Here is a 57,671-nt window from a genome sequence, read left to right as displayed (position 1 = left end):
AATAGAAATACATTTACCAAAACACATCAAATAAATTCATTACGTGTATTAAAACTCTCCTGAGCATAATTGACTATGTAATTAAAGCGCTTAGGTTCTATACTTAAAAAGTTATCATTTAGATACTTATACTGCTGCTCAGCTCTTTTCATACGCAAATTTTTATTTTGAATTAATGATATTAGTGTTTCATAAAACTTTCCCTCATCATCCTCTATCAATGTAGGAACTTCTTTTGCACAAACGTCAGAACCTTTGTAGCATAGAACAGGGCATTTTTCTAACCTCGCCATAACCCCTCCAGTTCCACCTCCATCAAACCCAGGAAAAGCAACAAACAGATCGCAATGTGAAAGATAAGATCTTAAATGAAGTTCAAACTCAATTATATGTAGTCGGTTTGACTCGAATAAATTTTGAAATCTAGAGTCAATAGACAATATGAAATCTGCATTCGAAGGCCCCAATAAAACCAGTCTTAATGTTAAAAAAGTATCAAACAACTTAAAAAACTGATCTAATTGCTTATCAGTATATTGTGAAAATATTTTTCCTATTCGATCATTTGTTAAAGCACAGGCTATAGTTATTTCATCATCTATTACTTTAATTTGACTAACAGAATATTCAATATCTTTTGTAAAAGTTGCAATAGGTAGATTTAATTGTTTAAAACGTTCTTTAGGTAAATCCCCATTAACCTTGAAAACTTTATTGGAAATTGCCACATCAATTTTATTATCCACTTTATTATTTTGATTAAAAAACAAAAAACAAGTTGGAAAGTAATCATACAAAAATAATCTTATTTTTTTTGACTCAAATGCGCCACCCAAATAAAATATAACATCAGGGTCAAAATCAGATATATTACTCAAAATGTATGGGTTCTCTTTCGTTGTAATATAAGAATCAATTTGAGGCCCCAAAACGTCCTTCAAGTGATTTTGATATGCTTTAGGTAAAGGTTCATACTCATTTTTATTTGCATTGTAATCACCGTGAAAAAAAACTTTAATGCTATACTTTTTAATATCAAAAATTTTTTTACACATACTACTAATTAATAATAAATGAGCAAACTTCTTATTTGTTGCCATAGGTAATCTACGAATAACAAAGGCAACTTTTTTTTTACGAGTACTATTCAAAAGAAATAAAGTCTCATCTTTTCTTATATTTTGCATATTTTTTAGGCTTTTAATTTCATCTGTAATTGCCTCTTTTTCTTTCAATGATAGGACTTTATCAAAGCTTGACTCTATCCCTGTTAATTCTTCAACCAAATTCAGATTAGTTTTATTTTTCATAATTGAGCAATACCATGTAAATTTTAGACATTATCGATTCTAATAGTTATTACAACTTCCACATTTTATGCTTTATGCTTAACTCTAAAAGATGCTTGGTTTGTGGCCCTAACTTTGCTATTGCATACTTTTTCCACTCTTCGGGCATACCGAAGTTTTTTGTTTTGTTAACTTTTTTATTTAATTTCTCTTGGTTAGCAGGGATCTCTTTTATTCCTAAGAACCGTTGTACTTCAGTTAACATTTTTTCAGGTGATTCTCGAAAATCCTCAAAATAGAGAAGCATTAGCTCATCACTACTTAGTGATTTTTTTAATAATTTATAGTTATTTGCATATTCAGCATTTATCCAGAAAAAATGTTTATCTAATAACTCTTTAAAGTTTTCAAATCCAGCATCAAGCGCTTCATCTTCTCTATTTACCCACTTCATATGGAATTTATAATGAGACCATAGACGTTCTAATGGATCGCGTAACGTGTAAATAACTTTAACATTTTTAGCCACTTTACGAACATTATCCCAACCATCTACATCCATTTGACAATAGAGGTTTGAAAAATCTGCACAAAACTTCTTTCCTGGATTAAAACGAAATAGATTTTCATACCACTCGTTAGATATTTCACTATTATGCGCATAATCTGCATACCAAGATATATCATCTAAATGCTGAGAAATAAATTTTGGATTCCCAGCCGCAGTTTTTTGCATTACTTCTTTTAACTTAATAATACGGTTACGATGATTAAGCTGTTTCTCAATCCCCACTTTGTTAGCAAAGTAATGAATTTCTTTTTCAGGAGTAAAGTGAATTTCAGGGTGGTCTTTTAATTGTTCATAAAGCCAAGTAGTCCCAGCTTTCATCGCACCAACACTTAAAAATAAATTATCAATCACTTATACATCTCCACTAATTCTTCAACCTGCTTATCCACCATACGAATATCAGCTTGTTCTATTGTTTTTTTGAATTTTATTGCGTTTTTATCAATCTCGTTGATTGCTTTAGCAACACCAATTAAATCTGGTTTAATTTTTAGCCCTGTTTTATTTTCAATAACATCTTCACCAATACCGCCAAGGTTACTTGCCACTACCCAACAACCACAAGCGGCCGCTTCACGTGTTACTAATCCATAACTTTCAGGCCACATTGATGGTGCAAACAAAATATCCATTTTTTGATATAAAGCAGTAATACTTGCCTGATTTACTCGTCCAATAAAAGTAACAGGGACTTTGCCCCAAAATGTTTTTTCAATATGCCCTTCATCTTTAGCATGGTCAACAATCAACATTTCAATATTTTTAGGCTGCTCTTGCTCTATCGCTTCTTTCAATAAGAAATAACCTTTGTGATTAGCCATACCACCGATATGTGCACAAACTACTTTATCTGTATAAGTAGTCTCTTTTAACGCCCATTCAACCGATGAACTAATGCCGTTTTTATTGACTTGTATTTCAAGATAACCATTCTTACGGTAAATACTTGCAAAGCCTTCAGAAACGGTTAACAGTCTCTGTGCACCTTTTAAAAGATCTTTAAAGTAGATTAAACGCTCTATTGAATCACCTAAATTAATATTATTAGGTAAAGTTCGAGGTGCAAACATATCAGGGTGCCCATCAGGGTAAACATTATCATCGCCATCAATTAAAAACTGATGGTCTGAGATCCACCAAGCATCATGCGCGGTTACAATATAAGGCACTTCGTTATCTTTAGCGGCTTCGACAATAGAGGCGGTTAAACGTTGCACGCAATGAAAATGAATTAAATCAGGCTGTTCTAACTCAATAAACTGTTCAAATAAGTCGTACATATCGGGATCTTGAGCATGCCAATCCATATTTTCACGATACAAGATAGTTGAGCGATAAACTGTCACTCCTTGATGCTGATAAGAGGTCAATTGATAAGGTGTTGTACAACGATCATCAGAGGTAAACACGATTAATTCATATTCATCACCGTATTGCTCTTGTAATATATCAAAATTGTCAGAAATGACTCGCGTAGCACCACCAATAGATTGAGGTGGAAAAAAAACATTGACCAGTGCCAATTTTTTCTTCGGTTTAGTTTCCTGAGTTAATAAATTATCTAATTCATTGACTAAGTTGCGGCCTAAATAGTCTACCGAATATTCAGATTTCACCTTATTTAACGCTGTATCGGCTATCTTTTGACGTAAACTCGGATCAGCAATTAATAGCTCTAGAGAGTTAAACCATTCCTGCTCACTTCCTGCAATGAATGCATCTTCACCATTAACTAATACATCTCGGTAGTTAGCTGTTGTACTCACTACTGATGGAATGCTAAAACACGCGGCTTCAAACCATTTTAATTCACTCTTACAGCCATTGATTTCATCATCGTTTAATACTGCTAAGCTAATATCAGCTTGGGCTAAAAAAGCCCAATAAGCTTTTACATTTTTGATGGGTGGTACTTGTTGTAATTGCTTTTTATATTTACTAGTAAAAGCGTTCGGTAGCTGCAAGTAACCTGCGATCACTAAGCGAGCATGTTCATATTTATCTAAAATACGTATTAATGCAGGTAATGCCTGTTCAATAAAATCACTATTATGAGCTTGTGTTCCACTACCATAAAAAATATCAACCGTTGTTTTATGAGACTTATCTTCTTTAGCGAGACGATTAAGCTTATCTAAACCATTACGATGCAATATGCATTTTTTATCCATCACTAAATTTTCTAGCTTTTCGCATAATAACTTAGTTGAAGATATACCATAACGACACTGCTTTGCAGCAGCATAAAAACTGGCCATTGACTTACGCAATTCAATATGGGTATCTAACCCAACATAGCCGCCGAAAGACTCAATAGGAGCTGGATAACTTTCTTCAAATAACAAGTCATCAATCTCATAGAATGAAGCTTTACCATTTGCATTGACTTGAGCCATTGCTTTTAATACTTCAGGCACAGCAGGAACACGATAGAAGATAACAATATCATGCAAAGCGATTTCATTCTGATATTGTTCAAGCTTCATCCAGTCAACTGTCGTGACTACTTTACCTTGTGATTCTAATTGCTCTACTTTTTGATCAAGGCGATATCTAATGCATTGTGGTACATGATAATCACCAATAATTAATACTTTCTCTGTGTTTAACGTTTTCAGTATTTGACTATCGACACCTCCATAAAAACTAAAGTAGGTTTGGTAAATAATGTTGCTATATTCTAAGACCTTTTCTTTTAATTCTTTGCGCTTATCTAAAGCAGCTAGCATATGTACGCCACCTAGATAATCCCAATAAAATTTTTGAATGAAGTTTTTGAGTAACTCAAAGCTATAGGTAAATTCTGGACTACTTTTTTGTAACTGAGTTAAGAATGTAACTCCACGTTTAAATTCAGATTGCTTTTCAAAACAAAGCAATAAACGTTCTATTACTTGCAAAGAGAGCTTTTCGGAAGAATCAACTAAGTATTGATAGGCTTTTTCTGCATCTCGATAATTCTGTTTAGTGAATAAATAGTCACCTACCAAAGTTATTAGCTTACTATCATTAAAGCTAGAAATGAAACTTACAGATTCTTTTGTACGTTGCTGTTGTTCATAACAAAGCAAAAGGTTATTAACTAGATAAGTAGATGATTTCCTTATTTTGGATCCAGTTAATAAAAGAGCAGATTTATAAATCTCTTGCGCGGTTCTATAATCTTTTTGGTCTAAATAAGTATTGCCTAAGTGCTCTAATACTTCACTACTTTCATTAAAATACAATGCCATTTGCCAAGCGGTTCGGGCATTATCTAAACCTGCTTGTATTTTATTTTTTCTATACGACAGATAGCAATTAACTGCCAACTTATCATAAAAACCTGCATTTTTAAGGTCACTCTCATAAAAGCGAATAGGTTGTCTAATATTCCCAACTGCAACATTAAGTACATCCATTGCGGTCAGCATATACTCTTTATTTAACGTAATAGTCTTATTGATATCCAACTTTTTAATATCTAGGTAAACACCACCAGAGTTTTGTTGAGCCCACTCCTCTAGCGTTTTAACTCTTTTTTCTGCTCTACCATTAATTAACCAATGAATTTTAGCCTGTTGTAATGAAGAAATACCCGCTTCTGCTAAATCAGGATAATAAGCGAGATAAAAGTCTAAATCTAATTCAAAGTTAAACTCTGCCATAGACTTTACGCCTTTAGCGAAGAGCATCGCTTCTAAATTAGGAAAACGCCCCTCTTTTTTACCAGTAAAGTGCCAATGATTTTTTAAGCGCTTATTAGATAGTTCACTTAAATCTGGATAGCTGGAGCGATAAAAATCAACATCTAAGCTGCTTTCATGAGCAGTAATAAGACGGCTCATGATTTTTGTTTTCACACTCATTTCTTAGCAGCCTCTAATAACTCACTCCACCAAGCTTCACTTGTTAAGTACCACTCAACAGTTTTCTTGATTCCTGTTTCAAATGATTCAACGGGTTTGTAACCTAACTCATTATTGGTTTTGGTTGCATCAATTGCATAGCGCCAATCATGCCCAGCACGATCTTCTACAAAGGTTATAAGTGAAGCAGCTTCGCCTACTAGCACGGCTTTCGCCTTCGGGAAGCGAGATGCGAGATCCGAATCATTAGCAAAAAACTCATCCATAAGCTTACAGACTAATTTTACGATATCGATGTTAGCCCATTCGTTATGGCCACCGATATTGTAGTTCTCACCTAAGCGACCTTTGTTTAACACTAGCTCGATACCACGCGCGTGATCTTCTACGTATAACCAATCACGAATTTGCTGACCATCACCGTAAACTGGTAGTGGTTTATCATGCAGGATATTGGTAATGATTAATGGGATAAGTTTTTCTGGGAAGTGGTACGGACCATAGTTGTTTGAACAGTTTGATGTGGTTACTTCTAAGCCATAAGTATGGTGATAAGCACGTACTAAATGATCAGATGCTGCTTTTGATGCTGAGTAAGGCGAATTTGGTGCGTAAGCAGTATCTTCAGTGAATGCTGGATCATGTGGTCCTAATTCACCATAAACTTCATCTGTTGATACGTGATGGAAACGATGCTTAAGGGGTGCTTTACCTTTCGCTTTAGGCTCATCAATCCATACTTTTTTTGCTGCTTTTAATAAGCTGTATGTACCAATGATGTTAGTTTCAATAAACGCATCTGGGCCAGTGATTGAGCGGTCAACGTGTGATTCAGCTGCAAAATGCACTAAAATATCAACGTTATGCTCTTTTAATAAACTTTCTACTAACGCAGTGTCACATATATCGCCATGAGCAAATACAAAATTTGGATTATCTTCAACAGAGGCTAAGCTCTCACGATTTCCCGCATAAGTTAACGCATCTAATACCACTACTTTATCTTGTGGGTTATTAGCTAACCAATATAGAACGTAGTTTGCGCCGATAAAACCAGCACCGCCTGTTACTAATAAATTTCGTTTTTTCATATATTATTACTACCTTTAAGCTTAAAATTGTGTTCTTTGTGTGAAGGCTAAGGGGAAGCCTTAAGGGACAAGAGGAAAGGCTCAAGGGACAAGAGGAAAGGCTCAAGGGGCAAGAGGAAAGACTCAAGGGGCAAAATAAACTGTTCTTGCCTTGAAGCGAATCACCCTTGTAGCTTTAACCTTGTTCCTTGTAGCTTTAACCTTGTACCTTCACATCCCTTTTTTTACTGCCATTAAACCCGCTATCATTCTTGATATTTCTTCTGCTTCTTTTACCCAAAGCATGCCTGTTTCTTTTTCTATATAGTTAATTTTAATACCAATATAAATTTGAGTTCTTAGCTCACCGCATGAGCCTTTGGCATACGACAAAAAGTTAACAAACTCTTTATTACTTTTTCTTTCATAGCCCTCTGCAATGTTAGATGGCACTGAAAGTGAGGAGCGTGTAATTTGGTCTTTAAAGCCAAAGTCTTTTGAAGTTTGGAAATATTTATATATTTCAGCAGATAACCTTGCAGAACGTTTCCACACATCTAAGTCTTCAAATCGCATGAGCCCCTCTTTATCTTTATTTAACCTGCAGCTTTAACCTTGCCCCTCTAACCTTGCACCTCTAATCTTGTATCTTTAACCTTGTCCCTCGAGCCTTGCATCTTGTACCTTGCCCCTAGAGCCTTGCACCTCTAATCTTGTACCTTTAACCTTGTACCTCGAGCCTTGTACCTCTAACCTCGTACCTTTTATCTCTCACTTTCGGCGAGTTCATCCATCATTGCCGATAATTGTTTACGCCAATGAGTTGTTTCGATACCACTTGCTTGCTCTGCAGTACTTTTATCTATCACGCTAAAACTTGGGCGTTGTGCGGGTGTTGGGTAAGCACTCGCAGGAATTGGCCGTACTGGAATCGCTTTATCCAGCATGCCTTTTTCAATAGCAAGCTCTTGAATTGCAACTGCAAAGTCATACCATGAACATACGCCGGCATCAGTCCAATGTAATTTTAATGCTTCACCTATTGGTGGGTTTTGGTCACTGGCGATTAACGCCCAAATCACTTCCGCCAGACCTTTTGCCCAGGTTGGCGTCCCCACTTGGTCGTAAACAATGCCTAGCTGTTCTTTTTCAGCCATTAAACGCAACATTGTTTTTACAAAGTTATTACCATTTACTGAATACACCCACGCGGTACGAATAATCGTAGCTTGCTCGTGAAGAATTTCATTGATTTTGATATCGCCAGCTAGCTTTGAAGCGCCATAGACGTTAATTGGGTTAGTAGTATCATCGGTCTGATAAGGTGTGGTTTTAGTGCCATCGAAGACAAAATCAGTAGAAACGTGAATTAATTTTGCCGATACTTTTTTACAAGCGTTTGCAATGTATTCACTGCCTAAATCATTAACCGCATAAGCAATATCTGAGTCACTCTCTGCTTTATCAACAGCAGTGTAAGCAGCTGCATTAATAACAATGTCAGGCTTAAATTCGGTAATTTTTTGGTTTACTTGCTCCGCATCGGTAATATCTAACTCATTTACCGAACAGCTTAGTAATTGCACCGCTTTTGGTACTAGCTTTTCTAGTTCCCACGCGAGCTGACCGCCCTTCCCTGTAATTAATACTTTCATAGCAACCTTACTCATTTTTAATTGTTTGTTTTTTAATACTTTTGTTTGTACTAGCCAAAAGTGATACTAAAAGGGCTACTCTACCTAAAAAATGAGATCGAGTCACTTTCCCTTTACAAAAATAAGACATTTTTTTAGTTATTGTTAAGTCATTCAGACTGCATAAGATTGAGATGGTTTCATCGCTGGATAATTTGTTTTTTTGTTCAAAGTATTTAAAGGAAATCGCTTGCTGAATAACGCTTTGTTGGCTTTGTTTGAACGCTTTAAAATGCATATTAAACTTACAAAAAAGTGATATTAAGCTGCGTTGACTTGCCCCAATAGTGTTACTGCTATGTTGGCGATATTGTATTAGAGCCTGATCTATAAAATGAATTTCACCACAGCGGTGTGCAACTAATGCCAACCACCAATCATGCATATAAACTTGCTCTGGAATCGGTAATGCTTTATTTAATAACGCGCGATTCATTAAAGTAGTACAGCCTGAAACAACGTTTTGCTGACATAATTGGTTAAAATGATGATGCCAAGTCTTAGGGATATTCTTTAACTCAAAATAGCTGCTACAAAGTACATTTAATTTCTCATCTACAATCACTTTATCTGAAAAGACCAGTGCAGGTAACCCTGTCGAATCAGCTTGTAGATTTTGAATGCTTTGTAATGACAATGTTAACTTTTCAGGTAACCAAACATCGTCTTGATCGCTTAACATGATGTATTCAGATGTGGTTTTACTTAGTCCATAGGAAAAATTATGAATAGGACCATGGCAACCACTATCGTTGAGATGCAGTTCTATTTTATGGTCTTGTTTGGCGCAGCGTTGAATAAGGTGAATGGTATTATCACTTGATCCGTCATCAACGATAATTAAACGCGAGACTAAGCCGCTATAGTCGATACAATTTTGAATTGATTGTATTTGTTCTTCTAAAAAACTTTCTCCATTATAAGTCGCTAATACAATATCAATCATTTCTTATATCTATTTTGATATTCAAGACGTGAAGTTAATGCAGTTTCTTGTTTTTTAGAGAAAGAATATTTAAAAACGCTTTGTACATGCCAAAAGAAGTACTTGCTCATAAATTGTTTGCTAGCGCAGCGTCTAAAGTGTACCGCTTTAACATGCTCTAAATATTGCAATGGGTAACCCGCTTTGTTGGCTCGGAAACTAAAATCGATATCTTCACAATACATATAATAACGTTCGTCTAAACCGTTGAGTTGATTGTAAACATCTGCTTTTACCGCTAGGAAAGCACAGCTTGCCCAATACAGTTTATCTTCCTTCAGGCCTCTAGTACGATTAACCATAGTTGAACGGTCATTGAGTAAATAGGTTTTAATGAAGTTTAGAAATTTGGGGTATAAACGGATATTATCATCATGTACCATCTCTTCTCGGTCTAAATAGAGGTTCGCAACACCTAGATTAATATCCACCTGTTTTAAAGTATCGATTAATTTCTGTATATTTCGCTTAGTAATAAAGACATCTGGGTTGAGTAGCAGAAAATAATCATCTTCGTTCATTCCAAGCTCAAACTTACAATACATATAATTAGCATTGTTGTTAGCTGAGAAGCCTTGTTCATGACCGTTGGCAAGATAATGAGCGTTGTACTTATCACAGTATCTTTTTAGCTTGCCAACGGGATCATTGTCTCGACATACGACGGTTACTTGATCATATTTTGAAAGGGCTTTAATAGTGCCTAAATTGATGATCACATCATGATGGCGATGAGACACTATTGATATAAAGATGCGCATTAATTAAAACTTTGGCGCTTCAATAAAGCTTAATCCGGCTTCATCTTTGGCAGATAATAATGGTTTTTTATCTACTGCAATTGGCCAATCGATATTCAGAGAAGGATCGTCCCATTTTAATGAAACTTCTGCATTTGGGTTGTAAATGTCTGTGCACTTATATACGAATTCGGCTTCGTCAGTGGTGACATAAAAGCCATGTGCGAAACCTTCAGGTACCCACATTTGAAGTTTATTTTCAGCTGAAAGTAATACGCCAGCCCATTGGCCGAATGTTGCAGAATCTTTACGCATATCAACAGCAACATCAAACACTTCACCTTTGGTTACACGCACTAATTTACCTTGGGTGTTTTCGGTTTGGTAATGCAAGCCGCGAAGAATACCATGGCTCGATTTGCTGTGGTTTTCTTGTACGAATTCACGTTCACCACAGTGTTCGTTAAATAACGAAGTACGGAATGTTTCCATAAAGAAACCACGTTCGTCGCCGAATACTTGTGGTTCAACAATTTTCACATCAGGAATATTCGTTTCAATAAATTTCATATATATACTCAGTTACAAGTTAAAAGGCTAAAGGCTAAAGGCTAAAGTTAACATTCAAAATCGACACACTAAAAACAAAACACTGCAAGCTGAAGCATGCGCCCCTAAAGATGTATCACAACTTACGATGCTGTTCGAAACTGCGAAACACAAGCATCATAAGGCTAAGGTCAAAATCAACACACTAAAACACTGCAAGCTGAAGCATGCGCCCCTAAAGATGTTTCGCAGCTTACGATGTTGTTCGAAACTGCGAAACACAAGCATCATAAGGCTAAGGTCAAAATCAAAACTCATCAAATAACAGTGCAATAGCTATCAAGCAGAGCTTGATATTCGGGGCGCTGGCTTCAGCCTGCAGATCTTTTGTGTTGGCTTTTGAGTTTTTTATATCGTTTTTATTACAAAACTCTAAATCAAAATCGACACACTAAAAACAAAACACTGCAGACTAAAGTCAGCGCCCCTAAAGATGTTTCGCAGTTTACTAAGCTGTTAGTTAATTACGTTGCATTAAAAGAAGCAGGCTAAAGCCAACTACCCACAAACATCGTACTTTTCGATTAATTTCTAAACTTACGTGCTTGGTAGTATTCTTACTTCTAGTAGGCTTAGTAGGTATTCACCGTAACCTGACTTCTTTAGTGGCTCAGCTAGTTTTTTGATGCCGTCTGCGTCTATGTATCCCATGCGGAATGCGATTTCACCTGGACAACATACTTTCAAGCCTTGGCGCTTTTCAATAGCGCGAATGTATAATGCAGCATCCAACAGGTCATCTAATGTGCCTGTGTCTAACCATGCTGTTCCGCGGCCCATTACTTCTACTTTTAATGTTTTGTTATCAAGGTATTGTGAAATAACATCTGTTATTTCTAATTCACCACGTGGTGATGGTTTTACATTTTTAGCAAACTCAACCACGTCCGCATCAAAGAAATACAACCCAGGTACTGCATATGATGACTTCGGTTTTTCTGGTTTTTCTTCAATTGAAATTGCTTGACCTGCCTCATCAAATTCGACTACACCGTAAGAAGTTGGGTTTGCAACGTAATAACCAAAAACTGTTGCCCCCGCTTCTTGTTTATTAGCTCTTTGTAGTGATTTAGCTAGGTCATGACCGTAGAATAGGTTATCACCTAAGATTAATGCTGCTGGAGAACCATCTAAAAATTCTTCTGCCAATAAAAAGGCTTGCGCTAAACCATCCGGACTTGGTTGTACAACGTATTCAATGCTGACACCCCATTGTGAGCCGTCTTTTAACAGCTCTTTAAAACGTGGTAACTCTAACGGTGTAGAGATGATTAATATTTCGGTAATCCCGGCCATGAATAGATTAGAAAGTGGGTAGTAGATCATTGGCTTATCATAAACTGGCATCAATTGTTTACTTACTACTTTTGTCAGTGGATAAAGCCTTGTACCTGAACCACCTGCTAAAATAATCCCTTTACGATTTAATGGGTTATTATTCATACTCATTTCCTTTCCATTTATTTTTAAAACTAAAATAGTTACTCTATTTTAATTCTCTAATTGTACTTATAATTATTTTACTGATACCAAATGCCAGACTTAACAATAATAAAAGCAATGAGATATTGTAAATGGCATCAGGATATTTACTGTCTTCACTTAAGGTTGCTTTTTCAACGGTAATCAAATACTTTAATTGTCGATAAGCCTCTATGCGCGACTTTTCTAATGAAATTTGCGATGAGGTATAAGCTTGCAACGCTAAATCCATTTTAATTTTATAGTCAGTAAATCGTGATAGAAGTTCACTCACTGGCACTTCATCTAGCCCAGTTTGTGACAGCTTATCTCTTTCAACTTCTAATTGTGCATTCAACGCCGCTAACTCATTTTTTAAGCTTTGGACCTGTGGAGAGCGATCGCTCATTATCGCATTCAGTGTTTTTATTTCTGTTTGCTTAGTCGCAATTTGGCTTTCGATAGTATTAGTAATAGTTTGCTTTGCTGTTCCTTCTGCCGTTGGATCTAACAAGTTGTATTTTTGTTGGAAGACCAGCAGATCTTTCTGAGCATTAGTAAAACGTTCTTCAATACGCTTATGTTCACCTTGCATAAAACTAAGTTGCGCATTAGCGAGTTGATGGCCTATTGAATTAATAAACCACTCGGCTCTTTCAACAATAGTATTCGTTAATAGTTGCGCATACTTACTATCAAACCCTTGTGCTGCAATGGTAATAACACCTGATGCATCATCCAATACGACCTCTACATGCTCTTGATAGTACTTATTTAAGGCTTCCTTAGAATCATCATTATGGATGCGGCTAAAGAAGTCGATATTAGATTGAGAGTAATGCTCTTTTAAGGCTATTTTATCATTTAGATACTCAATCATGTCATTAGAGTAAATATAGGTTTTGACAAGTTCAGCGTCATTACCGCCACTTGATCCCGTTAAGCCGGTTAACAATGCCATACCTGAGTCCATTGTTGAGGCACTGTCAGGCTGTTGAACGATCACTTTGGCTTGGCTTTCATAACGCTCAGTAGCCCAAAGTAGTTGATATGCGGTAAAAATGAGTGTCGGTAGCATCACAAAAACAAGAAAAGGCGAACGCTTTACTTTATCCCACTTTGATTGGAGTTTAGCAGTGGCTTTCGTTTTTTGAACAGGTGCACTCTGTTTTGACTGTTCTTGCTTTTTAACCTGCGCCTTTAGATTTCTCACTCGAATTAAAATACGATCTGATAATTCAGAATCAGCTGCTTTTAATGACTCAGCTTTTTTTTGCAAAAATTCAATGTTATTAAACTCTGCTGGTTTGATTGAATCTTTAAACTCATTAAATCGTTTTTCTAACATAAATAACTATAAAGGCTATAGGCTACAACACCTAAAGGCTTGAAAATTAATAAAAGCTTTAAGCATGATACTTAAAGCCTGAAATTATATTTATACACTGCTATTAGCGGCTTATCGCTTGTTTCCAACCTATGCAATAACAGGCTAAAGCAAAAAAAATAGAGCATAATGTAAACATATCTAAATAGAAATAACTAACTCCTGCATTTCCGTAACTTGGATACGCAGCATAGCGTGTTAGCTCAACAGCATGTAAAAATGGGTTCCAATTTAGGTAATGCCAATACTCCTCAGGAATATCTTGTAAACTAAAAAAGACACCCGATATAAAAAACATAGGCCTCATTGCTAATACCTGTAATTTTTTTACTTCAGGTACATAGCAAGACGCTAAAGCTAGAACCAAGCCAATACTTATTGATATGAGCCAAACTTCGAAAAAAATCAAAATGACACGAATCAGATTATCTATTTTGACATCTAGATGGATAAAATAACAAACACTAAATATCCCAATATATACAGCAATCTTCATTAGTAATTGAAAACCAGCTAAGGCAATAACACCACTTATAGGCTGTACCTGTCTGAAAGCAAATAAAGGTTTATTTTTTGATATAGAATTAGAGATGGAAGGCACTATTGCAATAAAAAAAGTAATTAATAGCATTCCGTAAACCATGAAAATAAATGTAGGGATTGAATGAGTCTGTCCACCATCTAGACGCCCGCGGGCAAAAGAAAGTACCAAAATAAACAATACAGGCGATACAACAGACCAAGCAATGCCTAGTTTATCATTAAACTGGCTTTTGATTTCCCTTAAAAAAATCGCAAATATCACATCTCCCCACACTTTAAGTGTTGAGCGTTTTTGTACAAAAGCCATTAGTTTAACAAGCCTTGCATTGTGATTATTGATGTATAAAAGCAGTGCATTAGTTAATCGCTACGTTCGCTGCAACAGCAATTTGATAAACTATTTGAGTGATATCTTTAACTGATTGAATGATTTTTGTATCTACTTTCGGTAATACTAATACTTGATCACCACGGTTTATTTTAATATTTTTAGCATCTTTATCATCTTTAGCAAATACGACCATGCCGTTAGCACGCACAATTGAGACACGTTCATCATCCGCTCTGTCAGTAAAGCCACCAGCCCATGCTACGTAATCGTCTAATGTTGCATTAGGGTTATAGACTATCGCTTGCGGCACTAATACTTCACCGCCCACATTAATTAAGTCGGTGTAATGTGGAATAACAATTTGGTCGCCCTTTTCTAATAGGATGTTTGCTGTCACGCCATTATCAGAAACGATCACTTTACCTAGAGGCTTAACTTGGCGTGCTTTTTCAACGAACTGCATCACCAACTCAGCTTCTTTAGCACGAATCGATGCTTCGCCATCTGATGAAGCCGGTGCGGTAAATACGCTGCGTTCTAGTTTATCTAAAGAGTCATCTAAAATTTGCTTTTGGCGCTCTGCTACACTTTTTCTCAGGATATAGATAGATTGATTATCCGTAAGAGATGGCACAATTGGAATCGCATTTAAAACATCATGTAAGTGCGTACTTTTCTTTACGGCAAAGTAAGATGGACCTAGGTAACTTCCAGAAACTTGTACATCAATCACTTGCGCATGATTGTCATCATTAAAGACTAAGCTGTCGCCATCTTGTAATGTGTAATTTAAAAAGTCTTGATAAGTCAGGTAAACAGAAAATGGACCGCTATCGCGATTACCAAATATTCCCACATGGCTTATTTTAACGAGAGGTTTAGCATATTCAGCTAATTCACTGCCTTTGGTTTGTTTTTTCTTTAATTCAAAACGGAACGGGTTTTTAACGCCACCAGAGACATTTACTGCAGATTTTTGTGGTTTAACTAGGATCACGTCTTTATCTTTAAAGGTGATGCTAGGCAGTTGCCCTGTTTGCACGAAATCGTATAGATCGACCTCTTTTAAAATTTTGTTATCTCGTATAATTTGAATGCTACGATAGCTACCACGCTCTGTATCGATACCACCAGCACGTTTTAAGTAATATAAAACACTGTCTGATGCCATGCCTGCATATTGGCCTGGACGAATAATCGCCCCTGAAAGATAAATACTGACAGGTGTTGCTGTTAATAAGTTAACGTAAACTTCTACATTATTGGTATAGATTGCTTTGATTTTTGATTGTACGAGCTGGTTAACGTCACTTGCAGGTACATCTAATACGTTGATAGGACCGATATTAGGGATAAAAATGTTACCTTGGTTATCCACGGTAACCACGCTGCTGTAAGAAACTGCGCCCCAAATCCAAATGTTAATTTGGTCGCCAGCAGCGATAAGGTAGTTTTCATTTAAGCCGTCAACACGTTCTGTTTCATAGCCACCAGCAAATAAATTAGCACCGTAAGGAGGTGGATTGTCTTCACCTGATGAAGGTAATAATTCTCGTACATCTACTTCACCGGGTAATAAGATGCCTGAACGAGATTGATTTTGATAAGAACCTATACTGTTAGTTCCAGTATCTTCATTAGCTTCTATTTGCGGGATACCTGTACTGGTACTATCTTGTAAATCAATGGTGCTTGGCTCAAAAGCAGCAAAAGCACTTGGCATGAGAAATACACTTGTGAGTAACCAAACCGTGGTTGTTTTAAAAATATTCATATTAGGCTCAACGTTGTTAATAAGTGTTCATGCTATAGGTTAATATTGTTATCCGCTTCAGTGATAGCGTGTTCTAAAAACCAAGATTTGATTAACTTATCATTTTCTTTGTAAGGGATTTCGCAGGCAATTCTTGTTTTTGATGCTTTGTTTGATTCATTAAATATCATTTGACGACATGAGTTACCTAAAGCAGAGACATAGACAGTTGCGATGGCAATATTATATTGATTATAGGTTAATGAGGTAGTAACAGGGTTATTTAGTGCAGCAACAAAAGTAGGTGGTAATTCTTGTTTATTAGGTTTCGCTTCGTTAGCAGTTACTAACGGGATAGTTGCGTAAACTTCTCTTGGTTTGCTGGTACAAGCAGCTAATGTTAACACCATAGGAACCAGTAGAAATCTACTGCGTTTTAAAGATAAAAAATTAATCATAGCACCTACTTTAGGTAAATCTAACCCAAGAAATTTTCGATAAAAAAACTAAGTTACAATAACAAAAACAGAAATTCAGAGCAATCTATAAGCTATTGATTTGTACATCAACTTTTTCATTATCAAATTCATATCAAGATACTTTATAACAAAACTAACATTTATGCTCGTCAATTATAGGTATTAATGTTTGTTAATACCTACTTCGCCTGTAGCGCCAATTACGCTAAACTCTGTGACAGCCTGATGCCAATGCTATAAAATGGTTTCTGTTGTATTTACACGTTTGTAGAGAAAATTTGAACAAACGCACTAATACTTGTAATTTCCACTCACTTTCAAAAAGCTAACTCTCTATGATAAAACGCACTTTTACTTCCCCTTGGCATGACTATGAATTAATCGATGCTGGTAATAACCAAAAACTCGAGCGCTGGGGAGACGTTTATACTATCCGCCCTGAAATGAATGCCTATTTTGAGCCCGTTTTATCTAAAAAAGAGTGGCTAGCTAAAGCTCACTTCGAATTTATTGAAAGCAGTAGTAATGCCGGTGAATGGAAATCACTACAAGGTAATTTGGAGCATGACTGGCAAATTAAGTTCAATAACATCACTATTAATTTGCACCTAACTAAGTTTAAACATGTTGGGCTATTTCCAGAGCAACGCGCTAACTGGGACTTTATCGCTGATAACTTAAAAGCTGGCGATCGCTTTTTGAATTTATTTGCGTATACCGGTGTGGCGACTTTAGTAGCGCGAGATCAAGGTGCAGAAGTATTACATTGTGATTCAGTGAAGCAAATCATTAAATGGGGCAAAGACAATATGGAGTCTTCAGGCCTAAGCGATGTGCATTGGGTATTGGAAGACGCATTAAAGTTTGCACAACGTGAAATTAAACGTGGTAAGAAGTATCAAGGGTTGATCATGGATCCCCCCGCTTTTGGAATTGGCGCTAAAAAAGAGCGTTGGAAGATTGAAAACAAATTCCCAGAGTTAATTGAAGCAGCATTAGCACTACGAGAAAAAGGTGGTTTCATCATCGCAAATACCTATTCACCTCGTTTAGATGCAGAACGCATCCGTCAAATAACCAGCGAGCTGTGTAATGGTGAAAAGGTACAGGTCACTACACTCAGTGTTAAAAGCCAAACAGGCAAGATTTTAGATTACGGCTTGAGAACGGTTATTACTGGGTAGTTTGATTGGTGATACCTAAAATCACCAAAAACAACGAAGCACTTTTTGACTTTGGGGCGCTGGGCGAATTAGCCGACGGACTAGGTCAATGAGCGGAAAAACTCTGCGATTCGTTTTTTAGTCTGCAGTGGGTTTATGTGTTGGTGTTGGTTTCGGTTAGCTCTTGATAGCGACATCATTATCAAATATCTACTAAAAGTAACGAAGCATCTTTTGACCTTGGGGCGCTGACTTTAGTCTGCAGTGGTTTATGTGTTGATTTTGGTTTACTACTTTTTAAGAAAACGATAAAAACTTTAAAAAACAACACAAAAAAGATCTGCAAGCTGAAGCATGCGCCCCTCATATCAAGCTTTGCTTGATAGCTATCGCTACACAATTTTTTATTATTGATACCGAAAATCACCAAAAGTGACGAAACATCTTTTGACTTTGGGGCGCTGACTTTAGTCTGCAGTGGGTTTATGTGTTGATTTTGGTTTACTACTTTTTAAGAAAACGATAAAAACTTTAAAAAACAACACAAAAAAGATCTGCAAGCTGAAGCATGCGCCCCGAATATTAGACTTCGTCTAATCGCTGTCGCTGCTCAAATTTGTTTATAACCATAATATTACGAAGCATCTTTTGACCTTGGGGCGCTGACTTTAGTCTGCAATGGTTTATGTGTTGATTTTGGTTTACTACTTTTTAAGAAAACGATAAAAACTTTAAAAAACAACACAAAAAAGATCTGCAAGCTGAAAAAAGGGTGCGCAGAGCTTACCCGCTCATTAGACCAACCTGTCGGTTGATTCGCCATGCGGCCCGAATATTAGACTTCGTCTAATCGCTATCAAAAACTATCTCTTAGCATGATGAAGAGTTGTGTTGCGCTGATGCCCATGAATATGAAGGCTAGCCATTGCCAGAATTTTACTGGATCTCTTTCTAGTAGCGATTTCTTTGGGGCTTTTGCTATTTGTCTTTGTTGTACTTTGGTGAGGTCGCCGATGAACTCACTCATGCTGCTGTAGCGTTGGCTTGGTTTAGCGTTGAGGGCTTTTTGTAATACTTTGTCTAAGCGTGATGATAAGTCTGGTCGTAAAGGCAAAATAGGCGCGTATTCCCAGGTGTATTGCCTTGCTCTATCTAATGATTGGGCTTGATTATCAGGGTACGGTAACTGTCCGGCTAACATTTCATAGGCGATGACAGCAATTGAGAACAGATCTGACAACGCGCTGCTTTCACCGTCGTTTAGATATTCTGGTGCGATATAGTCGACTGCACCTAAAGGCTCTTCTTGTTGCTCTTTTACTATCTCTTCAAAGCCATTTACACGAACGGTTCCGAAATCTAATATCTTTATATTTCCGTCTGGCGTAAGCATGATATTTTCAGGTTTAAGATCTCTGTGTACCATACCTGCACGTTGCAAAACACGAACAGCATTAACCACTTTATTAATAATATCGTTAACTTGTTGGAGCTCAGGATGAGGGTTATCTAACATCCATTGTCGCAGCGAGATACCTTCTACATATTCACAGATGTGATATAAGAACACTGAGTTTTTAATGTTGCTGGCTATCGACATAATACTTGGATTATTTATCGACTGCCCTACCCACTGCTCTTTGTAAAAGCCTAATAGGTAATTTAAATCTTCTTCAAAATTTAGCGATGGCATTTTTAATACCACTTTATTTTGATTGCTTTTATCGATTGCTAAATAAACGTGGCTTCTTGCGCCTTCGTGTAAAACCTTTTCGATAGTAAAGCAATCGATTTCATTACCGACCTGCAAAGCTGGAGGAATAACTAATGTACTTAAATGGCTAAATAACTCAGAAAGATCCGCTTTAGGAAGTGTATTAATTTTAACGATTAAACAGCTAATGTTGTCACTACTGCCCTGTGCTAAGGCTTGATCACAAATATCTTTCGCTACTTGTTCATATTGCTGTGTCGTTGCTTTTTCAGTTAGCGACTTTAGATGATTGGTGATCTCGGTTTTATCTAGGTAATCATGCACGCCATCGCTGGTTAGCATGAACAAATCATCTATTTGTAGCGAGACAGCCTGATAATCGATATCTAGATGACAATCCATGCCTAATGCGCGTGTTAATACAGAGTTTTTAGTATGTGTAGTACGGCTGTGGTCATTAGAGAGTTGGGTTAATGCTTGTTCACGATAACGATAAATTCGACTATCACCGATATGAATAAGGTGTGCTGTCGTCGATTTGAAAATGATACTACTAAAAGTGGTAATTAGGCCGTTATGTCTTAGGTCATTTTGATTGTGTTGATATAACCAAGTATTAAGAGAGTTTAAAACTTTACTTGCAGATTGCTTAACGTCCCAACTGTTATTTGTGCTGTAGTAATCAGCAATAAATTGAGTAACGCTAGTGTGGCTGGCTTGTTGCCCATTATCACTACAGCTTACGCCATCAGCAACACAGGCAACGATACCTTTAATACGTTTTTCTGAATCTGAATAAGGGTCCTTTAGCGCAAAAGCATCTTGGTTAACTTCTCGATTACCCGCTGTGGAGTAACCACCCATTGATACCGTTAGCTTAGCTTTAGGACGCTTATCCATTCAGTGTATTACCTTCTATTAGTGGCTGCTTACATCAATCATAGTAACACTACCATCTTCATTTACTTCGGCGATTTTACCTTTCGGTTCAGCCATGAACAGTAGCGTGATTAAGCCAACAAAGGCTGTACAAGCAATCACATAGAAAAACGTTTGGTAACTCACAAACGATAACACAGTTAAGTAAACTACTGCACCGACATTACCGTAAGCACCAGTCATACCAGCAATTTGCCCTGTCATACGACGTTTGATTAATGGCACTGTCGCAAATACTGCACCTTCGCCCGCTTGTACGAAGAAAGAACATAACATTGCTGCTGCAACGGCAATCCATAGTGTCCAGCTAGATTCGATTTGTGCCATTAGTAAGTAACCTAAGGCTAAACCTGCTGTTAAGATAATTAAAGTAGATTTACGACCAAATTTATCAGACAACCAACCGCCACCTGGACGTGATGCTAGATTCATAAAGGCATAAGCTGACGCAACCATACCAGCAATAACCGGTGTTAATTCAAATGTTTCTAGGAAGAATAACGGTAGCATTGACACTACTGCTAGCTCTGAACCAAAAGTTGCGAAGTAAAGAATATTTAATACTGCTACTTGCTTAAATTTGTACTGATGAATTTCAGGTACAGGTGTGGTGAAGATTGATTTATTCACTTTCCATACTTGTGACCATTCGTATAAGTATAAAGCAAATAGGAAGGCGTAAATTGCATAACAAACACCATCAGAGATCATACCAACATTATCAGGTGATAGTTTCCATGCTAATAAAGCAAGTGCTGCATACATAGGCACTTTCATTATTAGTAGTAGGAAGAAGTCTCCTTTTGATGTGACTTCCATCGCTGTTAGATTTTTTGGCTTGAAGTAAGTTGCACCTTTTGGTGTATCTGTAATGTTTGTGTAAAAGATAAAACCAAATACTAAACTTAGTAGACCTGTTACTACCATTGCGTAACGCCAGCCATCATCTCCGCCGAACATCAGTGCCACTGTTGGTAGAGTGAATGCCGCAGCAGCACTACCAAAGTTACCCCAACCGCCGTAAATGCCTTCGGCTGTACCTAGCTCATTATGTGGGAACCATTCAGATACCAGACGAATACCGATAACAAAACCAGCACCAATGAAACCTAATGCAAAACGTGAAATAGCCGCTTGCAGAAAATTATCTGAAAAAGCGAAAGTAAAACAAGGGATTGAACATAAAACTAATAGCGCAGAGTAAACTACTCGTGGGCCATATTTATCTGTTAGCGAGCCGATAATGACACGAGCAGGAATAGTGATCGCAACATTTAGAATTAATAGGGTTTTAACTTCTTCAGTCGTTAAGCCTAGGGTTTCTTTTACTGATTGTAATAATGGTGCAAAGTTAAACCACACTGCAAAGGTAATGAAAAATGCCATCCAGCTTAGGTGTAATGTTTTCATTTTTCCTTGAAAGGAAAATATATTAAATGAACTGTTACTCATAGATATCCTGTCTATTAATTTTAGAAGTTAATGCCAATTGCACTGTTTAAACATAAAGTTATTTTCAGTGTAATTGGTTTAACCAACCCACTACCTTAAGGAGAGCTAAACTCTCCATTAAAATAATGGGTTAGGTATAGGCTAATTTAATGATCTGATTAAGATGCTTCTTTTAGCTGAACGTGATCATTTTCAATGCGTACGTCGAAGGTTTTTAATTTATGATCTTCTGAGTCTAAACACTCACCCGTTGATAAATTAAAACGCTGCTTGTACAGAGGAGATGCAACATAGGTAATATCTTGTGTAGAACCAATAATACCGCGTGACAATACATTTGCTTTTCCGAATGGGTCGTAATTAGCAATGGCATAAACATTGTTAGTTTGTTTGCATAAGAAAATAGCAACTTGTTGTTCGTTGTATAATGCGCAAATACCTGCATTCGGTGTTAAGTCATTTACAGGACAGATATCTGTCCATGTTGTGTTAGCCGTTGTGTTCATTTTATGTCCCTATTAAACTAATTCTGTTATTTCAATTTCTTTTGCTAATGGGAAGCGTTGTCCCCTTACCACTTTGAAAGCAAGACCTGAGTCTTCTTCTTTACTATTAATAAAGTGATTGAAGCGTTTCAGTTTTTCAGGATTCTCAATTGTTGTTTTCCACTCACATTGGTAATTGGCAATGTTATTTTCCATTTCTGATTCTAACTCTGCATTAATATTCAGCGAGTCATCAACCACTACTTTACGTAAGTACTCAATACCGCCTTCTAAGTTTTCTAACCACACTGATGTACGTTGTAAACGATCTGCAGTACGAATATAAAACATGTAAATACGGTCAATATAAGTACGTACTTGTTCGTCAGTTAAATCAGAGGCAAATAAGTCACCGTGGCGAGGACGCATACCACCGTTACCACCGAAGTATAAATTCCATCCACCATCTGTTGCGATTAAACCAAAGTCTTTACCTTGTGCTTCGGCACATTCACGAGTACATCCAGACACACCAAACTTCACTTTATGTGGCGAACGTAAACCTTTGTAACGATTCTCTAGCTCTATAGCGAAACCAATACTGTTTTTAACACCGTAACGACACCAAGTATCACCAACACAAGATTTAACGGTACGTAATGATTTACCGTAAGCGTGTCCAGTTTCAAAACCAGCATCAACTAGTTTTTTCCAGATAGCCGGTAGCTGGTGTAACTGTGCACCAAAAAGATCCACACGCGCTCCACCGGTTACTTTGGTATAAAGATTAAATTCATTAGCTACTTGGCCAATAACAATTAAACCATCAGGCGTGACTTCACCACCAGGCATACGAGGAACCACTGAGTAAGTACCATCTTTTTGCATGTTACCTAGGTAGTTATCATTGGTGTCTTGTAAGCCTACATGTTCATCTTCTAATACGTATTCGTTCCAGTAAGCAGCTAGGATATTAGCCACGGCAGGTTTACAAATTTCACAACCTAAACCTGAACCACATTCATCAAGTAATGCTGAGAATGTTTTAATTTTCTTCACTCGAACGATATCTGCTAACTCTTGACGAGAGTAAGCGAAATGCTCACAAATATCTGTATTTACTTCAAAACCAAGGCTTGCTAGTTCACTGTCTAATACTTGTTTTGCTAACGCTGAACAACCACCACAACCAGTTGCTGCTTTAGTCGATTCTTTAAGGTCACCCATGCTACAACAGCCAGCTGCAACAGCGGCTTTAATGTCACCTTTTGATACATCAAAACATGAACAAATAGCGGCAGTATCAGGTAATGCATCGACCCCCATTCCAGCAGCTTCCTCACCGTCAGCGGCAGGCAGAATTAATACACTTGGATTAGCAGGTAATTCCATGTCGTTTAATTTTAATTGCAGTAATGTACCGTAAGCGTCTACATCACCTACTAGTACTGCACCGACCATTTTTTTGCCATCTGCAGAGACAATTAAACGTTTGTAAACTTGCTCGATTTCATCATGGTAAGTGTAAGATTGTGCACCTGGTGTTTGACCGTGTACTTCACCAATACTCGCTACATCAACACCAAGTAGCTTTAATTTGGTACTCATATCTGCACCAGTAAACTCTATCTCTTTGTCGCCTTGCATATGGGCAGCTGCGACTTTCGCCATTTGATAACCCGGTGCAACTAGACCAAAAATAAAGTTTTCCCATAATGCACATTCACCAATTGCATACACGTCATCAATGTTAGTTTCACAGTGATTATTAATGACAATACCGCCACGCTCACCAATAGCGATGCCACAGGTACGTGCTAATTCATCTTGAGGGCGAATACCCGCAGAGAAGATGATCATATCGGTTTCTAGGAATGAGCCATCGGCAAAATTCATGCGGTAGCGACATTTCTCACCAGCCACTATTTCAGTAGTTGCTTTTTGAGTGTGTACTTGTACACCTAATTCTTCAATTTTACGTTTTAGTAACGCGCCGCCGCCGTCATCTAACTGCACAGCCATTAGGCGCGGAGCGAATTCTACTATGTGTGTTTCTACACCTAGGTTAACAAGTGCATTACCGGCCTCTAGGCCTAATAACCCACCACCGATCACGACACCTACTTTACTGGATTCACCTGATTCAGTGATTTTTTCTAAATCGTCAATGGTACGGTAAACATGACAATGCTCTTGGTCGTTACCAGGAATTGGGGGAACGAAAGGAAATGATCCAGTTGCAAGTACTAGTTTGTCGTAGCTCTCTACGCGGCCACTTGCAGTAATAACATTTTTGTTTGGAAAGTCTAAGTCAACGACCTTGTCATTTAAAACGAATTTAATGCCGTTTTCTTCGTAATAGGCAGCATCTGTTAATGCAAGATCTTCAGCGGTTTTACCTGAAAAAAAGTAACTTAATTGTACTCGGTCGTAAGCTAGGCGGGATTCTTCTGAAAAAGTGATCACTTCAAAGTTATGGTTATCACTACCGATAATTGTATCGATAAACTTATGTCCTACCATGCCGTTACCGACGACAATAACACGTTGCTTGCTCATAGCTATTTCTATCCTTTTTAACATTTCATTGTTACTTCGCTTATTTGTCCTTATAAGCGGCTTAACCATAACACTGCAAAGAAAGCGCCAATAAAATAAAAAATATAAAAAAAATAAATAACCTATATTATTCATGCAATTAGAGCTGACCAACTGAACAAAACTAATAAAAACAATTATTTACAACACACCCGCTTGTTAAATAAATGTAACAAAAGGTGCAAGCCGCACCAATTAAGTGCAGATTTAGAGTTAGTTTATTGATAATTAATTTCTTTCATTTATACACGTAAAAATAAATGCTTATTAATAATTGATTTTAAAGGATAATTTTTTTTATTTTATCTAGTTTGATGAATTGCTCTATTTTGGTCTGCTCTTTGCTGTAAATATGTAGGACAGATATAAAAAATGACATTGATGATATTGAACGAAATAGTATCGGATATATGTGGATGTTAGGGCAAAGAGAGACAAAATGACTCAAAGTAAAGATTTATGGACTAAATCAACCTGTGCATATTGTGGTGTAGGGTGTGGAATCGAAGCACAAATACAAGCATCTGGAGAATTAACAATACGCGGAGATAAATCTCATCCCGCAAATTATGGTGACCTATGCTCTAAAGGATTAGCATTAGGTGAAACCGTCACTCATGAAGGTCGTTTACTTCACCCTTCCATTGATGGCGAGCAAAGCGACTGGGCAACATCACTACAACATGTTGCAGATACTTTTTCACAAACCATCGCAGAGCATGGGCCTGATTCAGTGGCTTTTTATGTATCTGGACAACTTTTAACTGAAGATTATTACGTCGCCAATAAGCTGATGAAGGGCTTTATTGGCAGTGGTAACATCGATACTAATTCTCGATTATGCATGTCTTCTACTGTGGCTGGCCATAAACGAGGTTTTGGCAGTGACACTGTGCCTGGATGTTATGAAGATCTTGATACCGCTGAGTTAGTGGTTATTACAGGCTCTAATTTAGCTTGGTGTCATCCGGTTCTATTCCAACGTTTAAAAAAACAAAAAACACAGCGCGATAATCTTTTCATTGTTGTCATTGACCCAAGAGAAACAGATACCTGCTCCATTGCCGATTTGCATTTAGCAATTCAGCCTGAAACAGATGTTGCACTATTTAATGGTCTCCTCTCTTACCTAGTTGCACACAATAAAATAGATAAAGATTATATTGATAATTACAGTGAAGGTTTTGAAGCAGCTCTAAATAGTGCTCAGCAAGATGCGCAATGTATTCAAGTATTAGCCGAAACTTTACAAGTTAACGAACAAAAAATAGCTTTATTTTTTAAGCATTTCGCAGAGACTGAAAAAGCGATCACTATCTTTTCTCAAGGTGTAAATCAATCGACACAAGGTAGTAACAAGGTAAACAGTATTATTAACTGCCATATTGCGACAGGTCGTATTGGTAAACCAGGTATGGGGCCTTTTTCTGTTACAGGACAACCCAATGCCATGGGTGGCCGTGAAGTGGGTGGTTTAGCGAATACACTTGCAGCTCATATGGAGTTTGGTGATGAGCATGCCAACCAATTGATTAGTGACTTCTGGCGAACTGATACGCTAGCAACACAACCAGGTTTAAAAGCCGTTGACCTATTTGATGCAATGCATCAGGGAAAAATTAAAGCAATTTGGATCATGGCTACTAACCCAGTAGTGAGCATTCCTAATAGTAATAAAGTGAGAGAAGCATTAGAAAAATGTCCTTTTGTGGTAGTTTCTGACTGTATTGCAGAAACAGCCACTACTGAATACGCTAATGTACTTTTGCCAGCACAAGGCTGGAGTGAAAAATCAGGAACGGTAACTAATTCAGAACGCCGCATCTCTAGACAAAGACGTTTACTGTCTAGCCCTGGCGTTGCCAAGCCAGATTGGTGGATCATGAGTGAAGTGGCAAAACGTATGGGATTTGCTGAGGCCTTTAACTTCTTGCATGAAGGAGAAGTCTTCTCTGAATTTGCTAAAATGACCACTTTAGATAATGAAAACGGCCTTAACCGAGATTTGAATTTAATTGGTTTAACCCAACTTGATGCTAAGGGTTACAGTCAGTTAACGCCGCAACAATGGCCTGTTACTGAGCTACAAACAGAGGTTGTACAACAACGCTTATTTGCTGATAAACAATTTTTTACAACGTCTAAAAAAGCACAATTTGTTGCTGTTTCATCAACGCCTATAGTTAACAGTTCTACTCCATCATTAATTAAGTACCCGTTAATTGTCAACAGTGGTCGAATCCGAGACCAATGGCATACCATGACAAGAACTGGATTATCGAGTCGATTAGCAGCGCATATTACAGAGCCTTTTGTTGCAATCCACCCAGATGATGCTGCACCTTTATCTATTGAAGATAATAATTTAGTGGCGATTAACAGTCCGCAAGGGGCAATGTTAGTTAGAGCTTTGCTCACTAAGCAGCAAAAAGTCGGACAGATATTTACGCCAATTCATTGGAATAGACAAACAGCTAAAACTGCTAATGTGTGTAATTTAGTGAATGATGATAATGATCCAGTCTCTGGTCAGCCGGCTTTGAAATCAACGCAGGCAAATATCAAAAAATGGCAATATCAGAGTGAAGCGATGTTACTGAGTCGATCACAACTCGATTTAGACCAGTTTGATTATTGGGTGAAGCAAAAAGTCGAGCAAGGTTATCTATACCGTATTGCGGATGAATGCCCTCCTTCTAAACTCGCTGAATCACTTCAGGCGCTATTAGATAACAAATCAGGTAAAACTTTACAGTTTGCTAGTACAGATAGTACACAGCAGATGCTATACCGCTATGCATTCATTCAGAACAGCCAGTTAAATAATGCTTACATAGCTTCGGATAAACTAACTAATCACTCTTTAGATTGGTTACAGAGTGTATTAGACATGCCTTTAGATGGCAGTATCGAACAAACACTTATTTCTGGACAGGTGAAAGGTAAACTCGCTCAAGGTAAGATTATTTGTGCCTGTAAACAAGTGGGGATCAATACCATCACTGATGCGATTGTGGAACAAGGTTGTTCGACGCTAGACAGCATTAAAGAATGTACCAGCGCTGGTACAGGTTGTGGTAGCTGCTTACCGGAAGTACAAAGCATTTTGGATGAGAAACAAGAAACCATTACACAACGCATTCAAATCGAAGAATTTGTGGCTTAAGGTTTTGGTTCGCTTAATCTCGCTAACGCTATTCATCACCATTAAGCAATGATATGCAGTAAAACGTGACGTAGCTTTATCTATCGAAGCTACGTCATATTTTGACTTTGTTAGCACGAAGAATCTATTAAAGTTGCCAAACATCTTTTATGGGCCGCTGACTTTAGTCTGCAATGGGGTAATGTGTTGGATTTGGTTTATTGTTTGTAAAAGCGGTATAGAAGCTTAAAAATCAACACAAAAAGATCTGCAGGCTGAAGCCAGCGCCCCTAATATCAAGCTACGCTTAATAGCTATCGCCACGTAATTGTATTTATCTACAAAATAATACACCATCAAAAATCGGAGCTAATACTAGTATGCGATGGCTCGCATACTGGCAGGCTAAAGCCAGCGCCCCGAATATCAAGCTAGGCTTGATAGCTACCGCAACGTAATTGTATTTATCTGCGAGATAATACGACATCCCCCTTAGAGTTATTCATCTGTGTATATGTACCAAAACTACGAAAATATTTTTTTATGTTTGCCATACCCCATCTAATCCACGAAATATCTTTTGATGTTATTAATGATGTAGGTTTATAAAAATTACGACACATTTTTTCGGGGCGCTGGCTTTAGCCTGCAGTTTTTTTGTGTTGATTTTGTCTTTTGACTTTAAGCTTTTTTGTTATTCATTAGTTCGCTCATCGGAGCTAATACTCGTATGCGATGGCTCGCATACTGGCAGGCTAAAGCCTGTGCCCCTTAAATTAGACTTCGTCTAATCGCTATCGCTACTTGCTTGTGATTATTTATCGGTTTTACGAAGCATCTTCTGACTTCGTTACTTATGTTATCTGTGAATATTACTAACATGTTTTGAATTTGGGCGCTGAGCGAATTAGCCGACAGGCTAGGGTAATGAGCGGAAGAGCTCTGCGATTCCTTTTTTTAATCTGCAGTGCTTTGACTTGTGTGTTGAACTTTCTGCTCAAATTTTAGGTATAAAAAAAGGTGCCGAAGCACCTTTTTTCTAAAGCAAAATTAATTGCTTATATTCACTACTTACTCACCAAAATCTACGGCGTTTAGTAAGTCAGCTAAGTTTTGCTCAGCTGCTTCAACGTCGATGATTGGCTCTTCTACTACTGGCTCAAGCTCTTTCGCTTTCGCTGCAGCACGAGTACGGTGATGTGCAAAACCAGTACCAGCTGGAATCAAGCGACCTACGATTACATTCTCTTTCAAGCCATGTAATTGGTCACATTTACCTGCAACAGCAGCTTCCGTAAGAACACGTGTTGTTTCTTGGAAAGATGCAGCTGAAATAAATGATTCAGTAGCTAGTGATGCTTTAGTAATACCTAGTAACTGGTATTCAAACTTAGCAACGATTTTACCTTCAGCTTCAAGTTTACGGTTTTCAATGATAACGCGTGCAACTTCAGCTTGTTCACCCACTAAGAATGCAGTGTCGCCGGCATCAGTGATGATACATTTACGTAGCATTTGGTTAACGATAACTTCGATGTGCTTATCATTAATTTTTACACCTTGTAAACGGTATACTTCTTGTACTTCGTTTGTGATGTAGTTAGCCACTGGACTAATACCACGTAGACGAAGAATGTCATGAGGAGACTCAGGACCGTCAGAAATAACTTCACCTTTTTCAATCTTCTCACCTTCGAAGATGTTTAGGTGACGCCATTTAGGGATCATCTCTTCATATACATCACCGTCAGGTTTAGTAATTACTAAACGACGTTTACCTTTGGTTTCTTTACCAAATGATAATGTACCAGACACTTCCGCAAGGATGGCAGCATCTTTAGGCGTACGTGCTTCGAATAAATCGGCTACGCGAGGTAGACCACCCGTGATATCACGAGTCTTCGAGCTTTCTTGTGGGATACGTGCAACCGCGTCACCAACTCGTACTTTAGCACCATCTTCTAGACTAACGATTGCTTTTGCAGGTAATGCATATTGCGCAGCAACATCAGTACCAGGAATGAATAAATCATTACCTTTAGCATCAACAAGTTTAGTCATTGGACGCATTTCTTTACCAGCACTTGGACGTTGTGCAGGGTCAATAACAACAATACTAGATAGACCCGTTAGTTCATCTGTTTGTTTGTCAATTGTTACGCCTTCAATGAAGTCTAGGAACTCGATAGTACCTTCCACCTCAGTGATGATTGGATGCGTATGCGGGTCCCAGTTAGCGATGATTTCGCCAGCTGTGATAGCTTCGCCATCTGCTTTTTCAAGTACAGCACCGTAAGGAAGACGATGGTTTTCTTTGGTACGACCTAGTTCATCGATTACTGTTAATTCAGTAGAACGAGATGTGATAACGACTTTGTTATCAGAGTTAGTTACAAACTTAGCGTTATGTAATTTAACTTTACCTGTGTTCTTAACTTGAATACTGTTTTCAGATGCAGCTCGAGATGCAGCACCACCGATGTGGAACGTACGCATCGTTAACTGTGTACCCGGTTCACCGATTGATTGTGCAGCCATAACACCAACAGCTTCACCTTGACCAACCATGTGTCCACGAGCCAAGTCACGGCCGTAACATTGTGCACAAGCACCGAAGTCAGTGTTACAAGTAATTACTGAGCGAACCCATACTTGGTCAACAGATGCTTCTTCGATTAAGTCACAGTATTTTTCGTCTAGTAATACGTTACGTGCGATTAATACTTCGTTATCTGTACCTGGTTTGATGATGTCACGAGCAACAACACGACCTAGTACACGTTCACGAAGTGGTTCAACAACGTCACCACCTTGGATTAACGGCGTTACTAATAGACCTTCTTCACTACCACAATCTTCTTCTGTGATAACTAAATCTTGTGCAATATCAACAAGACGACGAGTTAGGTAACCCGAGTTTGCTGTTTTAAGTGCTGTATCGGCTAGACCTTTACGTGCACCATGCGTCGAGATAAAGTACTGAAGTACGTTTAGACCTTCACGGAAGTTAGCTACGATAGGTGTTTCGATGATTGAACCATCCGGTTTAGCCATCAGACCACGCATACCCGCTAGCTGACGAATCTGAGCGGCACTACCACGTGCACCCGAGTCGGCCATCATGTAAACGCTGTTAAACGAATCTTGCTGAACTTCTTCACCTTTCGCTGTTAAGACTGTGTCTTTAGAAAGGTTTTCCATCATCGCCTTAGCAACTTGCTCATTCGCACTTGCCCAGATATCGATAACTTTATTGTAACGCTCACCCGCAGTAACAAGACCGGCTTGGAATTGCTCTTGGATTTCTAGTACTTCCGCTTCAGCTTCGTCAACTAATGTTTTCTTAGCGTCTGGGATAACCATATCGTTGATACCAACAGAGGCACCAGATAGTGTTGCGTACTCAAAACCTGTGTACATTAATTGGTCAGCAAAGATAACTGTATCTTTAATACCTAGTAGACGGTAACAAGCATTCAATACGTTAGAGATAGCTTTTTTGCCCATGTTCAAATCAACATGCTCGAACGGTAAACCTTCAGGCATGATTAACGATAAGATGGCACGACCAATCGTCGTTTCAACTAAACCAGTAGTTGATGTACGAGATTTGTCTTCAGCAATGTGTACTTGAGTCATACGAACTTTAACAATTGCTTGTAAGTCTACAACGCCAGCACGGTATGCTTTTTCAGCTTCTTTAGCATTTTGGAAGTACATGCCTTCACCACGTGCATTAATGCGCGTACGAGTCATGTAGTACAAACCAAGTACAACGTCTTGAGAAGGTACGATAATCGGCTCACCATTTGCAGGTGATAGGATGTTATTCGTAGACATCATCAAGGTACGAGCTTCAAGCTGTGCTTCAATTGTTAACGGTACGTGTACCGCCATTTGGTCACCATCGAAGTCGGCGTTGTATGCCGCACAAACTAATGGATGCAATTGAATCGCTTTACCTTCGATTAATACAGGTTCAAATGCTTGGATACCTAGTCTGTGAAGTGTTGGTGCACGGTTAAGTAGCACTGGATGTTCACGGATAACACCTTCTAGGATGTCCCAAACTTCACCACCTTCACGGTCAACTAATTTCTTAGCTGCTTTGATAGTAGTAGCAAGACCTAATGCTTCTAACTTACCGTATACGAATGGTTTGAATAGTTCTAATGCCATCTTCTTCGGAAGACCACATTGGTGTAAACGTAGAGATGGACCAACTGTGATTACAGAACGGCCAGAGTAATCTACACGTTTACCTAGTAAGTTTTGACGGAAACGACCTTGCTTACCTTTGATCATATCTGCAAGCGATTTTAGAGGACGTTTGTTAGAGCCAGTGATAGCTCGGCCACGACGACCATTATCTAATAACGCATCAACAGACTCTTGTAACATACGTTTTTCGTTACGTACGATGATATCTGGTGCAGCTAGTTCTAGAAGACGTTTTAGACGGTTATTACGGTTAATAACACGACGGTATAAGTCATTTAGATCAGAAGTAGCGAAACGACCGCCATCTAGTGGTACTAGAGGACGTAAATCAGGTGGAAGTACTGGAAGTACTGTTAAGATCATCCACTCTGGTTTGTTTGAAGACTGGTGGAAAGATTCAACCAATTTCAGACGTTTAGTCAGTTTCTTACGACGTGTTTCAGAATTAGTCGATTCTAACTCTTCACGCATACCTTTGATTTCGTGCTCAAGGTCAAGGTCTTTAAGTAGTGCAAATACGGCTTCAGCGCCCATCATTGCATCAAACTCATCGCCCCATTGCTCTAGGTTATCTAGGTACTCTTCTTCAAGCAGGATTTGGCCACGCTCAAGATCAGTCATACCTGGTTCAACAACCACGAATGATTCAAAGTAAAGGATACGTTCGATATCACGTAACGTCATATCTAGCATTAAGCCGATACGAGACGGAAGTGATTTAAGGAACCAAATGTGTGCAACAGGTGATGCTAATTCGATGTGCCCCATACGGTCACGACGAACTTTAGCTTGAGTAACCTCAACACCACATTTTTCACAAATAACACCACGATGTTTAAGGCGTTTGTATTTACCACATAAACATTCGTAATCTTTGATAGGACCAAAGATACGTGCACAGAATAAACCTTCACGTTCAGGTTTAAATGTACGGTAGTTAATTGTTTCAGGCTTTTTAACTTCACCAAAAGACCATGAACGGATCATTTCAGGTGATGCTAAACCGATTTTAATACCATCGAATTCTTTGGTTTTATTTTGTTGCTTTAAAAACTTGAGTAAGTCTTTCACGCTACTCTCCCATTAGGAGTTAAAACTAGGTGCCTCAACAAACAAGACACCACATATGTACTTCAGCCGACTGCTAATGCTTAGCCGTTTTCTTCATCTAACTCGATGTTGATGCTTAATGAACGGATCTCTTTCAACAATACGTTGAATGACTCAGGCATGCCTGGTTCCATTCTATGGTCACCGTCAACGATGTTTTTATACATCTTAGTACGACCATTCACATCATCCGATTTAACCGTTAGCATTTCTTGAAGTGTGTAAGCAGCACCGTAAGCTTCTAGTGCCCATACTTCCATCTCACCGAAACGCTGGCCACCGAACTGAGCTTTACCACCAAGTGGTTGCTGAGTAACCAAGCTGTAAGAACCTGTTGAACGTGCATGCATTTTATCATCAACCAAGTGGTTAAGTTTTAACATGTACATGTAACCAACGGTTACTGGACGTTCAAATGGGATACCCGTACGACCATCAGTTAGTTGTAATTGACCAGATTCTGGTAAATCAGCTAAACGTAATAGTTCACGGATTTCACTTTCGTGAGCGCCATCAAATGCAGGTGTTGCTACTGGTAAACCTTTGTATAGGTTTTTAGCAAGACGTAATACTGCGTCATCATCGAAGTCATTTAAGTCTACGTGACAAGGTGCATCACCAAATGAGTATAGTTTTTGCACGTATTCACGTACTTTACCGATCTCAACTTCACGTTGATCTTTGATCATACGTTGTAGTTTTTCACCAACACCTTTAGCCGCTAGGCCTAAGTGAGTTTCTAAGATCTGACCGATGTTCATTCGTGATGGTACACCCAATGGGTTAAGTACGATATCAACTGGAACACCAAACTCATCATGAGGCATATCTTCAACAGGAACGATGTTTGAGATAACACCTTTGTTACCGTGACGACCAGCCATTTTATCACCTGGTTGTAGGCGACGACGTACCGCAAGGTAAACCTTAACAATTTTTTGTACACCCGGTGCTAAGTCATCACCTTGTGTAATCTTACGACGTTTAAGATCAAACTCTTTATCGTAGTCTGCTTTAACTTCGTCGTATTGTGCATTGATTTGGTCTAAGTGCGTTTGCTTTTCGTTGTCAGAAAGCACGATATCGAACCACTGTGCCTTAGGCATTTGTAGTAGACGCGCTTCTTCTTGTCCAGCAGACACTAATAGATTTAATGCTTTTTCGTGGATTGCGTTTTCTAAGATCTTGAACTTCTCAGTTAAATCTTTCTTCGCAGCACGTAATTGCATTTCTTCGATTTCTAATGCACGTTTATCTTTCTCAACGCCGTCACGAGTAAAGACTTGAACGTCAATTACTGTTGCGTAAGTAGAGTTAGATACACGTAGTGAGCTATCTTTAACATCAGATGCTTTCTCACCGAAGATTGCACGTAATAGTTTTTCTTCTGGCGTAAGTTGTGTTTCACCTTTAGGTGTTACTTTACCTACTAAGATATCACCTGGTTTAACTTCAGCACCAACATAAACAATACCAGACTCATCTAGTTTGCTTAATGCAGATTCACCAACGTTAGGGATATCCGCAGTGATCTCTTCAGTACCCAATTTAGTTTCACGTGCAATACATGAGAACTCTTGGATATGGATCGTAGTGAAACGATCTTCTTGAGATACACGCTCAGAAATAAGGATTGAATCCTCAAAGTTGTAACCGTTCCAAGGCATGAAGGCAATCTTCATGTTTTGGCCAAGTGCTAAATCACCCATATCAGTCGATGGACCATCGGCTAATACGTCACCGCGAACAATTGGCTCGCCAGGTTTACACGTTGGTTTTTGGTTAATACAAGTGTTCTGATTCGAACGAGTGTATTTAGTTAAGTTGTAGATATCGATACCCGCTTCACCAGCTAGTAACTCATCATCAGCAACTTTAACAACGATACGAGATGCATCAACGTAATCGATTACACCACCGCGCTTAGCGATGATAGTAACACCAGAGTCGATAGCAAGACGACGTTCGATACCTGTACCTACTAATGGCTTATCAGCACGTAGTGTTGGTACAGCTTGACGTTGCATGTTCGCACCCATTAAGGCACGGTTAGCATCATCGTGTTCTAAGAACGGGATAAGTGACGCAGCAACAGAGATGATCTGTTGTGGTGACACATCCATATAATCGATGTCATTTGGTCCCATAAAGGTAGTTTCACCTTTATGACGACACGGAATCATCTCTTCATCTAGTAAGCCATTTTCATTAACGTTAGCAGATGCCTGTGCGATAACGAAAGTACCCTCTTCGATAGCTGATAAGTATTCAACTTGATCAGAAGGTTTACCATCAACTACTTTACGGTAAGGTGTTTCTAAGAAACCGTAGCTGTTAGTACGTGAGAACGTTGCTAACGAGTTGATAAGACCGATGTTTGGTCCCTCTGGCGTTTCGATTGGACATAAACGACCGTAGTGAGTTGCGTGAACGTCACGTACTTCGAAGCCAGCACGTTCACGTGTTAGACCACCAGGACCTAATGCAGAGATACGACGCTTATGTGTTACTTCTGATAACGGGTTATTTTGGTCCATGAACTGAGATAGTTGTGAAGAACCAAAGAACTCTTTAACAGCAGCAGAAATAGGTTTTGCATTGATCAGATCTTGCGGCATAGTTGCATCAAGGTCGCCTAAAGATAGACGCTCTTTAACAGCACGTTCTACACGTACTAAACCAACACGGAATTGGTTTTCTGCCATTTCACCTACACAACGAATACGACGGTTACCAAGGTGATCGATATCATCAACTTCGCCATTACCGTTACGGATATCAATCAGTGTTTTCATTACACTTAAGATATCTTCGTTAGATAGGATACCAGGACCTTCATCGCCATCGATGCCAACACGACGGTTGAACTTCATACGACCTACTTTAGATAAGTCATAACGTTCTTCAGCAAAGAATAAGTTTTGGAATAAACCTTCAGCAGCATCTTTTGTTGGTGGCTCACCAGGACGCATCATACGGTAGATTTCTACTAACGCTTCTAAACGGTTAGTTGAAGAATCAACACGTAATGTGTCAGAGATGAAAGCACCACAATCTAATTCATTAGTGTAGATAGCTTCGAAAGTTTTGATACCTGATTGAGCAAGTTCAGCTAATAGTTCTAGCGTGAATACATCATTTGCATTAACGATGATTTCGCCAGTTTCGCTGCTGATGTAATCTTTAGCAGATACTTTGCCTTCTAAGTGTTCAAATGGTACTTCGATATGTTTAACGCCATCTTTTTCAAGCTGACGAATATGACGAGCAGTAATACGCTTGCCACCTTCAACATAAGTAGTACCTTTGCTCACGATGTCAAAATTGAACTGTTCACCACGTAAACGGTCTGCAATTAGTGCCATAGTGATCACACCATCTTTAATTACAAACTCAGTTGTATCAAAGAAGATGTCTAGGATTTGTTCTGTTGTGTACTCAAGTGCACGTAACATGATCGTTGCAGGTAATTTACGACGACGGTCAATACGAACAAATAAGTTATCTTTCGGGTCAAATTCAAAATCCAACCAAGAACCACGGTAAGGGATAACACGTGCGTTATATAACACTTTACCCGAACTGTGTGTTTTACCTTTATCATGATCAAAGAAAACGCCAGGAGAACGGTGTAATTGTGAAACAATAACACGCTCTGTACCATTGATTACAAAGGTACCATTTTCTGTCATGAGTGGCATTTCGCCCATGTAAACTTCTTGTTCACGGATATCTTTAACCGTACCTGCTGGTGCATCGCGGTCATAAATAACAAGACGTAATTTTACACGTAAAGAAGCAGAGTATGTTACTCCGCGGATTTGGCATTCTTTGACATCAAATACGGGATCGCCTAAACGGTAACTAACATATTGTAGCTCCGACGTACCTGAGTAACTAGCGATAGGAAAGATGCTGTTAAAAGCAGCTTCTAGGCCTACTTCTCCAGTTAGATCGACTTCAATGAATCGTTTGAATGAATCTAGTTGAATTTCCAACAAGTATGGTTTTTCCATAACTTGTGGACGTTTCCCAAAATCCTTACGAATACGTTTTTTCTCAGTATAAGAGTAACCCATGTGGTTCCTTTGCTCGCTGATAAAATTGGTCATAGTTGTCTGGCTTGGTTTGAATCTTTAATTAGACAACGGCGGCACATTATTTTGGTGTTAATGATGCGTTCTATAACATCACCTTAAGCGTCCGATGACCGTAAAAAATAATGATAAATCACGGTATCCTATAGCGCAAAAAGGCCGGTGATTAAATAATCACCAGCCAATGCCATTTTCATGGCTAATAAGTTAGGTAGTCTAACTTATTTAAGTTCAGCAGTAGCACCGATTTCTTCTAGCTCTTTCTTGAATGCTTCAGCTTCGTCTTTCGAGATGCCTTCTTTCAATACAGCTGGGCAAGATTCAACAGCTTCTTTAGCTTCTTTCAGGCCTAGACCTGTGATGCCACGTACAGCTTTGATTGCTTTAACTTTGTTCTCACCGAATGCAGTAAGTACTAGGTTGAATTCAGTTTGCTCAGCAGCAGCTTCGCCTGCAGCAGCAGGACCTGCAGCAACAGCAGCAGCAGATACACCGAATTTTTCTTCCATTGCTTCGATTAGTTCAACAACTTCCATTACAGATAGTTCTGCAACAGCATCAATGATTTGGTCTTTAGTAAGAGACATGAGTCAATTCCTATATATAGATTATAAAATGGTATTACAGCAATTACGCTGCAGATTCTTCTTTCTGGTCGCGTAATGCAGCCAGAGTACGTACAAGTTTGCCAGCTGCAGCTTCTTTCATAGTAGCCATCAGTTTCGCAATTGCTTCGTCGTATGTTGGTAATGTCGCTAGACGGTCGATTTGAGCGGCTTCAATGAATTCACCCTCAAATGCTAATCCTTTAACTTCAAACTTTTCGTTTGCTTTAGCGAAGTCTTTTAAAAGACGTGCTGCAGCACCCGGATGTTCGTTTGAAAATGCAAGGATAGTAGGACCGGTAAACGTTTCTGCCAGACATGCAAAGTCAGTACCTTCAACTGCACGACGTGCTAGTGTGTTACGAATAACTCGTAAAAATACACCGTTTGCACGTGCTGCTGCACGAAGTTCAGTCATTGCACCTACTGTTACACCGCGTGAATCGGCAGTTACAGCAGACAGAGCGCCTTTAGCAGCTTCGTTGACTTCAGCAACAATAGCTTGTTTGTCTTCGAGTCTTAATGCCATTTGGTTTTACTCCTGGATTCCACTAGGTTTTACCCTAGATAAACACCCCCACCTGATGGTGAGGCACTATTTTGGTTTCGGATCCAGTAGAATAATCTTTCTGGGGTCCGGTACCATCTACGCAGGAAATTAAGTCAATTCAAAGAACTAACACCTGCGGTCTAAGAAGGGACCTAAGGCCCTCCAAAGTAAGGTCGCATATTATACAAGCAATACGCGGCCTTGTATAGTCACTAAATGATTAATCACTCAGTGACTATAAAAAATTACGCTACTACTGTTACTAGAGTTGCTTGGTCAACTTTAACGCCAGCACCCATAGTTGTAGATAGAGAAACTTTCTTGATAAATTGACCTTTAGCGCCTGATGGTTTTGCTTTTTTAAGAGCAATAATCAATGCTTCTAGGTTTTCTTTAATTTGTTCACCAGTAAATGTCGCTTTACCGATTGTAGAATGGATAATACCATTCTTGTCGTTACGGTAACGAACCTGACCAGCTTTAGCATTTTTAACTGCTTCAGCAACGTTAGGTGTAACTGTACCAACTTTCGGGTTAGGCATTAGGCCACGTGGACCTAAGATTTGACCTAATTGACCAACAACACGCATAGCGTCTGGTGATGCAATTACTACGTCAAAATCCATTTCGCCAGCTTTAACTTGAGCAGCAAGATCGTCCATACCAACGATATCCGCACCAGCAGCTTTAGCAGCTTCTGCGTTAGCGCCTTGTGTGAATACAGCAACACGAACTTCACGTCCAGTACCGTGTGGTAATACAGTTGCGCCACGTACGTTTTGATCACTACGACGAGGATCAACACCTAGGTTAACTGCAACATCAATGCTTTCGCTGAATTTAGCTGTAGCAAACTTTTGTAAAAGTGCTACTGCTTCATTGATTTCGTATTCTTTAGTTCCGTCAACTTCTGCACGGATAGCTGTCATGCGTTTAGATAATTTAGCCATTGTATTAACCCTCTACTTCCAGACCCATAGAACGAGCAGAACCCGCAATACAACGTACCATCGCTTCAAGATCGGCACCCGTTAAATCAACTTCTTTCGCTTTAGCGATTTCTTCAAGTTGAGCAACTGTTACTTTACCTACTTTATCTTTGTTAGGTACAGCAGAACCAGATTTGATGCCAGCAGCTTTCTTAAGTAAGTAAGATGCAGGTGGAGTCTTAGTTTCGAACGTAAAAGAACGGTCAGCATATACTGTAATTACTACAGGAACTGGAGCGCCTTTTTCTTGAGCTTCTGTTTTTGCATTGAATGCTTTACAGAATTCCATGATGTTAACACCGTGTTGACCTAGAGCTGGACCAACTGGTGGTGACGGGTTTGCCATACCAGCTGAAACTTGCAGCTTGATATATGCGGTTACTTTCTTAGCCATGATATATTACCTTTATTTGGGTATAACGCTGAAATAATCAGCTTCCCGTAAAAACGTAAGTGACTGCCTTATAGCAGCCAACTCGAACCCCAACCTTTTGATATTTTAAAATGCATTAAAACAGCAAATAAATTGGGCGGCGAATTATAACGTCATCAACACCTTTTCCACAAGATCTTTTGGCGTTTTTTTGAGCGTTTTATTTAATTAAACTTCAGAAAACAAAAAAGCCAATAAGAATGACCTTATTGGCTTTTCAAAATCGCATTTAAAAATGCTTAATTAGTTCTTTTCAACTTGAGAAAATTCAAGTTCAACTGGTGTTGCACGACCAAAGATAGAAACAGATACTTTTAAACGGCTCTTATCGTAGTCAACTTCTTCAACAGTACCAGAGAAGTCAGCAAATGGACCATCAGTAACACGAACCACTTCACCCGCTTCGAATAAAGTACGTGGACGAGGCGTATCATGAGACTCTTGTAAACGGTTTAAGATGTTATCAACTTCCTTCTTAGAGATAGGTGCAGGACGTTCTGCAGTACCGCCAATGAAGCCCATAACACGGTCGATGCTTTTCACTAAGTGCCAGCTATCGTCGTTCATTGCCATTTCTACTAACACGTAACCAGGGAAGAATTTACGCTCACTCTTACGTTTTTGACCAGCACGCATTTCAACTACTTCTTCAGTAGGGACTAAGATTTGTCCGAAGTGCTCTTCCATCTCATTTAGACGAATATGCTCTAATAATGTTTTTTGTACACGGCCTTCGTAACCAGAAAAGGCTTGCACGACATACCATCTCTTTTTTTGAACTTCTTCAGTCATAATAAACCCTTAAATTGAGGTAGTGATAAACGATACGACACGAACAAAAATGCCATCAAGACCCCATAGCACTAAACCAACAATTGTTGATACTGCTAAGATGATTAATGTAGTTTGTACGGTTTCTTGGCGGGTAGGCCAAACAACTTTACGTACTTCAAGACGAGCATCCTTAGCAAAGCCAAGGAACGTTTTGCCTTTTTCAGTAAATGCAGCAGAAAGAACCGCTAAAGCAGCTAGTACTAGCAGTACAGCTACACGTAATACAACATGTGTTTCTTCACCGTATAAATAATTACCAACGATCACTGCCGCTAATAATAAAACGGTAATAGTCCATTTCAACCCATCAAGTGAGCTTTTGCTGTTTTCAGAATTTACTGTACTCATAACGCTTTGTATCCACTGTTAAAATTAATAATACCAATCTTAGCGCAATTGCTAAGAGGTAAAACAACAACTTTTTATTTAGCTATTGTTTAATAGATGAAAGACCGCTTTTTATATTAAGCTAAGTCGCCACCTAAAAATAAAGCACGTAAGTATAAGGATTTTTCTCTCTTTTGTAACCAGAAAAGATACAAAAAGTTCAATTCTTATTGATTAAATTCAAAACAAGTATGATAAACCCTATCCATCAGGCTCAAAAGATACTTTGTAATATCTGCAGATAAATGCAAAAAACAGCGATAGCTATCATGCGTAGCATTATATTCAGGGCGCATGCTTTAGCTTGTAGATCTTTTTGTGTTTGTAGTTAAAGTTTCATAAATCACTTTTTACAAAGCAGTAAGCCCAAAGTCAACACACTAAAATCAAAACACTGCAGGCTAAAGCCAGCGCCCCTTAAAAGATGTTTCGTAACTTTTATAGATAACGTAAATAATAAAGCTACAGTTGTTTCGTTGAATTAATTAAGAAACAAACACAAATAAACAGCGGCAGCCATCATGCTTAACATGATATTCGGGGCGCAGGCTTTAGCCTGCAGATCTTTTTTGTGTTTGTAGTTAAAGTTTCATAAATCACTTTTACGAAGCAGTAACCCCAAAGTCAACACACTAAAATCAAAACACTGCAGGCTAAAAAAGGAATCGCAGTGCTCATCCGCTCATTGCACTAGGCTATCGCCTAGTTCGCCATGCGCCCCTTAAAAGGTGTTTCGTAACTTTTTATAGATAACGTAAGTAATAAAGCTACAGTTGTTTCGTTGAATTAATTAAGAAAGAAACAAACACAAATAAACAGCGACAGCTATCATGCGTAACATGATATTCGGGGTGCTGACTTTAGCCTACAGATCTTTTTTGTGTTTGTAGTTAAAGTTTCATCAATCACTTTTTACAAAGCAGTAAACCCAAAGCCAACACACTAAAATCAAAACACTGCAGGCTGAAGCCAGCGCCCCTTAAAAGATGTTTCGTAACTTTTACAGATAACGTAAATAATAAAGCTATAGTTGTTTCGTTGAATGAATTAAGAAACAAACACAAATAAACAGCGACAGCTATCAGACGAACTCAGATAAAAGGGGCGAAGTAACTTTAGTGAGTGTTACGTAAACCTTAAACCTTGAAACATACTTTGTAATATCCGCCGATAAATGCAAAAGAGCAGCGATAGCTACCATGCGCAGCATGATATTCGGGGCGCTGACTTTAGCCTACAGATCTTTTTGTGTTTGTAGTTAAATTTTCATAAATCACTTTTACGAAGCAGTAACCTCAAAGTCAACACACAAGGCAAAACACTGCAGGCTAAAAAAAGGAATCGCAGTGCTCATCCGCTCATTGCACTAGGCTATCGCCTAATTCGCCATGCGCCCCTTAAAAGATGTTTCGTAACTTTTATAGATAACGTAAATAATAAAGCTACAGTTGTTTCGTTGAATTAATTAAGAAACAAACACAAATAAACAGCGGCAGCCATCATGCGTAACATGATATTCGGGGCGCTGGCTTTAGCCTGCAGATCTTTTTGTGTTTGTAGTTAAAGTTTCATAAATCACTTTTACGAAGCAGTAACCCCAAAGTCAACACACAAGGCAAAACACTGCAGGCTAAAAAAAGGAATCGCAGTGCTCATCCGCTCATTGCACTAGGCTATCGCCTAATTCGCCATGCGCCCCTTTAAAAGATGTGAAGTAACATTAGTGAATGTTACGTAAACCTTAAACCTTGAAACATACTTTGTAATATCCGTCGATAAGTGCAAAAGAGCAGCGGTAGCTATCATGCGTAGTATAATATTCGGGGCGCTGGACGAATCAATCGTCAGATTGGTCTTATGAGCGGGTAAGCTTTACGCCCCCTTTTTTAGTCTGCAGATCTTTTTTGTGTTGTGATTTAAAGTTTCCTAAATCACTTTTACAAAGCAGTAAGCCCAAAGTCAACACACTAAAATCAAAACACTGCAGGCTAAAGCCAGCGCCCCTTAAAAGATGCCAAGTAACTTTAGTGAGTGTTACGTAAACCTTAAACCTTAAAACATACTTTGTAATATCCGCCGATAAATGCAAAAGAGCAGCGGTAGCTATCATGCGTAGCATGATATTCGGGACGCTGGCTTTAGCCTGCCAGTATGCGAGTCATCGCATACAACGATTAGCTACAACGAGCAAAACGAACTAACAATCAATTCAACACACAAAAAAACAAAACACTGCAGACTAAAGTCTGCGCCCCGAAGTCAAAACAAGCAGGCTGAAGCATGCGCCCCTTAAAACATGTTTCGTAACTTTTATAGATAATGTGAACAACAAAGCTAGCAATACTTCCCAACTTCCTCACCAACAAAAAAGCCGTTGTTTATTTAACAACGGCTTTTTGAGTGTTTACTTGTGTTCTATTTGTGATTAATCACTACCAAATAGGTCACGAGTATATACTTTGTCGGACACGTCTTTGATTTCGTCTACCATACGGTTAGATACGATCACATCAGACATTGCTTTAAACTCATCCAATGATTTAACCACTTTTGAGTTAAAGAAGTCATCGCCTTCAAATACAGGTTCATAAATAACAACTTCAATGCCTTTAGCTTTGATGCGTTTCATGATGCCTTGGATACTTGAAGCTCTAAAGTTATCAGATCCCGCTTTCATAATAAGACGGTAGATCCCTACTACTTTAGGTTGTTTACCGATAATAGAATCTGCAACAAAGTCTTTGCGTGTTGAGTTAGCATCAACAATTGCACCAATAATATTGTTTGGTACATCTGCATAGTTAGCACGTAACTGTTTAGTATCTTTAGGTAGACAATAACCGCCGTAACCAAAAGATGGATTATTGTAATGGCTACCGATACGCGGATCTAAGCTAACACCTTCAATAATTTGACGACTATTTAAGCCATGAGCCTCTGCATAACTATCTAATTCATTAAAGTAAGCGACACGAAGTGCTAGGTAGGTATTAGAAAATAATTTAACTGCTTCAGCTTCCGTTGAGTCGGTGAAAAGTACATCAATATCTTCTTTGATTGCGCCTTCTACTAATAAACCTGCAAACGTTTCTGCTCGCTCTGAGCGTTCACCAACAACAATACGTGAGGGATGTAGATTATCGTATAATGCACGTCCTTCTCTTAAGAACTCAGGTGAAAATATTAAATTCTCACAACCTAGCTCTTCTTTAATACTTTTAGTGTAACCAACAGGTACTGTTGATTTAATTACCATCACTGCCTTTGGGTTAATCGCCATTACATCTTTAATGACAGATTCAACTGAAGACGTATTGAAATAATTCGTTTCTGGATCGTAATCTGTTGGAGTTGCAATAATAACGAATTCAGCGTCTTTATAAGCTAATTCTTTATCTAAGGTTGCAGTGAAGTTAAGTGTTTTATTTGCTAAAAAGTCTTCTATTTCGACATCAACAATAGGTGATTTTTTCTCATTTAATAACGCAACTTTTTCTGCTACAACATCTACCGCAATCACTTGGTTATGTTGAGCGAGTAAAACTGAGTTAGAAAGTCCAACGTATCCTGTCCCTGCTACCGCTATTCTTCTCATTTTATATTCTCTCTATACTCAAAATTTAACAAACATCAAATTATAATTATTATATCAATGTGAACTATACCGTTACTTTTAAATAAAAGTAGACACAAATCAACAAACACCGTTATTTTATTGCTTAACCCACTCCTTAAGGAGTATCAAAGTAGTGTATTGCTGATCTTATAAGCATTTAACGGTAGTAATCTTCTACTGTATTGATGAAAACAGGCAACGATTCGAGTGGTAAATGATTTACACCTGCAGCTGCTGCACGACCACCACCCGTTTCAAATTGACTACAAATGTCACCGGCACCTTGTTTATTCTCTAAAGGCGCACGTAATGAAACTAAATACCCGCCCTGTGCATTTTTGGTTAATACTGCAAATGCACTATTAGGGCCTTTATTCGCTAGCAAGTTGCCGTATACACCACTAATGCGGCGAGACCATTTTTGGTCAGGTAATTCAAATACGCTTAATATTTCACTACTGTGCATAGCTGGAATTGCTAATGCTTTTTCTAGATCATCTTGGTATGCAGCTTGTAATGCATAATAAGGCGATGCTTTATCTGCAAATACATCAAATGGGCTTTGATACTTTAACAAAGCTTGAAAAAGCTCAGCTGGGTCAAAGTGTAAATCGCTTAAATCTGCACCGTACCCATTATAGTTAATTAACGTACCTAACTCTTTCAACAGTTCAGCTTGTTCTTTGCTATAACCTGCAGCAGCTGATAGTTGATCTGCCTTCGCAATTAAATTATCACCATAAGCAGCACAAATAGCCCAATCATGGAATTGGCCATTCAAATGCTGATCTATAATTAAAGCGGTGCACATATTAGCATCAAGATCGATCAAAGCATTTAAATTGCTATGTTCAGGGATATCGCCGGCACGGTGATGATCTGCATAAAAGACGTCACATCCTTTATCTAATACTTCTAACAATGGCTGAGTATTTTTTTCCATTGAAATATCTAAAACAGTAAAACTATCTTGCGCTTCAGCAGAGACAGTTTTTAATAATTGAATATTACGTTTTACACCAGTAACAAGCGTTGAATTTAATGGAGTAGATAAACGAAGTTGAAGTAACGAGATAATACCGTCGGCATCCCCGTTAAAAATATCATAATGCATAACAAAACCTTTCTTATGAAATGGGTAATCTAAGCCGGTAGTGATTTATAAACCGTATTTAGTTGACACTATTAGCTTTATTACCAAATAAACCATGAATTATACGACTCACTTTATGACTATGAGAATAGAAATGAAAGTACGTAACAAATAAAATAATTAAAGATATCGACATCACTACTTCAGACGCATCAATAATCTCACCAACGACACCAATACTAGCGGTGATCAGTGCTAATAAAGAGATAAATACCAGCACTTGAGTATCTGATAAACCTATATCTTGTAATTTGTGATGTAAGTGGCCTCGATCAGCTTGGAATGGAGATTGTCCGACTTTAAGTCGTCTAATTATGTTAGCAATCATATCCATGACAGGAATAGCCATTAACCACAATGCTATAACAGGTTTGAAAGCGATAGATTCAAGTGATTTGGAGCTATTATCATCAATATGCATCGACTCTTGGCTGCCAGCCACCAGCAAACAAATCATTGTAAAACCAATGAAAAAACTACCAGAATCGCCCATAAATACTTTATAACGGTTACCTGGCAATAATGATAAATTGCACATTAAAAAGGGAATCAACGCAGCAATAAAACAAACACATGTAGAGGAAAGGTGGTATTGCCCATTAACCGCAAATAAAACAGCCATTGCTGAAAAACTAATAATACTTAGGCATCCTAATAAACCATCGACACCATCCACCATATTAAAAGCAGTAATCACTCCAATCACTACTATGATGGTGAACAATAATCCAAAACTACTTAATTCAACTTCTCCTAAAGCAAATAAATTACCGAGAGACAGAATTTGCAGATCTGCAAAGTAGTAAAGAAAGGCTGTAATCGACATCATCGACATAAGTCGTAAAGACACTTTCAGGTTTACTTTATCGTCAATGACCCCTAACAGCATTAAAAAACCGGCACAAAAAACAAAGGCAAGTATTTCTGGAGTAAAGTTTTGATTCATGAATAAAGCAAACACTAAAGCAATGTAGATGGCAGGGCCACCAATAACCGGAATATTACCTTTATGTAATTTACGATGGTCAGCTTTATCTACAAGACCGAATTGAATGGCTTTAGGGTGGAAGAAATAAAATAAAAAGGCTGAGACAGCAAAGGACATAAGCGATGTTATTATCATTGAACTTAACATTACTGACACCTTTATTGTTTGTTTACTTATTGTTCATAATCAATACGTATATTAAAGCTTACAAAATAATTTTATAAGTCACTATTTTTAATATGATTTTAATATAATGAAAAGATTAACTCATAACTCAGATTGTAATCGAATTTGACTTTTAATCAAATAACCAATGGCTAATAAAAGACCTAATACCTATTAGTAAGTTCATATAAAATGGTCATTATTTTTCTCATAAAAGCTTTGAACCCACTGACTGTAGGGCTTAGGTTAATCTTATTTATGGCTAATTTAGATTACTCCGAAAGGAATAAAAATTAGGTTAACTGTGGTTTGTTCTTACTTTTCAGAGCAACTTTGCGCATTTAAACAAGTAAACAAATACGATGAATTTTATTACTGACAAACTAAAAATAAATGATCCCATATCAGACTATGGTGACGATTATTGTAAATTATTGATATTCACTTTTGATATAAAACGAGCTGCAGATTTTCTGGGTGCAACATTGATTAGGAAAGTTGTTAATAAAGCATTATTAAAGTGTGAAAAAATTAAAAGATATAAAGCGATCTTATTAGATCGCTTTACAGTTCTATCTAATAAGTATTTTAGCTTTTGCTGTTATCTACTAGTGTGAAGTTCATTTCACAGATATCACCAAATTTCACCGTCGAAGTTGCACCTACTAATGTTTCATGTACACCAGTAATAGCACCTGTACTACAAATTGCACCAGCAGGAAGTGTAATTCCTCGTTCTGCACAACAGTCAATCATAAACGCTAGAGCCGCCATAGGACCATTTAAAATACCGTCAGTTGGCGCCGTATTAATCAACTCACCATTGATACTAGTACTAGTTTCCATAGTAGTGATTGCAGTTTCCCAATTTTCAATCTCGGTTCCTACAATTACACCGTACTGATTACCAATATCTGAAATAATTGCCGTTGGACCGTAACTATTTAAATCAATCACAGGACTACTTGCCATTTCAATACCTGCATAAACAGATTTCACTAGATGTGTTACACCTTTAGCTGTATCGATACTGCCAGGTTTAATCTCTTGATTGATTTCTACTACTAATTCTGGCTCGATAGCGATAAACCCACCAGCAAATACAGGTAGTTCAAACGCTTCACCTGTTGCTTGTTTTTCTGTTAATTGAATATGCACATCTTTAAAAACAGGGCCTAAAACACGCACATCACCTAGAGAGTCACGTAAATCAGGTGGAATCATACCCACTTTCCAGCCAACAATTTCTTGATCAGAAGCTGCGATAGATCCATCTTGTACTGTGTAAGCTTCCTTTAAAGTACTTGGAATAGGTCCAGGAAAACCGTCTACGATACGAACTTCTTTACGAGCACTTGATAAAGCTTGAGCTAATTCACTAATTTGCTCACTAGATAATGGGGTAGTTGACATAAAATACTCTCACAATGGTTTGATAAATTTATGGTTTATTGGCAACAATTAAAAATTGTGCAATTAAATTCAGTATAAACGCCCTATTAGTTCAAACAAAGTGATTCTTTTGTATTACTTAATGATTTTGACTGAGATCTATTATTCGATAACTTACTTCGAAAATATTGTGAAATACAAATAATTTGACATAGTAGAACGCTGGTTACTTTTACATTTAGTTGAATATTTTTATCCGTTTCCCTTGTTTCTCCAAGAGATTTTTTTTGATTGTGTTATGTTATAACAGAATAACTGTTATATTGTAACAAAGTAATATTTGACGACATTCAAACCCAAGAGAAAAATATGATCAATATAAATAACTTACGCTTTGCTTGGCAAAAAGAGCCGATTATTAATATCAATGCATTCAGTATCGAACAAGGGCAACACCTTTTTATTGAAGGCCCTAGTGGTAGTGGTAAAAGTACATTATTAAATTTACTCGGTGGTGTTATTACGCCGCAAAGTGGCGATGTTGAAATACTTGGGCAGTCATTAAATCAAATGTCTTCAAATCAGAAAGACAGCTTTAGAGCAAATCATATTGGCTTTATATTCCAGCAATTTAACCTTATCCCTTACTTAAGTGTGTTAGAGAATATTACCTTACCTTGCACCTTCTCTTCTGATCGTAAACAAAAAGCATTGAGTCGAAGTGGTAGCTTACAAAAAGAAGCAATACGATTATTATCTGCATTAGGAATTGATGATACACAGCTAATCCAACGTAGCGTGAATGAGTTAAGTGTTGGGCAACAACAACGTGTTGCAGCTGCAAGAGCGATGCTAGGTAGTCCTGATATTATTATTGCAGATGAACCAACTTCTGCACTTGATAATGGCCACCGCCAAGCATTTATTAAAATCCTATTTGAGGAGTGTGAGAAAGAAAATATCACGCTTATCTTTGTTAGTCATGATTCCACATTAAAGCATCATTTTTCTCACCATATTAATCTGCTAGAGCTTAACCAAGTTAACATTAAGGAGGCCTTATAATGGCTATTTTATCATTAGCTTTTAAGAGCTTACTTAACCGTAAACTAACCTTTTTTATTACCCTCTTTTCAATTGCTATCAGTGTCACTTTATTACTGGGTGTACAAACGTTAAAAACAGAAACCAATAGCAGCTTTATGAAAAGTATTTCTGGCACTGATTTAATCATCGGCTCTAGAGGGGCATCATCACAGTTACTATTAAGTTCAGTTTTCCATATCGGTAATACCCCTAACACCATCCAATACAATACTTATAAAAAGATTAGCCAATCACCTGCCGTTGAATGGGCAGTCCCTATTTCATTAGGCGATTCTCATAAAGGCTATACAGTAATGGCCACAGACTTAACTTTTTATGATTACTTTAGCTTTGCCAATAAACAACATTTAAGCGTTGAAAAAGGCGCGATTGATAATGATATGTTTGCTGTTGTTATTGGCTCTGAGGTTGCTGACAAATTAAATTACAAGATTGGCGATCAAGTTATCGTGACTCATGGAGGCGGCGAAATAGAAGGTCATCATCATGACAACATTCCTTTTTATATTAGTGCGATTCTAGCGCCCTCTTTTACTGCGATTGACCAAACGTTAATTATTTCATTAGAAGCTATGGAAGCGATGCACACCGATAATCACGGCCATTTTGGTGCATTACCAGGTGAACAGATCTTACCAAGCGATAAGCATAAAGATCATGACGAACACGAACATCATGATGAAACAGCACATGAAGAGCATACTGACCATGACGAACACGAACATCATGATCAAGCCGCTCATGAAGAGCATGCTGACCATGACGAACATGAACATCATGGCGAAGCTACCCATGAAGAGCATGCTGACCATGACGAACATGAACATCATGACGAAGCTACTCACGAAGAGCACGCTGAGCATGACGAACATGAACATCATGACGAAGCTATCCATGAAGAGCATGCTGACCATGACGAACACGAACATCATGAGGAAGCTACTCACGAAGAGCATGCTGATCACGACGAAAATGAACATCATGATGAGGCTTCCCATAAAGAGCATGCTGACCATGACGAACATGACGAACATGAACATCATAACGAAGCTACTCACGAAGAGCACGCTGACCATGACGAACATGAACATCATGACGAAGCTACTCACGAAGAGCACGCTGACCATGACGAACATGAACATCATGATGAAGCTGCGCATGAAGATCACGATGACCATGATGTCCATGCACACCATGGTCACCAAGATACACAAGACCAACGCGTTGCACGTTTATTAAAAATAAAACCTGAAAAAATTAATGCTATTTTTGTTGGATTAACATCACCGCAAGCAATTTTAAGTATGCAAAGCTATGTTAATAACTACCCAACAGAACCTTTATCAGCGATTATTCCTGCTGTAGCGCTTCAAGAACTATGGCAGTTCTTCAGCCTTGCTGAAGTTGCACTGAACATAGTGACTGCTTTTGTTGTCCTAGTAGGACTATTAGGTATGTTGAGTATTATCTTAATGAGCTTAAATGAACGTCGAAGAGAAATGGCGATACTACGCTCGGTAGGAGCAAGACCGGGCCATATATTTGGATTAATCATTGGTGAAGCAGGTTTTGTTTGTTTTGCTGGTATTTTATTGGGTGTTGCATTACTTTACCTACTGCTATTTACATTACAAACACCGTTAGCAAGCTATTACGGCTTCTATTTAGACATCAATATGCTTACGCCTAATGATTTGTCTATTTTAGCAATCATTCAATTAAGTGCGTTGATTATCGCATTTGTTCCTGGATGGTTGATTTATAAATATTCACTATCAGATGGGATGAGTATTAAGTTTTAGGAAGATATGAAGAAACTATTAATAATCACTCTATTGCTGAGCTTAACCTCGATGGTTCAAGCTCAGCCAATGAAAATTGGCTGGCAGGATTTAGAAGGTAAAGTTGAACCTTACCAAGACCCTTTTGCAGACCTAACAGATGACCAGTTATATAACTTATCTGTGTATGGGCGTATTTCAGAAATGCAGCGTCTCTACCCAGATTACGAATTAACTGAGGGTATGTTACAAGAAGCAGAAGATGCTAAGGCGCAACTTATAGCTGAAAATGTCGACATTGATTATATGTTTGCACAACGCGAAATTATTATCAAAAAACGCGAAAAGGCAGCATTAGTTACCAATGATCTATTAGCTGATAGAGAAATTGAAATGTCGGGTTATATGCTCGCATTAGAATTTGATAAAGGAACTGTTTCTGAATTTCTACTAGTCCCAACGATCGGGGCTTGTTCGCATAAACCTGTGCCGCCCGCTAACCAGTTAATTTTTGTGAAAGCAAAAACTCCAGTTGCTGCTGGCTCACCTTTTATGCCAATTAAGATCACCGGTACTTTACGTATAACACCTGAAGTGAAAGATCTATACCTTGTGGACGGTAATAAAAAAATCACTATGTCTTACAGCTTAGACAATGCGATTGTAGAACCTTACATTGCAACACACTAAATAATACCGATCACTTATTTTACATAACTTGATGGTAGCCACTCCATCGCTGCCATCGAGTTATTTATTATTTCGAGTCACCTTAAACCCTTTCCCTGTTTCACTTAATAAGTTCACCGTGACCGTTTTATCACCCCAGCCATGATCGTTACATTTAGCACGTATCACCACTTTCTGTAGATCAGGTTTAATCTGAACATTACACAAACTGCGTGTGAAAGGTTGTTCATTATCATGAGGGTGAAGTAACTTTCTTTCGCCTAATACATTACCTTGTAGATCCAAAACTTGCCATGCATCTGCATAATGTTTCCAGCCTTGGTCATTATGATGCACCTGAGTATTAAAACACCAACTCCCATTTTGGCTCTGTGTAGCTTGTACATAAGTTACCTGAGCGTGATCCAATGAAGCACTTTCGGTGTTACTTGCCTGTACAAAAGGAGTGATAACAAATGATGTTAATAATAAACAAAGAGAAATGCGTTTCATTAGTTCACCTATAGCTTTGATAAAGGACTATCAAGATAACATGACACGGGGTTAATTTTATAAACGGTAGATCTTAAGTTAAGCAAAAAACGTATATTTAATTATCGAAGCAGACGCTAGGAGATTACTATCGCCATTCAACATTTTAATCAACAACACATTAAGCAGATGCCAACACGAAATAGAGCTCAGTTTATTAATAGCTTATCTGGCTTTAAAAGCGCTAATTTGATTGCTACGCAAGACAAACAAGGTCATACCAATGTTGCTATTTTTAGTTCAGTAGTACATTTGGGAGCTTCACCTGCATTGGTGGCTTTTATCATGCGACCTGATACAGGACAAAGACACACTCTGGATAATATTCTTGAAACTCAGGTTTATACCATTAATCAAATTTCTGAGACTTTTTACAAACAAGCTCATCAAACATCTGCACGATATCCGATAGATGATAGTGAATTTGATATGACAGGGTTACATTGCGGTTACCTCGATCAGGTTCCTTACGTCAAAGAAAGCAGCTTAAAGTATGTGGTTAAATTAAAAGAAATATTACCTATTACACTTAACAATACACAAATGGTGATTGGTGAAATTACAGATGTGCTATGCGAAGAAAGTGCCATTACAGAAGACGGCTATATTGATATAGAAGCATTACAAACAGTTTCTGTTTCAGGTTTGGATAGTTACCACAGTAGCCAGCGATTAAGTCGATTGAATTATGCTAAACCAAACATACCATCCCACGAAATAGAGCCTTCAAAATGAATACACAGCAACTTACTATTTTTTATGATGGGCAGTGCCCACTATGTAGCTTGGAAATGCAAAGGCTAAAAGAGCAGGACAAAAACAATTGTATCCTACTCGTTGACCTACACCAGGCAGACTTTAATACGCTTTATCCTGAAATCGATATTGAACAAGGCTTGGCCATTTTACATGGGCAATACAAAGGTCAAATATTATTGGGATTAGATGTTACTCATCGAGCTTGGACACTAGTTGGTAAAGGCTGGCTAGTCGCACCATTACAATGGCCAATTATAAAACCCATCTCGCATCAGGTTTACCTATTAATCGCTAAATATCGTCAACCTATTTCAAACTTCATCTACCAACGTTTTGGTATAGGTGTTAAACATTGTGAACAAGGAACCTGTTATGGCAACCCCAACGACACTAATAATCGGAGCAAATAGTGAAATAGCAAAAGCATTAGCGCTACAAACAGTGCAGGAAAATAATAATGCATTAATTGTTATCACTCGTGATGCTAGCTTTTACCATCAACCTCTATTTCATAATAGTAAAGTGATTACCCTAGCTGACTATCAAGAGCAATCTATTGTTGAAGCTATTGAACTGCTCAAGGCAAGCACAGAGACACTGGTAACCAATGTATTTATCTGCCATGGATTACTGCACAATAAACATGTCACACCTGAGAAACGCTTACAGGCTTTCGATGTGGATAGTTTTACTGAAGTGATAAACGCTAATACTGTTACCCCTATGCTATGGTTGAAAAATCTAGTGCCATACTTATCCGGTAAACAGGTATGTAAGATTGTTACTTTTTCAGCAAGAGTTGGTAGTATTTCGGATAATAAAATTGGAGGTTGGTACAGCTACCGTGCCTCTAAAGCAGCGACTAATATGTTGTTAAAGTCTGCGGCTATTGAGCTTTCCAGAACAGCTAAAAATATCAAACTTATTTCATTTCATCCAGGTACAACGGATAGCCCTCTATCTAAACCGTTTCAAAAAAATGTACCAGAAGGTAAATTATTTACTAGTGAATTTGTTGCATCTCAATTATTTAATATTGTAGCGAATACCGACCTAGATGGTGAAGCTAGCTTCTTAGACTGGAAAGGTGAAAGTATCCCCTGGTAAAATACTATAAAGGGTAAGGGTAAGGGTAAGGATGCTCCCTCCTTACTCTTTATCAAAACTATCTACTACAATTGCTCCCATTGATGCCGGCATACTGATAACAATAATACGTTTAATAGCAGTCCAAGGAGAGTCAATAAATGGTAATTTATTGAGGCATAGTAATACGAGTGCAACAACAAATGCAGTCATTAGATAAGCAATCACAATACGAAATACAAAAACAAAGCGTCTATGTTGAATGTTAGTTTGGAAAACACTATGGTAGGTATAGAGGCTTAGAAATAAAATCGATAACGACAATAACATTAGTAAATTGCCTGTAGGTAATGTCTCACCAAGATGCCATGCCTCTTCTGAAAATGATACTGGCACTGCTAATGCAAATGCACCTACAAATATCTGCCCTGCATCTTCTACATTAAAACTATATTTCATATAAACCTTTTTATTGGTTTTAATTTGGAATGCTATTTAGTAGTCAGACCATAAGGAACAGACTTAAATAACTCAGGTTGATTATTGACTGTTGGCGCATGATGTACGCCCTGCCAATCTAATAACATAATGGCTAAAACATTACGATGCTCGCCTTTTTCAAGATCAAACTCACCGTCTGCAGAGGGCACTAAACCATGCTCTCTATCTAGTGCTTTTTGAATAACACTTCGTGTTTTAAGTAGCACCGGATCATCAGTTAGACCTGCAAGTAAAAAATTGATACCAACTTCTGCAATCACATCTTCTTTGGTACGCTCGATAATCATATCAATGTTATTTCGATAATAGTTATATATCCATTGGAAATCATTTTCCTTAATCGGATGTTGATAATATGCCGAAGCAGCAAATATAATATGAGTTAAACCATACACTTTGTTGATCAACTGCTGTTCAGATAAAAGATGATCTTGTTGGTCTGGATAGGCTTGTTTAAATGCATTAATAAACTGTGCTGTTACATCCTGTTCACCCAACTGCTTTAACCAATATACTTGATTAGCCAATTGCGCAGCCCACGCTTTTATCATCTCTCTATTGGTAGCATAAATACTGAAGTCATAGCGGCGTATAACTTCTCTTAACTTAGCATCCTGTTGATGCTTTAACCCATACTCATTTGCACGTGCCATAGACCCTAATAAATCAACACCAAGATATAAATACTCAGGGAGATCTTTTGTCACCTGAAAACGCAATACACTGCGTTCACTTGAATCAGTTAAGTAGTTGCTAATACGTTTTGCTGTATAATCGGCTATCTGCTGAGGAGTATGTACTTCATTACTAAAATAATTTAAACGACTTGCTACTCTAGCCAAATCAGACCAAATAGCAGCAGCATACTTCTCATCTAAAGTTTGACGATACATTCTCAACCCGTAATGGCCTGACTTGAAAGCAGGTAAGGTATATAACTCAGATTCATAGGTATCACGGATCAAAGCAGCGTCTTGTTTGAATGTGTTTTCAATAATGGTTTGATCGTTAGAATGATGAGAAACAGAATGCGTAGAGATATTTTGATTAAATGGTTCAACAAAAACCATTGCGATTAATAAGCATAGAACAACGACTAAACTAAGTATGAGTGATTTCATAATTACTTCCTTATCAATAGGTATTACCCTTTAATAGCAATACATTAATATCCTGATTATTTTATAAAACCTAATACTATCTACTAAAAATTAGCAAAATAAACCTATCTTTAATAACGTATAATCAAAGTAATGAATAATAATACCAATCACACTAAGTAACTGATCTATTTTACTTGTTAAAATAACTTATTTTTTTGTTGTAACTTTCGTAAATAGAACAACTATTAAAGAATTAACATCTTATCGTTAATTCTCCGATAGACTATTAACGAAGTTAATCGACGAAAGGCTTAAGTTACGCCTTAAACTAAGTCATTTTTCCTGCGCAAAATTTAGATCACTTATTTAATGCAATTGGTATAAGACATTGTTTAAATGCTTAAGTTGCTACTACCAAATAAACATTTTTAACAATCTGATATCTGTACTAATGAAGAAAGGTTAATGATTAAGCTATGGCATAATTAGCTAGATGACAAGATTCAAACAATAATTGGTAGTTTCGATGATAAATAATTAATTAGTAGCTATAACGATTGTATTCAACTTAATAATCGGGCCGCTGGCTTTAGCCTACTTATACCAATCACACTAATTAACTGATCTATTTCACTTATTTAATGTAATTGGTATTATTTTGAGTTTCGACTTTTAATTTGTTCAACCTCATACTGCTCGTTTGTACCTGAAGGCGAATGGACGAACACAGTTAATAACTGCAAATAACCAATCAACTCCCTGTAAGTATCAAAAAAGATTAACACAGAAAACTGCAGGCTGAAGCCAGCGCCCCTTAAAAGATGTTTCGTAATTGGGAGGGTAAATATCGCTAGGCTCAGATATGCTCGGATTCCAGGTATAAAAAAACCCTGTCGACGTAAGTCAACAGGGTTCGTTTAATGAGGCGCTTGGCGATGACCTACTTTCACATGGGGAGACCCCACACTATCATCGGCGCAGCTGCGTTTCACTTCTGAGTTCGGCATGGGATCAGGTGGTACCACAGCGCTATGGCCGCCAAGCATAAATTGTAATTAGGAAAGTGACATTCTAATGTTCTTTTTCGTTGTTCTATTCAATCAGAAATATGTAAATACGCTATCACAAGCGTTTATATTTTAACGTCTTCTTTGACAATCTTGGTAAACACCAACACTACTTAGGTGTTGTATGGTTAAGCCTCACGGGTAATTAGTACAAGTTAGCTCAATACGTTACCGCACTTACACACCTTGCCTATCAACGTTGTAGTCTCCAACGGCCCTTTAGGGAACTTAAAGTTCCAGTGAGAACTCA

41 protein-coding genes and 2 rRNA genes are annotated in these 57,671 nt (G+C 38.0%); 8 read left to right on the top strand and 35 right to left on the bottom strand.

Annotated features, from left to right (window positions below):
- Positions 1 to 26: 26 nt before the first annotated feature.
- The 14 genes from V5290_RS14690 to V5290_RS14625 form a co-directional block, all read right to left on the bottom strand.
- Positions 27 to 1,310, bottom strand: a complete 1,284-nt coding sequence (locus V5290_RS14690) for a hypothetical protein (RefSeq protein WP_333387360.1) — start codon at positions 1,308 to 1,310, stop codon at positions 27 to 29.
- A gap of 49 nt (positions 1,311 to 1,359) precedes the next feature.
- A complete protein-coding gene (locus V5290_RS14685) occupies positions 1,360 to 2,211 on the bottom strand; it encodes a sulfotransferase (protein ID WP_333387357.1) in 852 nt (283 codons plus the stop codon).
- On the bottom strand, positions 2,208 to 5,702 hold the full coding sequence (locus V5290_RS14680) for a glycosyltransferase (protein ID WP_333387354.1): 3,495 nt from the start codon (positions 5,700 to 5,702) through the stop codon (positions 2,208 to 2,210). Before V5290_RS14680 ends, V5290_RS14685 begins: the two co-directional genes overlap by 4 nt.
- Before the next feature lie 2 nt (positions 5,703 to 5,704).
- The gene (gene rfbB / locus V5290_RS14675; protein WP_333387351.1) at positions 5,705 to 6,799 is read right to left on the bottom strand and encodes a dTDP-glucose 4,6-dehydratase; all 1,095 of its coding nucleotides are present in this window, start codon (positions 6,797 to 6,799) and stop codon (positions 5,705 to 5,707) included.
- A 210-nt stretch (positions 6,800 to 7,009) separates the two neighbouring features.
- Positions 7,010 to 7,354, bottom strand: a complete 345-nt coding sequence (locus tag V5290_RS14670) for a four helix bundle protein (RefSeq protein ID WP_333387349.1) — start codon at positions 7,352 to 7,354, stop codon at positions 7,010 to 7,012.
- A 188-nt stretch (positions 7,355 to 7,542) separates the two neighbouring features.
- Positions 7,543 to 8,433: a dTDP-4-dehydrorhamnose reductase gene (gene rfbD / locus V5290_RS14665; RefSeq protein WP_333387346.1), complete on the bottom strand. Its 891-nt coding sequence runs from the start codon at positions 8,431 to 8,433 to the stop codon at positions 7,543 to 7,545.
- A gap of 7 nt (positions 8,434 to 8,440) precedes the next feature.
- Complete coding sequence (locus tag V5290_RS14660; RefSeq protein ID WP_333387343.1) at positions 8,441 to 9,418, bottom strand: glycosyltransferase family 2 protein; 978 nt, start codon at positions 9,416 to 9,418, stop codon at positions 8,441 to 8,443.
- Positions 9,415 to 10,218, bottom strand: coding sequence for a hypothetical protein (locus V5290_RS14655; protein WP_333387340.1), 804 nt, complete (start codon positions 10,216 to 10,218; stop codon positions 9,415 to 9,417). Before V5290_RS14655 ends, V5290_RS14660 begins: the two co-directional genes overlap by 4 nt.
- Before the next feature lie 3 nt (positions 10,219 to 10,221).
- Positions 10,222 to 10,767 (bottom strand): dTDP-4-dehydrorhamnose 3,5-epimerase, encoded by a 546-nt coding sequence (gene rfbC, locus V5290_RS14650; RefSeq protein ID WP_333387338.1) that lies wholly within the window; start codon positions 10,765 to 10,767, stop codon positions 10,222 to 10,224.
- A 576-nt stretch (positions 10,768 to 11,343) separates the two neighbouring features.
- On the bottom strand, positions 11,344 to 12,249 hold the full coding sequence (rfbA, locus tag V5290_RS14645) for a glucose-1-phosphate thymidylyltransferase RfbA (protein WP_333387335.1): 906 nt from the start codon (positions 12,247 to 12,249) through the stop codon (positions 11,344 to 11,346).
- Positions 12,250 to 12,292: 43 nt separating this feature from the next.
- Positions 12,293 to 13,615: a lipopolysaccharide biosynthesis protein gene (locus V5290_RS14640; RefSeq protein ID WP_333387332.1), complete on the bottom strand. Its 1,323-nt coding sequence runs from the start codon at positions 13,613 to 13,615 to the stop codon at positions 12,293 to 12,295.
- A 103-nt stretch (positions 13,616 to 13,718) separates the two neighbouring features.
- Complete coding sequence (locus tag V5290_RS14635; protein ID WP_333387328.1) at positions 13,719 to 14,504, bottom strand: ABC transporter permease; 786 nt, start codon at positions 14,502 to 14,504, stop codon at positions 13,719 to 13,721.
- A gap of 49 nt (positions 14,505 to 14,553) precedes the next feature.
- Positions 14,554 to 16,302, bottom strand: a complete 1,749-nt coding sequence (locus V5290_RS14630) for a polysaccharide biosynthesis/export family protein (protein ID WP_333387325.1) — start codon at positions 16,300 to 16,302, stop codon at positions 14,554 to 14,556.
- Between the two features lie 32 nt (positions 16,303 to 16,334).
- Positions 16,335 to 16,739, bottom strand: coding sequence for a hypothetical protein (locus V5290_RS14625; protein WP_333387322.1), 405 nt, complete (start codon positions 16,737 to 16,739; stop codon positions 16,335 to 16,337).
- Between the two features lie 356 nt (positions 16,740 to 17,095).
- Between V5290_RS14625 and V5290_RS14620 the strand changes: the two genes are divergently transcribed.
- Positions 17,096 to 17,944, top strand: a complete 849-nt coding sequence (locus V5290_RS14620; protein WP_333387319.1) for a class I SAM-dependent methyltransferase — start codon at positions 17,096 to 17,098, stop codon at positions 17,942 to 17,944.
- An 835-nt stretch (positions 17,945 to 18,779) separates the two neighbouring features.
- On the opposite strand, the gene V5290_RS14615 is transcribed toward V5290_RS14620, so the two are convergent.
- From V5290_RS14615 to nirB, 4 genes are all read right to left on the bottom strand, one after another.
- Positions 18,780 to 20,537 (bottom strand): bifunctional protein-serine/threonine kinase/phosphatase, encoded by a 1,758-nt coding sequence (locus V5290_RS14615; protein WP_333387316.1) that lies wholly within the window; start codon positions 20,535 to 20,537, stop codon positions 18,780 to 18,782.
- A gap of 18 nt (positions 20,538 to 20,555) precedes the next feature.
- Positions 20,556 to 22,028: a NarK family nitrate/nitrite MFS transporter gene (locus V5290_RS14610; RefSeq protein ID WP_333387312.1), complete on the bottom strand. Its 1,473-nt coding sequence runs from the start codon at positions 22,026 to 22,028 to the stop codon at positions 20,556 to 20,558.
- Positions 22,029 to 22,186: 158 nt separating this feature from the next.
- A complete protein-coding gene (gene nirD, locus V5290_RS14605; protein WP_333387309.1) occupies positions 22,187 to 22,534 on the bottom strand; it encodes a nitrite reductase small subunit NirD in 348 nt (115 codons plus the stop codon).
- Between the two features lie 12 nt (positions 22,535 to 22,546).
- Complete coding sequence (gene nirB, locus V5290_RS14600) at positions 22,547 to 25,072, bottom strand: nitrite reductase large subunit NirB (protein WP_333387307.1); 2,526 nt, start codon at positions 25,070 to 25,072, stop codon at positions 22,547 to 22,549.
- 478 nt (positions 25,073 to 25,550) lie between these two features.
- On the opposite strand from nirB, the gene V5290_RS14595 reads away from it, so the two are divergent.
- Entirely contained in the window at positions 25,551 to 28,277 is a 2,727-nt protein-coding gene (locus tag V5290_RS14595; RefSeq protein WP_333387304.1) for a molybdopterin-dependent oxidoreductase, read from the top strand.
- Between the two features lie 1,050 nt (positions 28,278 to 29,327).
- Here the strand turns inward: V5290_RS14595 and rpoC are convergent.
- The 12 genes from rpoC to V5290_RS14535 form a co-directional block, all read right to left on the bottom strand.
- Positions 29,328 to 33,548, bottom strand: coding sequence for a DNA-directed RNA polymerase subunit beta' (gene rpoC / locus V5290_RS14590; RefSeq protein ID WP_333387302.1), 4,221 nt, complete (start codon positions 33,546 to 33,548; stop codon positions 29,328 to 29,330).
- Between the two features lie 80 nt (positions 33,549 to 33,628).
- On the bottom strand, positions 33,629 to 37,666 hold the full coding sequence (gene rpoB / locus V5290_RS14585; protein ID WP_333387299.1) for a DNA-directed RNA polymerase subunit beta: 4,038 nt from the start codon (positions 37,664 to 37,666) through the stop codon (positions 33,629 to 33,631).
- Positions 37,667 to 37,905: 239 nt separating this feature from the next.
- Complete coding sequence (gene rplL / locus V5290_RS14580) at positions 37,906 to 38,271, bottom strand: 50S ribosomal protein L7/L12 (protein ID WP_290040729.1); 366 nt, start codon at positions 38,269 to 38,271, stop codon at positions 37,906 to 37,908.
- Between the two features lie 43 nt (positions 38,272 to 38,314).
- Positions 38,315 to 38,818, bottom strand: coding sequence for a 50S ribosomal protein L10 (rplJ, locus tag V5290_RS14575; protein WP_290040730.1), 504 nt, complete (start codon positions 38,816 to 38,818; stop codon positions 38,315 to 38,317).
- Positions 38,819 to 39,084: 266 nt separating this feature from the next.
- Positions 39,085 to 39,789: a 50S ribosomal protein L1 gene (gene rplA, locus V5290_RS14570; protein ID WP_113818377.1), complete on the bottom strand. Its 705-nt coding sequence runs from the start codon at positions 39,787 to 39,789 to the stop codon at positions 39,085 to 39,087.
- 4 nt (positions 39,790 to 39,793) lie between these two features.
- On the bottom strand, positions 39,794 to 40,222 hold the full coding sequence (rplK, locus tag V5290_RS14565) for a 50S ribosomal protein L11 (protein WP_113818378.1): 429 nt from the start codon (positions 40,220 to 40,222) through the stop codon (positions 39,794 to 39,796).
- Positions 40,223 to 40,504: 282 nt separating this feature from the next.
- Positions 40,505 to 41,053 (bottom strand): transcription termination/antitermination protein NusG, encoded by a 549-nt coding sequence (gene nusG, locus V5290_RS14560; protein ID WP_113818379.1) that lies wholly within the window; start codon positions 41,051 to 41,053, stop codon positions 40,505 to 40,507.
- Positions 41,054 to 41,062: 9 nt separating this feature from the next.
- Positions 41,063 to 41,443 (bottom strand): preprotein translocase subunit SecE, encoded by a 381-nt coding sequence (secE, locus tag V5290_RS14555; protein WP_333387286.1) that lies wholly within the window; start codon positions 41,441 to 41,443, stop codon positions 41,063 to 41,065.
- Positions 41,444 to 43,907: 2,464 nt separating this feature from the next.
- A complete protein-coding gene (locus tag V5290_RS14550) occupies positions 43,908 to 45,077 on the bottom strand; it encodes a nucleotide sugar dehydrogenase (RefSeq protein WP_333387282.1) in 1,170 nt (389 codons plus the stop codon).
- Positions 45,078 to 45,255: 178 nt separating this feature from the next.
- Positions 45,256 to 46,212 (bottom strand): DHH family phosphoesterase, encoded by a 957-nt coding sequence (locus tag V5290_RS14545; RefSeq protein WP_333387279.1) that lies wholly within the window; start codon positions 46,210 to 46,212, stop codon positions 45,256 to 45,258.
- A 58-nt stretch (positions 46,213 to 46,270) separates the two neighbouring features.
- Positions 46,271 to 47,386, bottom strand: a complete 1,116-nt coding sequence (wecA, locus tag V5290_RS14540) for a UDP-N-acetylglucosamine--undecaprenyl-phosphate N-acetylglucosaminephosphotransferase (RefSeq protein WP_333387276.1) — start codon at positions 47,384 to 47,386, stop codon at positions 46,271 to 46,273.
- Between the two features lie 606 nt (positions 47,387 to 47,992).
- Positions 47,993 to 48,817 carry a hypothetical protein gene (locus V5290_RS14535; RefSeq protein WP_333387273.1) on the bottom strand — a complete coding sequence of 275 codons (825 nt, stop codon included), beginning with the start codon at positions 48,815 to 48,817 and terminating at the stop codon, positions 47,993 to 47,995.
- A 348-nt stretch (positions 48,818 to 49,165) separates the two neighbouring features.
- Between V5290_RS14535 and V5290_RS14530 the strand changes: the two genes are divergently transcribed.
- The 3 genes from V5290_RS14530 to V5290_RS14520 are packed head-to-tail and all read left to right on the top strand — an operon-like array spanning position 49,166 to position 52,374.
- A complete protein-coding gene (locus V5290_RS14530) occupies positions 49,166 to 49,861 on the top strand; it encodes an ABC transporter ATP-binding protein (RefSeq protein ID WP_333387270.1) in 696 nt (231 codons plus the stop codon).
- On the top strand, positions 49,861 to 51,705 hold the full coding sequence (locus V5290_RS14525; protein ID WP_333387267.1) for an ABC transporter permease: 1,845 nt from the start codon (positions 49,861 to 49,863) through the stop codon (positions 51,703 to 51,705). The genes V5290_RS14530 and V5290_RS14525 overlap by 1 nt, the downstream gene beginning before the upstream one ends.
- A gap of 6 nt (positions 51,706 to 51,711) precedes the next feature.
- Positions 51,712 to 52,374, top strand: coding sequence for a DUF3299 domain-containing protein (locus tag V5290_RS14520; RefSeq protein ID WP_333387264.1), 663 nt, complete (start codon positions 51,712 to 51,714; stop codon positions 52,372 to 52,374).
- A 60-nt stretch (positions 52,375 to 52,434) separates the two neighbouring features.
- On the opposite strand, the gene V5290_RS14515 is transcribed toward V5290_RS14520, so the two are convergent.
- Complete coding sequence (locus V5290_RS14515; protein ID WP_333387261.1) at positions 52,435 to 52,866, bottom strand: hypothetical protein; 432 nt, start codon at positions 52,864 to 52,866, stop codon at positions 52,435 to 52,437.
- Between the two features lie 168 nt (positions 52,867 to 53,034).
- Here V5290_RS14515 and V5290_RS14510 point away from each other — a divergent pair, with 168 nt between their 5' ends.
- The 3 genes from V5290_RS14510 to V5290_RS14500 are packed head-to-tail and all read left to right on the top strand — an operon-like array spanning position 53,035 to position 54,771.
- On the top strand, positions 53,035 to 53,640 hold the full coding sequence (locus V5290_RS14510) for a flavin reductase family protein (protein ID WP_333387257.1): 606 nt from the start codon (positions 53,035 to 53,037) through the stop codon (positions 53,638 to 53,640).
- Positions 53,637 to 54,074, top strand: coding sequence for a DUF393 domain-containing protein (locus V5290_RS14505; RefSeq protein ID WP_333387254.1), 438 nt, complete (start codon positions 53,637 to 53,639; stop codon positions 54,072 to 54,074). The genes V5290_RS14510 and V5290_RS14505 overlap by 4 nt, the downstream gene beginning before the upstream one ends.
- Entirely contained in the window at positions 54,037 to 54,771 is a 735-nt protein-coding gene (locus V5290_RS14500) for an SDR family NAD(P)-dependent oxidoreductase (protein ID WP_333387253.1), read from the top strand. The genes V5290_RS14505 and V5290_RS14500 overlap by 38 nt, the downstream gene beginning before the upstream one ends.
- A gap of 42 nt (positions 54,772 to 54,813) precedes the next feature.
- Here V5290_RS14500 and V5290_RS14495 read toward each other — a convergent pair whose 3' ends face one another.
- The 4 genes from V5290_RS14495 to V5290_RS14480 all read right to left on the bottom strand — a co-directional run.
- Complete coding sequence (locus V5290_RS14495; RefSeq protein ID WP_290040767.1) at positions 54,814 to 55,209, bottom strand: DUF2391 family protein; 396 nt, start codon at positions 55,207 to 55,209, stop codon at positions 54,814 to 54,816.
- A gap of 32 nt (positions 55,210 to 55,241) precedes the next feature.
- Positions 55,242 to 56,372 (bottom strand): DUF3541 domain-containing protein, encoded by a 1,131-nt coding sequence (locus V5290_RS14490; protein WP_333387246.1) that lies wholly within the window; start codon positions 56,370 to 56,372, stop codon positions 55,242 to 55,244.
- 909 nt (positions 56,373 to 57,281) lie between these two features.
- A 5S ribosomal RNA gene (gene rrf, locus V5290_RS14485) occupies positions 57,282 to 57,397 on the bottom strand.
- A gap of 148 nt (positions 57,398 to 57,545) precedes the next feature.
- Positions 57,546 to 57,671, bottom strand: a 23S ribosomal RNA gene (locus tag V5290_RS14480); the annotation flags it as partial.

Source organism: Psychromonas arctica (assembly GCF_036697365.1).
Taxonomy (GTDB): domain Bacteria; phylum Pseudomonadota; class Gammaproteobacteria; order Enterobacterales; family Psychromonadaceae; genus Psychromonas; species Psychromonas arctica_A.
The sequence above is the reverse complement of the archived record's forward strand: the minus strand, read 5'-3'. Positions and strand labels throughout refer to the sequence as shown.

What these genes read in the sequence shown, in the direction of transcription:
- secE (WP_333387286.1), bottom strand. Translation starts at nt 41,443, where the DNA reads ATGAGTACAGTAAATTCTGAAAACAGCAAAAGCTCACTTGATGGGTTG.
- rplL (WP_290040729.1), bottom strand. Translation starts at nt 38,271, where the DNA reads ATGTCTCTTACTAAAGACCAAATCATTGATGCTGTTGCAGAACTATCT.
- rpoB (WP_333387299.1), bottom strand. Translation starts at nt 37,666, where the DNA reads ATGGGTTACTCTTATACTGAGAAAAAACGTATTCGTAAGGATTTTGGG.
- V5290_RS14505 (WP_333387254.1), top strand. Translation starts at nt 53,637, where the DNA reads ATGAATACACAGCAACTTACTATTTTTTATGATGGGCAGTGCCCACTA.
- V5290_RS14510 (WP_333387257.1), top strand. Translation starts at nt 53,035, where the DNA reads ATGCCAACACGAAATAGAGCTCAGTTTATTAATAGCTTATCTGGCTTT.
- rfbA (WP_333387335.1), bottom strand. Translation starts at nt 12,249, where the DNA reads ATGAATAATAACCCATTAAATCGTAAAGGGATTATTTTAGCAGGTGGT.
- rfbB (WP_333387351.1), bottom strand. Translation starts at nt 6,799, where the DNA reads ATGAAAAAACGAAATTTATTAGTAACAGGCGGTGCTGGTTTTATCGGC.
- V5290_RS14490 (WP_333387246.1), bottom strand. Translation starts at nt 56,372, where the DNA reads ATGAAATCACTCATACTTAGTTTAGTCGTTGTTCTATGCTTATTAATC.
- V5290_RS14610 (WP_333387312.1), bottom strand. Translation starts at nt 22,028, where the DNA reads ATGAGTAACAGTTCATTTAATATATTTTCCTTTCAAGGAAAAATGAAA.
- rplJ (WP_290040730.1), bottom strand. Translation starts at nt 38,818, where the DNA reads ATGGCATTAAGACTCGAAGACAAACAAGCTATTGTTGCTGAAGTCAAC.
- nirD (WP_333387309.1), bottom strand. Translation starts at nt 22,534, where the DNA reads ATGAACACAACGGCTAACACAACATGGACAGATATCTGTCCTGTAAAT.
- rplA (WP_113818377.1), bottom strand. Translation starts at nt 39,789, where the DNA reads ATGGCTAAATTATCTAAACGCATGACAGCTATCCGTGCAGAAGTTGAC.
- V5290_RS14530 (WP_333387270.1), top strand. Translation starts at nt 49,166, where the DNA reads ATGATCAATATAAATAACTTACGCTTTGCTTGGCAAAAAGAGCCGATT.
- V5290_RS14550 (WP_333387282.1), bottom strand. Translation starts at nt 45,077, where the DNA reads ATGAGAAGAATAGCGGTAGCAGGGACAGGATACGTTGGACTTTCTAAC.
- V5290_RS14640 (WP_333387332.1), bottom strand. Translation starts at nt 13,615, where the DNA reads ATGTTAGAAAAACGATTTAATGAGTTTAAAGATTCAATCAAACCAGCA.
- V5290_RS14545 (WP_333387279.1), bottom strand. Translation starts at nt 46,212, where the DNA reads ATGCATTATGATATTTTTAACGGGGATGCCGACGGTATTATCTCGTTA.
- rplK (WP_113818378.1), bottom strand. Translation starts at nt 40,222, where the DNA reads ATGGCTAAGAAAGTAACCGCATATATCAAGCTGCAAGTTTCAGCTGGT.
- V5290_RS14595 (WP_333387304.1), top strand. Translation starts at nt 25,551, where the DNA reads ATGACTCAAAGTAAAGATTTATGGACTAAATCAACCTGTGCATATTGT.
- V5290_RS14625 (WP_333387322.1), bottom strand. Translation starts at nt 16,739, where the DNA reads ATGATTAATTTTTTATCTTTAAAACGCAGTAGATTTCTACTGGTTCCT.
- V5290_RS14670 (WP_333387349.1), bottom strand. Translation starts at nt 7,354, where the DNA reads ATGCGATTTGAAGACTTAGATGTGTGGAAACGTTCTGCAAGGTTATCT.
- V5290_RS14515 (WP_333387261.1), bottom strand. Translation starts at nt 52,866, where the DNA reads ATGAAACGCATTTCTCTTTGTTTATTATTAACATCATTTGTTATCACT.
- V5290_RS14690 (WP_333387360.1), bottom strand. Translation starts at nt 1,310, where the DNA reads ATGAAAAATAAAACTAATCTGAATTTGGTTGAAGAATTAACAGGGATA.
- V5290_RS14525 (WP_333387267.1), top strand. Translation starts at nt 49,861, where the DNA reads ATGGCTATTTTATCATTAGCTTTTAAGAGCTTACTTAACCGTAAACTA.
- V5290_RS14495 (WP_290040767.1), bottom strand. Translation starts at nt 55,209, where the DNA reads ATGAAATATAGTTTTAATGTAGAAGATGCAGGGCAGATATTTGTAGGT.
- rfbC (WP_333387338.1), bottom strand. Translation starts at nt 10,767, where the DNA reads ATGAAATTTATTGAAACGAATATTCCTGATGTGAAAATTGTTGAACCA.
- nusG (WP_113818379.1), bottom strand. Translation starts at nt 41,053, where the DNA reads ATGACTGAAGAAGTTCAAAAAAAGAGATGGTATGTCGTGCAAGCCTTT.
- V5290_RS14660 (WP_333387343.1), bottom strand. Translation starts at nt 9,418, where the DNA reads ATGATTGATATTGTATTAGCGACTTATAATGGAGAAAGTTTTTTAGAA.
- V5290_RS14535 (WP_333387273.1), bottom strand. Translation starts at nt 48,817, where the DNA reads ATGTCAACTACCCCATTATCTAGTGAGCAAATTAGTGAATTAGCTCAA.
- wecA (WP_333387276.1), bottom strand. Translation starts at nt 47,386, where the DNA reads ATGTTAAGTTCAATGATAATAACATCGCTTATGTCCTTTGCTGTCTCA.
- V5290_RS14630 (WP_333387325.1), bottom strand. Translation starts at nt 16,302, where the DNA reads ATGAATATTTTTAAAACAACCACGGTTTGGTTACTCACAAGTGTATTT.
- V5290_RS14655 (WP_333387340.1), bottom strand. Translation starts at nt 10,218, where the DNA reads ATGCGCATCTTTATATCAATAGTGTCTCATCGCCATCATGATGTGATC.
- nirB (WP_333387307.1), bottom strand. Translation starts at nt 25,072, where the DNA reads ATGAGCAAGCAACGTGTTATTGTCGTCGGTAACGGCATGGTAGGACAT.
- V5290_RS14635 (WP_333387328.1), bottom strand. Translation starts at nt 14,504, where the DNA reads ATGGCTTTTGTACAAAAACGCTCAACACTTAAAGTGTGGGGAGATGTG.
- V5290_RS14520 (WP_333387264.1), top strand. Translation starts at nt 51,712, where the DNA reads ATGAAGAAACTATTAATAATCACTCTATTGCTGAGCTTAACCTCGATG.
- rfbD (WP_333387346.1), bottom strand. Translation starts at nt 8,433, where the DNA reads ATGAAAGTATTAATTACAGGGAAGGGCGGTCAGCTCGCGTGGGAACTA.
- V5290_RS14615 (WP_333387316.1), bottom strand. Translation starts at nt 20,537, where the DNA reads ATGGATAAGCGTCCTAAAGCTAAGCTAACGGTATCAATGGGTGGTTAC.
- V5290_RS14500 (WP_333387253.1), top strand. Translation starts at nt 54,037, where the DNA reads ATGGCAACCCCAACGACACTAATAATCGGAGCAAATAGTGAAATAGCA.
- V5290_RS14620 (WP_333387319.1), top strand. Translation starts at nt 17,096, where the DNA reads ATGATAAAACGCACTTTTACTTCCCCTTGGCATGACTATGAATTAATC.